We start from the raw sequence: 56,975 nt of genomic DNA, 5'->3' as shown, positions 1-56,975 counted from the left end.
TGCGGTCTACCAGGGTGAGCTTGCGATCGGCCCACTTCTCGGCGGGGAAGAAGGTTTCCAGCGGTCTGAAAAGGAAGCCGATGATGCAGATCTGCAGCACGGCGATCAGCAGCGACGCAGCGATGTCGCGCGGGTCGCCGGACAGCTTGCCCAGGTGCAGCAGGGCGAGCGCGGGCGCCACGGCGTGGCTGCTCAGCCAATCGACCAGGTGTGACCACAATTCGGGTAGCGAGAACATCGGAAAATTCGCGGGGAACGGCAGCGCACATGATACCGCCGTGATTTCGGCATCGCGCTGAATGCAGCCGCGCGAACTTGCGGGGGCGTGCCTTGCGTAGGAGCGCACCCTGTGCGCTCCTACGGGCGCCGCCGCCGCACGCCGCTCACCGCACACAGTCCCAGCAGCACGAAGCCGATCCCGACCCATTCCATCGGTCTGGGCTCCTCGTGCAGGATCGCCCACGCCAGCAGCACGCCAACGATGGGTACGCCCAGGCTGCTCACGCTGGCCAATGTGGTGGGAAGCCGGCGCAGCACGATCGACCACAGCCACCACGCGAGGCTTGAGGCCATCAGCACGCTGTACGCCAATCCGGCCATGAAGGCACCGCTCCATGCGATGTTCCGCTGCGGCACCGCCAGCGCCACGATGCCCAGCGCCACGCCGCCGGCCAGCATCTGCCAGGCCGTGAGATTGAGTGCGGACACCGCGTGCAACCGGAACAGCCGTTTGCTCAGTACCGTGCCGGCCGCCCATGCCGCGCCGCCGGCGATGGCCAGCACCGTACTCGCCGCATTGCCCAGCCCGCGCCACGGCTCGATGATGCAGACGAGGCCCAGCGCGGCCAGCAGCAGGCCCAGCCAATGTCGACCCGTGGGCCGTTCGCGCAGGATCAGCCAAGCCAGGAGCACGGCCCAGAACGGCATGGTGTAAGCCAGCAACGCCACATGGCCGGCGCCACCACTCACCAGTGCCCATTGCTCCAATCCCTGGAACGCCGCGGTCTGGCACAGGCCGATCAGGATCGTGGGCAGCAGCGGTGGCGGCTTCAGCGGCTGGCGGCTCAGCGTCAGCGCCACGAACAGCACCGCCGCACCCAGCAGGTAGCGCATTGCCGCGAAATCGAACGGCCCCGCAAACGCCAGCACCTGCTTCATCACCACCCAGCTGTAGGCCCACAGCAGAATGGTGGCGAGCAGCGCCAGCGAGGCGCTGCGTTGCGAGGCGGCTTGACCGGGCATGGAAGGCATCGCGCTGGAAAGGCGCGAGTGTATTGCCTCCGGCAGCCTTCCAGCGTTCACTGTGCGCTCCGCGCCAAGCGCCCCCTGCCGGAACCGCCGCATGCAACGTTGCCACTGGGCACCCGCCGACGATACGCTGATGTGTGCCTACCACGACACCGAATGGGGCGTGCCGCTGCACGACGACCAGCGCCTGTTCGAGTTCCTGTGTCTCGAGGGTGCACAGGCCGGGCTGTCGTGGCGCACCGTGCTGGTCAAGCGCGACAACTACCGCAAGGCCTTCCACGATTTCGACATCGCCCGCGTGGCGGCAATGAAGGATCGCGAGCTGGAAAAGCTGCTGCTCGATCCCGGCATCATCCGCAACAGGCTCAAGGTGACCGCGGCGCGCGACAACGCCATCGCAGCGCAGAAGGTGATCGCCGAGTTCGGCAGCCTCGACGCCTACCTGTGGTCGTTCGTGGACGGCAAACCGCTGCACAATCGCTGGAAGGAGAAGGGCGAAGTGCCTGCCAGCACGGCGCTCTCCGACCGCATGAGCAAGGAACTGAAGAAGCGCGGTTTCCGCTTCGTCGGCACCACCATCTGCTATTCGCTGATGCAGGCGACGGGGATGATCAACGATCACCTCGTGGGGTGCTTCCGCCATAAGGCCTGTGCTGCCGGCGAGCGATAGGTCTGCATCGCTTCGCCGCGCCGCGGGCACGGTTCGTCGCAATACGCTGGCATGGTCGCTGCCCAGCCCTGTGCAATGGACTTCCCATCCACTGCACGCGGAGTCCCCGTGAAGAAGACCGGATTGCTTGCCTTGCCCCTGCTGGCAGCGTTCGCTTTCACCGCAACTGCGGCCACGCCGGCGTCGCCGGATGCACATGCGCAGATCGAGCAGGTGGTCGCGAAATTCCAGGCGGCACTGATCGCCAAGGACAAGGCCGGGCTGGAAAACCTGTTCATGGCCGAAGGCGGCGCATGGTTCGAGGTGCTGGGCGATGACGCCTACCAGCAGCTCAGCGCCAGACATCCGCAGGTGCCGCGTTTCCACAGCGACAACCATCAGCGCTTCGTCGACTTCGTCGTCGGCAGCCAGGGGCGCGTTGAGGAGAAGTTTTCCAACGTGCGTATCGAGACCGACGGTGCCATTGCGTCGGTGTACTTCGATTTCGTGTTCCTTGCCGATGGCAAATTGAACAATCGAGGCCATGAGGCCTGGCAATTGGTGAACACCGGTGCGGGCTGGAAGATCAGCGCGATGGCGTATTCCAGCGAGCCGCCGAACCTGCGCTAGAGTGGCCTGGTGGCAGGCGGCTTGCCTGCTGTTGCCGCCGGAAACCCTTGCGCATGACCCAAGCCGTGCCGTCCGCCGTTCGCCGCGGAGCCGATGTTCCCTTCTGGCTACCGTTGCTGGCGGGCGCGCCGCTGGTGCTGTGCATGGCAGTGATGGCGCTTCCCGAGCTGGGCCATGGCCGCGCCGTGGATTTTCGCGTGCTTTACGCGATCACCTACCTGCTCTGGATCGTGCCGATGGCGGCCGCACAGCGCTGGTTGCGGCGGCGCGGCGTATCGTGGCTGATGGCGGTTCCGGTCCTGCTGGCGCTGAGCTACGCGATGTCGCTGGCCAACAACGCGCTCGGCGAGTTGCTGGCGATCCAGCTCGGTGCGCTGCCGCGTTTCCAATGGGCGTTCCTGTTCGCCCAATTGGACGGTTGCTGGCTGGCGCTCATAGCCTTCGGCGCCGTGCATGCGGTGGTGGAGCATTACATCGTGTTGCAGGCCGAGCGCGAGCGCGTGCGCGAGATTGCCGCGCAGGCGCGCGACGCCGAATTGCGCGCGTTGCGTTACCAGCTGCAGCCGCATTTCCTGTTCAATACGCTCAACGCGATTTCTGCTCTGGTGGCCGGGCAGCGCAATGCGGAGGCCAACCGCATGCTGGCCACGCTGGGCGAACTGTTGCGCGCCACGTTGGACAGCGGCGAGTCGCACGAGGTGGCGCTGGCGGAGGAGCTGGCGCTGGCCGGGCTTTACCTCGATATCGAAAAGGTGCGGCTGGGGAATCGGCTGTTGCTCGACGTGCGCATCGGTCCCGAGGTGCTGCAGTCGGCAGTGCCGCCCCTGTTGCTGCAACCGCTGCTGGAGAATGCGATACGCCATGGCATCGCCCTGCGCACCGCTCCCGGTCGCGTGGCGCTGGCGGCAGAGCGCGACGGCGAAACGTTGCGGTTGTCGCTGCGCAACGATGGCGCGCCGGCGGCATCCGACGCGACCGGCGATGAGACGCGTCCTGCCGCCATCGGCCTGCGCAACGTGCGCGAGAGGCTGGTGCAGCTGCATGGGGAGCAGCAGCGGTTCGAGTTCGCATTGGGCGACGACGGCAGCTGCACCGTCGACATCGCCTTTCCCTTCCGCGCCATCGCGGAGCCGGCATGACGTTGCGCGTACTGGTGGTGGATGACGAACCGCTGGCGCGCGGCGGCGTGCGGGCGCGGCTCGCAGCGCATGCGGACATGCAGGTGATCGGCGAGTGTGCCGACGGCGAGGCCGCATTGGAGTCGATGCGCGAATTGCGCCCCGACCTGGTGTTCATCGATGTGCAGATGCCTGGCATCAACGGGCTGGATGCGCTGGAGCGCCTGCCGCCGCAGGAGCGGCCGCTGGCGATCCTGCTCACCGCGCATGCGCAGTTCGCACTGCGCGCGTTCGCCGTGCGTGCGCTCGACTATCTGCTGAAGCCGGTCGACGAGGACCGCTTCGCCGACGCGCTCGACCGCGCACGGCAGATGCTGGCGGCGCATCGACGCGATCCCTCCCTCGCCGAAGCGTTGCCGGCCCATGCCAGCCGTTTCGAAATACGGCTGGGGCAGCGGGTGCAATGGGTGGATGTGTCGAGGATCGACTGGATCGAGGCGCAGGGCGACTACGCTGGCCTGCACGTGGGCGAGCGCCTGCACCTGCTGCGCGAGCCGCTGCACAAGCTGGCGCTGCGGCTGGATCCGGTGCAATTCGTGCGCATCCATCGCTCCCTCATCGTGCGGCTGGATCGCGTGGCCGAGCTGCAGGCGCTCTCCAACCGCGACTGCCTGCTGCGTCTGCGCGATGGCACGCCGCTGCGCGCCAGCCGGACCTATGTGGACGCGTTGCGCGCGGCCTTGGCTTCGTAGGCGCCGCTAGGGCAGGGCGTCGACCCAGTCGAAGCGTTCGAGCAGGCCGGCGTATTCGCGATCCAGCGGCGCCTGCAGTGTCATCGCCGCGCCGCTCGCCGGATGCCGGAAGTCCAGCCGCCACGCGTGCAGCAGCATGCGGTGGCAGGCGAAGTGCTGCTTGTAGAGGCGGTTATGGTCGCCGCGGCCGTGCTGGCAATCGCCGATCACCGGGTGGTGGATATGAGCGAGGTGCTTGCGGATCTGGCGGAAGCGCCCGCTTTCCGGTTCCGCCAGCAGCAGGGCGTAGCGTTGTTGCGGATAACGACCCAGGGCGATAGGCACTTCCACCGCGGCGAGCTGACGGTAGCGCGTGCGCGCTTCGCGACGCAGACCGGTCTCGCGCGAACCGGGCAGCGGATAGTCGATCACGTCCTCGGCCGGCTCCGGCCAGCCGCGCACCACCACCAGGTATTGCTTGCGCACGTCGCGGCCCATGAACTGCTCGCCCAGCGCGGCGGCGATTTCGCTGCTGCGTGCCACCAGCAGCACACCGCTGGTGGCACGGTCGAGGCGGTGCGCAAGGTAGACGTTGCCGCCCACCTGTTCGCGCAGCACGTCCACGAGGTACTGCTCGGCGTCGTTCACCATCGCGGATCGGTGCACGGGAAGGCCCGCGGGTTTGTTCACCGCGATGAAGGCGTCGTCCTGGTGGAGTATCTCGATAGGCGTCATGAGGTTCCGTGGGAGTTCCCTCCCCTGCGTGCAGGGGAGGGAATCAGGAGCGGCGCGACCAGCCGAAGATGAACGACGCGAGGCCGGTTACGCCCATGCCCAGCGGCAGCCAGAGACCGTGTTGTGGCGCCAGCGCCCACAACAGGGTGGCGCAGAGGATCAGCGTGGCGCCGAACGCGCTGCACGCGATCATGCGCAGCAGCCGGCGCATGAGATGGCGCTGGAGGCCGAGCGTGTCCACGTCGGCAAGCAGGCGCTGCTCGCCTTGCGCGATCTGTTCCAGCGAAGCGCGCAGCAGTTCGGGGAGTTGCGGCGCGAGGTGGAACCACTCAGGCAGGCGCTTGCGCACCTCGCGCATCGTGCGCAGCGGGCTGTAGCGTTCGCGCAGGATGCGCTTCAGCACCGGATGCGCCACCGCCCAGATGTCGATCTCGGGATCGAGCATGCGACCCACGCCTTCGATGTTGAGCAGGGTCTTCTGCAACAGGATCAGCTGCGGCTGCAGGGTCAGCTCGAAGCGGCGCGCAGTCTGGAACAGCTTCACCACCAGCTCGGCCAGCGAAATCTGGGAAAGCGGACGGGTGAAGTAGGGTTCGCACACCGTGCGCACGGCGGCTTCCAGTTCGTCCAGTCGCACGGTGGAGGGCATCCATCCGGCGTCCACGTGCAGCTTGGCGATGCGCGCGTAGTCGCGTTCAAACAGCGCGATGAAGTTCTGGGCAAGCCAGTACTGGTCGGCTTCGGGCAACGAGCCCATGATGCCGAAGTCCAGCGCGATGAAGCGCGGCTCGACGGGACGCGTGACGTCCACCCAGATGTTGCCCGGGTGGGCATCGGCATGGAAAAAGTTGTCGCGGAACACCTGCTCGTAGAACACCCGCACGCCCTTGGCGGCGAGCGCCTTGCGGTCGATGCCGGCGGCGTCGATGGCGGCAATGTCGTCGCTGCTGATGCCGTGCACGCGTTCCAGCGTGAGCACGCGTTGTGCGGTCAGATCCCAGTGCACCTCGGGCACGTAGAGGTCGACGCCGCTGGCGAAGTTGCGCCGGAGCAGGCTGGCGCTGGCGCCTTCGCGCTGCAGGTCCAGCTCGTTTTCCAGCATCTTCTCGACTTCCGCCACCACGTCCAACGGGCGGATCTTGTCGGCATTGGGATGCCAGCGGTTCGCCAATGCACCCAGCGAGTGCAGCAGCTTCACGTCACGGGCGATCTGCGCGTCGATGCCGGGGCGCAACACCTTCACCACCACGGAGCGCCCGTCTGGAAGTTCGGCCGCGTGCACCTGCGCGATGGAGGCGGAAGCCAGCGGCGTTTCGTCGAAATGGACGTACAGGCGGCTGATCGGGGACTTCAGCTCGCGCTCCACGATGGCGCGCGCCGCGCTGCCGGGAAAGGGCGGCACCTGGTCCTGCAACAGCGCCAGTTCATCGGCGATGTCCCCGGGCACGAGGTCGCGCCGTGTGGACAGCACCTGTCCGGCCTTGACGAAGATCGGCCCCAGTTCGGTGAGCGCCAGGCGCAGCCGTGCGCCTCGCGGCAGGTTGCGCACGTCCACGCTGGGACGGCCCAATAGCGGGCGCACCAGCTTGAGCGGGCGGAACAGGTGGGCGGCGTCCACCAGCTCGTCGAGCCGGTAGCGCAGCAGTACGGCGGCGACGCGCAGCAGACGCGGAACGACGGCAAGCGAGGTCACGCGGCGGCTCCGTTGGGGGGCGTCCCTTTCACGCGTGCCGCCAGGCGGGCGAGGCGCGCCTCCAGCCGTTCGCTGCGCTCGCGCAGGTTGTCCACGCCGTCGAGGAAGGCTTCCGCTTCGCCAGGAGCCACGGCAAGGCGCGATTCGTCGCGCAGCCACGCGGCGCCGTCTTCGGTGAGATGGCTGGCGGTTTCCTTTGCGTGCACGAACGCGGTACGCACGGCACGCGCCAGTGGCACGCCGAGCACGTCGCCGAAGCTGCGCGCGAAGGCTTCTTCGAAATCGGGCGCGAACTGCGAGGCCAGCTTTTCCAGCCGGCGCGCCAGGTCGGCATCGCCGGCGATTTCCACTTTGCCGGGTGCCACGCCGTCGTCGCCGCGGCGCAAAGCCATCGCCAGCAGGCTGCCGGGCGTGGCGGCCACGCGCAGCGTGCTGGCGGCGGCCTCGTTCTGGTCCGGCGGCCCGACCGCGAGGCGATCGTTTTCCACGGTCACGGCCAGCGCGAGCTCCGGCCCGCGCAGGTGCAGCAGCACGCGGCGGCCATTGAGGGTGGCGAGCTTTTGCTGCGTGTCGGGGTCGAGCGACAGCGTGTGGTTGAGCGCTGCTTCCAGCGCGCGTCCGGCCAGCTTGCGCAACGGCGTGGGCAGCCAGGCGTTGGGTGTGGGCGAGGTCATCCGGGGATTGTAGCGGCGCCGTCGAATCCAAGCTGCCGCCACGCCTCGTACACCGCCACGGCCACGGTATTGGAAAGATTGAGGCTGCGGCTGTCCGGCCGCATCGGCAGGCGCAGGCGTTGCGCCTCGGGAATGGTGTCCAGCACCTCGCCCGGCAGCCCGGCGGTTTCGCAACCGAACAGCAATGCGTCGCCGTCGGCGTAGCGCGCATCGACGTGGCACACACGGCCACGGGTGGTGAAGGCGAACACGCGCGGTTGGCCGATGGTGGCGAGGCAATCGGCCAGGCTGTCGTGCACGGTGACGCGGGCGTATTCGTGGTAGTCCAGCCCGGCGCGGCGCAGGCGCGCGTCGTCGAGCTCGAAGCCCAGCGGGCGGATCAGGTGCAGCGCGGCGCCGGTGTTGGCACACAGGCGAATGGCGTTGCCGGTGTTCGGCGGGATCTCGGGGCGGAACAGGATGACATGGAGCATCCGGCGATTATCGCGTGCGCATGGCCGCGCAGGCGAGCCGGCGACGCGATCAGCTGCGCGGCAGCGGGCAAGCGGTGGCCGTCGTCGCGCAGGCGTTGCTCGTGGTCGCCAGCGTCTGGGCGGTGGGCGGGCGGTCAGTCAGCATCGAACCCAGCACCAGGGTGCAGACCAGCAGGCAGGCCGCGAACAAACCATTGAGCATCAGGGTTTCATGTTTCATTGAAATACTCCTCGTCAGGATGGGAAGGGTGGGCTTCAACCCGGCTGGCGCGGGCAGATCACGCCGTCGGCAGGCAGCGCGCATTGCGCGGGGCTTGCCAGCAAGGCGTTGGCGACGGTGCCGCTGCTGGCCATTCCGGCCGGAGCGGGGAAGCTCTTCAGCATTGCGCCCAACACCAGCGTGCAAACCAGCAGGCAGGCGACGAACAGGCTGCGCAGCATCAGGTTCTCGTATTTCATGGCGTGTCTCCGATTGGGTGGGTTGTCCTTGCACGATGTATAGAGAGCAATCCGCATGCCAAGTCGAAAAATCATTTTAGATAATTGAATTTAAAGAGAATTTCTGATCACCTGAAGCCCGGGTCCGCTTGTCCGCGGACAGTCGGACAGGAAAACCGGACAGCCGGCCGTGCGCGTGCCCTTGGTCATCTGGCAGGAACTTGCGCCCTCCCGTAGGCTCGCCTGACACCCAACCCGAAAGGAGCGTCACGATGGGAAGCAAGCCCTTGGCCGTCCTGATCGCCAGCCTGTTGAGCGCCATGGCTGGCCTTGCGCCGGATGCGGCGATGGCTGCCACGCAAACCGCGCGGGCCACGCAGCAGGTTCCGGACATCGCCTACACGCGCTTCACCCTGCCGAACGGTCTCACCGTGATCGTGCACGAGGACCACAAGGCGCCAGTGGTTGCGGTGAGCATCTGGTACCACATCGGTTCGGCCGACGAACCGAAGGGCAAGACCGGCTTCGCCCATCTGTTCGAACACCTGATGTTCTCGGGTTCGGAGCACCACAAGGGCACCTACTTCCAGCCGTTCGAACTGGCCGGTGCCACCGACATGAACGGCACCACCTGGTTCGACCGCACCAACTATTTCGAGACGGTGCCCACCACCGCGCTGGACATGGCGCTATGGATGGAATCCGACCGCGTGGGCCACCTGCTCGACGCGATCGGCCAGAAGGAGCTCGACACCCAGCGCGGCGTGGTGCAGAACGAAAAGCGCCAGGATGAAAACCGTCCCTACGGTCGCGTGGACGAGAACATCCTCGCCAATACCTATCCCGCGAATCATCCGTACCAGCACGACACCATCGGCTCGATGGCCGACCTCGACGCAGCATCGCTGGCGGACGTGAAGAACTGGTTCCACGCCAACTACGGCGCCGCCAACACCACGCTGGTGCTGGCCGGTGACATCACGGTGGCCGAGGCACGCGCGAAGGCGCTGAAGTATTTCGGCGACATCCCCGCCGGCAAGCCGGTGGCGCACCAGCAGCCGTGGATCACCCCGCTGGCCAGGTCCACCCAGGGCGTGCAGCACGACCACGTGGCGCAGCCGCGCATCTACCGCACCTGGGTGGTACCGCAGCTCGGCAGCGACGCGGCCATCCAGCTCGACCTGGCCAGCACCGTACTGGGGGCCGGCAAGACCTCGCGGCTGTACCAGCGCCTCGTCTACCAGGACAAGCTGGTGGACGACGTCTCCGCCAGCATCGCGCCGTTCGCGCTGGCCAGCCAGTTCCAGATCCAGGCCGACGTGAAGCAGGGCGTCGACCCGGCCAAGGTGGAGGCGGCGATCGACGCGGTACTCAAGGACTTCCTCGCCAACGGCCCCTCCGCCGACGAACTCGATCGCGCCAAGATCGGCAACCGCGCGCAGTTCATCCGCGGGCTGGAGAAGGTGGGTGGTTTCGGCGGCAAGGCGGTGATCCTCGCCGAAGGTCAGGTCTACCGCGGCGACCCGGCTGCCTACAAGAAGGATCTCGACCGCGCCAACGCGGCCACACCGGCCAGCGTCAAGGCCGCGGCGGACGAATGGCTGGCCAAGGGCGACTACCGGCTCACCGTGTTGCCTGCCGGCAAGGACTTCGATCCGGCGGCCGAGGACAAGGCCGTGAAGCCGCTGGGCGATGCCGCCGGCAAGCCGCAGCCCAGGCTGCCCGCCGTGCGCGAATACAGCGTGACCAAGAGCGACGTGGATCGCAGCAAGGGCGTGCCGCAGGTCACCAGCTTTCCCTCGCTGAGCTTCCCTGCGCTCGAACGCGGCAAGCTCGACAACGGCATCGAGGTGATCCTCGCCCAGCGCCACACCATCCCGGTGACGCAGGTGCAACTGATGTTCGATTCCGGTTATGCCGCCGACCAGGGCGGCAAGCTCGGCACGGCGAGCTTCACCGCGCGCCTGATGAACGAGAGCACCACCAAGATGGATTCGGTGGCGGTGTCCGAAGCACGCCAGCGCCTCGGCGCGGCCACCAGCATCGACTGCGGTTTGGACAGCTGCAGCGCCGGGCTCAATGCCCTCAACGACCAGCTCAAGCCCTCGCTGGCGTTGTTCGCCGACATCGTGCGCGACCCCGCATTCAAGGCAGCCGACATCGACCGCGTGCGCGGCCAGTGGCTGGCCGACATTGCGCAGGAAAAGACCCAGCCCATCGGCCTCGCGCTGCGTTCGCTGCCGCCGCTGCTGTACGGGGCCGGCCACGCCTACGGGATTCCGTTCACCGGCAGCGGTACGGAGGCCAGCATCCGGTCGCTCACGGCGGATGACCTGCGCGCGTTCCAGCAGAATTGGTTGCGTCCGGACAACGTGAAGATCCTGGTAGCCGGCGACACCACGCTGGACAAGATCATCCCGGAGTTGAACGCCGCCTTCGGCGACTGGAAAGCTCCGGCCACCCCGGTGCCGCACAAGAACATCGCCCAGGTGGCCGCGCAGCCCAGGCCGCGCGTGTTCCTGATCGACCGCCCCGATGCGCCGCAGTCGTTGATCCTCGCCGGCCTGCTGGCGCCGTCTACGCGTACGCCGGACAACCTCGCCATCCAGGTGGCCAACGGTGCCTTCGGCGGCACCTTCACTTCGCGCCTCAACATGAACCTGCGCGAGGACAAGCGCTGGGCCTACGGCGCGCAGAGCTTCCTGATGGATGCGCAGGGTCAGCGCCCGATGCTGTTCTACGCGCCGGTACAGACCGACAAGACCGCGCCTTCCGCCAGCGAAGTGCTGAAGGAGGCGCGCGCGGTGATCGGCGACAAGCCGTTGACCGATGCCGAGATCACCAAGATCAAGGATCAGCGCATCCGCGCCCTGCCGGGCGGCTACGAGACCACCGTGGCGGTGCTCGGCGCGATGGAGGGCATCGTCGCGTACGGCCGTCCCGACGATTACGTGCAGACGCTGAAGCCGCGACTGGAAGCCGTCACGCAAGCCCAGGCCGAAGCCGCGATCAAGGAGATCGTGCAGCCGCAGGCGATGACCTGGGTGATCGTGGGCGACCTCAAGCAGATCGAGGCGCCGGTGCGTGCACTGGACCTTGGCGACGTGCAGGTGCTCGACGCCGACGGCAAGCCGGTATCGAAGTAGCTGTTGCCCCTCATTCCGGCGCAGGCAATCCAGTGACCGCAGGACTCGGATGCGCGCGGTCGCTGCTGGATCCCGGCCTGCGCCGGAATGGACGAGCTGGAGACGGTGCGCGTTCGGCCATCGGCAGCGGACTCGGTAGGCGGAACAAGCACCCATACAGGCGCGAGCCAGCATCGCGCGCTAGCATGGAGGGCGGGCGGCTCAGCGCCCGGCCTTTCTTCATCCAGACATCGGAGTCGCCCCATGCGCAAGACCGTGTTGCTGATCGTTCCCACGCTGCTGCTTGGAGCCTGCACCTGGGGTATCAATCCCACCCCGGCCTCGCAGAACGTGCGCACGGCATGGAACGGTGACGTTTCCGGTTGCCGTGACCTCGGCAAGATCACCGTCTCGGTGATGGACCACGTCGGCCCGGTGGACCGCAACGACATCAAGGTGCGCGACGAGCTGCAGGTGATGGCGCGCAACGAGGCCGCCACCATGCAGGCGGACACCATCAAGCCGTTGGGTGAACCCAGCGACGGTTCGCAGCCGTGGGGCGCCTATCAATGCGGTTCGCGCGTCATCCAGCCCAACACTGCACCGGGACAGCCCCAGCCACCGGCCAACGGTGGCGGCGCGCAGACCTTCCCGGTCAAGGGCAACTGAGCTCGGCTCCGATCGACCAGGAAAGAACGAAGGGCGCCTAGGGCGCCCTTCGCGTTTGTTGAAGAGTGCGGCAATGGATGGCCGCCCGTTTGATCTTCGCGATCACGGATGATCGCAAAGATATTTCCGTACCGGTGCGTGGCACACGCCCGCACACCGGCACGATTCACAGGTGCCCGCTGGCCAATTCGTCCGCCAGTCGCGGCAGCCGGTAGACCTTGCGCACCGCTTCCATCAATGCGGCGGTGTCCACGGCCACCGCGCGGTTGTTGCTGCCGTCGTACACGAAGTCGCCGCCGATGGAGTGGATGTTGCCGTCGAAGATCAGGCCCACCGCATGGCCGTCGCGGTCGACCACCGGGCTGCCGGAGTTGCCGCCGATGATGTCGTTGTCGGTGACGAAGTCGAACGGCGTGGAGAGGTCCAGTGAATCCTTCGCCTTGATCCAGCTGTCCGGCAGCTTGAACGGGTCCGCGCCAGTGGCGCGGTTGTAGGCGCCGGCGAAGTCGGTGAACGGCGGCACCTCGTGGTCGCCTTCCTTCCAGCCGGCCACCTTGCCGTAGGACAGCCGCAAGGTGAAGGTGGCGTCGGGATAGTTGCTGGTGCCTTCGCGCGCGAAGCGGGCCTGGGCGATCGCCTCATCGGCCTTGGTGGTGGGCGCCTGCACTTCGTCCTCGTACTGCTTGCGCAGCTTGGTCGCAGTGGGTTCGATCCCCCGCACGAACGCGATCATGGGATCGGTGGAGGCCTCGATCGCCTTCTCGCCGCCGTCCCACAGCTGCTTGCGTACCGCCGGGTCAGCGAGCTTGGTGCCGTTCACCAGCGTGGTCGCCAGCTCGTCGGGCGATTGCTTGCCCAGCGTCTGGTGCACGAAGGCATCGTCGGCACCGAGGATCTGGCGCATCTTCTCCATCGACCACGCCATCATGGTGCGCTCGAACTCCGGATATACCGGTACCTTCGCCTCCAGCGACTGTTCCACCGCGGGCAGGTTGGCGTCGCGGTACTGCGGCAGGCGTTCGGCGTCGGGCTTGGCGCGCTGGGCCGCGCCGCGCACCAGGGTCATCGCGTCGGCGAACAGCTGGGTGCCAACGCCGAAGCCGCGGCCGCCGGCGATCATGTTGTAGCGGTCCTGCAGTTCCTTGCCGCGCTGCTGGGCCTTGGCCAGGTCCGCCCACGGGTCGCCGTATTTCGCGCGGCGCGACGGGTCGGCGGCGATCCAGTCGCGCAGCGTGGCATCGTCCTTCTGCTTCTGCGTGATGAAGCTTTCGTTGGTGAGCGTTTCCAGCCAGCCGTTGAACACCTTCAGCGTGTTCTCGATGCCGAACTGCATGTCCTGTGCTTCTTTGGCCTGCTGCGCGCCGGCGCGGCCGTATTGCCACAGCACGCCGCGCAGGTCGGACAGGTAGCCGTAGAACGGGATCAGCATGTCATCGCGCATGGCGGACAGCTGGAGCCACGGCGTCTCGCGCTGGGTCGAGCCGGGGTTGCCGACCACGAAGGTCATTTCACCCGCCTTCGGCCCATGCGGGTCGAACTGCAGGAACTGCGGCGTCTTCGCCGGCTTGCCGTCCACGTAGGCGCGGAAGAAGGTGACGTCGAGGTCGTAGCGCGGGAAGTTGAAGTTGTCCGGGTCGCCGCCGAAGAAGGCGATGCTCTGCTCAGGCGCGAACACCAGGCGCACGTCCTGGTAGCGGCGATACTTGTACAGCGCGTAGCGGCCGCCGTGGTACAGCGTTACCACGTCGCAGCGCCAGGTCTTGGCATCGCCGGCGACGCACTGCGTCTCCAGCTTGCTGCTGATCGCGCGCTCTGCCTTGATGCGTTCGGCGCCCTGCTTGCCGCTGGTCGCCGCGTTCACCTGGTCGGTGACGTCGGTGATCTTCTCCAGCTGGTTGAGTTCGACGTCGGGACATTTCGGCTCGTCTTCCTGCTTCATCGCCACGTAGCCGTCGGACATGTAATTGTGGCCGGTGCCGGAGAGCTGGGAGAGGCAGGCATTGGCGCAGTGGTGGTTGGTCATCACTAGGCCGCTGGCCGAGACGAAGGAACCGGAGCAACCTTCCGCCAGGCGCACCGCCGCATGCTGGATCAGATCGATCCATTGCTGGGTGGGCGTGAAACCATAGCGCTGCTGCATCTGCTTCACCGGCAGATGGTCCAGCGTCCACATGCCTTCATCGGCCATGGCGCCGCCGGCGGTGCCAAGCAGCAGGCCGGAAAACCCAACGAGCAACCAGCGTTTCATCGCGTCTCCTCCGTATGGGGGCGGATCGGCGCGCGGATGGCGCGGGTCCGCTGTTGGCGTGTCGAACCAGCGGCCATCATGACGTCGTCGGCGGGGGCGAGGAAGTGGCGGTCGACAGGGGTACTTGCAGGCCACCCATTCCAGGCATAAAATTCATTTCCATATATTTCATATATGAAATACAAACAAGACAGCAACGACTGCATTCAGCCATGAGCAGCTTCGCCCCCACCGAACAACGCCTTGCCGTCACCTGCCGGCGCCAACCCGCGTTCCCGCGCGAACCGGCGGTGCTGGTGCGGCTGGTGAAGCATCTGCACAAGCGCGTGCACGACGCCGCCAACGCCACGCTCAAGCCGTGGGGCATCAGCCACCCGGAGTACAACATCCTGATGATGCTGTACGGCACCGAGGGCTATACGCTGAACCCGTCGCAGCTGGCCGAGGCGGCGGGCGAGAAGTCGGCGAACATCACGCGGCTTGCAGACAGTCTGTGCGACAAGGGGCTGGTCGAGCGCACCGCGAGCGACACGGACCGGCGCAAGGTCAGCCTGAGCCTGAGCCGCGAGGGGTTGGCGATGATCGACGAATTCATGCCGTCGATCTGCGCGCTGCTGGAGCGTCAGACCGCCGGCATGAAGCCCGCCGAGACGGCGCAGCTGGAGCGCCTGCTCAAGAAGTTCCTCAACCAGTTGGAGCAGGATTGAGCGATGGCAGGGGCATCGACCATTCCGGAACCTGCGGCACGGCGCTGGCCTGCGCTGGCGGAAGTTTTCGCGGGCGAGGGGCGTGCGTGGCTGTTCGTGGCCAAGACCTTGCTCGCGGTATACCTGGCCGCATGGCTGGCGATGTGGCTGCGGCTGGAGGCGCCGTCCACGGCGATGATCACGGTGGGTATCGTGATGCACCCGCAGAGCGGCATGGTGCTGGCCAAGAGCTTTTATCGCGCGATCGGCACCCTGTGCGGCAGCACCTTCGGGTTGGCCCTGTTGTGCGCATTCCCGCAGCAGCGCGAACTGTTCCTGCCCTGCCTGTCGCTGTGGGTGGCGCTGTGCGCCGGCGGCGCCACGCTGTACCGCAACTTCATGTCCTACGGCTTCGTGCTGGCCGGCTATACCGCGGCCATCGTGGCGTTGCCGGCAGCGGCGAATCCGCTCGACGTGTTCGATTCGGCGCTGATGCGCGTGAGCGAGGTGATGCTGGGCATCGTGGTGTCCGCCGTGGTCAGCGACCTGGTGTTCCCGGACCGGCTGCGCCTGGTGTTGCGCCAGAGTGCACGCGCGCATTTCGCCAACTTCATCGACTTCGTGCGCGGCTCGACCGGCGGCAGCATCCCGCGCGCGGCGATGGAACAGGCGCACCTGCGCTTCGTGCGTGCGGCGGTCCAGTTGGAGGACATGCGCGCCTCGGTGATCTTCGAGGATCCGGAGATCCGCGCGCGCAGCACGCGCATGCGCCTGCTCAACCAGCACAACATGGCGGCGGCGACCAGCTTCCAGTCGCTGCATCACCTCATCAACCGGCTGCAACGCGAAGGTCGTGTTGCCGAAGTGGATGCGCTGATCGCGCTGTACCGGCCGATTGGCGCGGCGCTGGAGGCGGCGCCGGCCGACCTGCACGACCCCGCGATACTGGCACCGCGCCTGCGCGAGTGCGCGCGGCAGTTGCCGGCGCTGGAGGCAACGCTGCGCGAGGGCCTGGCGCCCGGCCACGCACAGCTGGCGTTCGACACCGGCGCCACCTTGCTGAAGCGTTTCCTCGACGAATTGTGCGGCTACGTCGAAGTGGAGTTGGCGCTGCGCGCGCAGGTGCAGCGCGGCGGGGTGGAGCGCGTGCATTTCCGTCGCGGCCACGACGCCAGCGGCGCGCTGGTAGCGGTGCTGCGCACCTTCCTCACCATGAGCGCGCTGAGCATGTTCTGGATCGCCAGCGGCTGGCCGTTCGGCGCCAGCGCGATGCTGCTCGCCACGATCTTCAGCGGGCTGCTGGCGGCGGCGCCGAACCCGCTGGCTTCGGCGTTCAACATGCTGCTCGGCTACGCCTTCGGGATGCTGGCCGGCATCTACGCGGCCTATTGGCTGCTGCCGGGCAGCGACGGCTTCGTGATGCTGGTCGCGGCAACCCTGCCGTTGCTGCTCGTCGGACCCTGGCTCAATGCCCATGCCGAGTTCAGCGGCGTCGGCGGTGGTTATGCGATCGGCATCGTCTACATCCTCGCCTTGAAGAATCCGATGGTGTACGACCTGACCCATACCTTGAACGACGCCGTCGCGCAGCTCGCCGGCGTGGCGCTGGCTGCGGTCTCCTTCGTGTTCGTGCCGCGCGTCACCGGCAGCGGCTGGCAGCGGCGTCGCCAGTTCCGCCGGCTGCGTGAGCAGGTGGTAGAGGCCGCTACCGCACCGTTGGATGGCCTGCGCTGGCGCTTCGAAAGCGCCAGCCGCGACCTGTTCCATCAGGTGATCACGCACACCCGTCCGGGCAGCCGCCAGTCGCGCGCCCTGCTGGGCTGGGCGCTGGCGGTGCAGGAAAGCGGGCGCGCGCTGATCGAGTTGCGCGAGCAATTGCGCAGCAGCGACGCGTCGGCCGCGGCACGTGACGCAGCGAATCGCGCGGTGCAGGCCGTGGCGCAGCTCTATCACCAGCCGGAAGAAGCGCGCCGGCAGCGGGCCGAGGACGAAGTGCGCGCCGCGATCGAAGCCTGCGCCACCGCCCCTGAGCTGCGCACGCACCTGTACCAGTTGCTGGGCGCGCTGCGCGACGACGAATCGCCGCTGGCCGCCGCCACCGCCGTCGAGGAACCCGTCCATGCCCAATGAGATTTCCGTCGGCGGCGTACTGGTACCCGGGTTGTTGCCGATCTTCCTGGCCTGCCTGCTGCTGATGCTGCTGGTTGATGCGGTGATCGGTCGCTACGGCCTGCATCGCTACGTGTGGCACCCACCGTTGTTCCGCCTTGCCCTGTTCGCCTGCCTGTTCGCCGCGGGCGGCCTGTTGTTTTTGTATTGAGTCGACCATGAACAAGACTTCGCTGTTGCGCTTCCTGATCACCGCTTGCGTGGTGCTGGTCGCTGCCCTGCTCGGCCATGTGCTGTGGAAGCACTATCTGTACTCGCCATGGACCCGCGACGGCCGCGTGCGCGCCGATGTGGTGAAGGTGGCGCCGGACGTGGCTGGCCTCGTCACCGAGGTGCGCGTGGCCGACAACCAGTTCGTGCACCGCGGCGACGTATTGCTGGCGATCGATCCTTCGCGATACAGGCTCGCGCTGGCACAGGCCCATGCCAACCTTGGGGCGGCGGGCGCCAGCGTGCATGCCGCCGAGGCCAACATCGCCGCAGCTACCGCCGCAATGGCCGCACGCAAGACCGACTACGCGATGTACCGCGCGCAGGCGAGACGGCGCATGCAAGTGCCAGCAGGCAGCGTGGTGTCCAGCGAGACGCGTGACAACGCGGTCGCCGCCGCCGAGGCGGCGGAAGCGGCCTGGCACCAGTCCGAGGCCGCGTTGAAGCAGGCACAGGCCGCGCACGACCAGGCGCTTTCGGCACAGGCGCAGGCGCAGGTGGCGGTGCAGAACGCCGAGCTCAATCTCGAGCGCACCCAGGTGCGCGCGCCGGTGGACGGCTACGCCACCAATGTGCAGGTGCGCGTGGGTGATTTCGCCAATGCCGGCGCACAGCAACTCGCGCTGGTGGACAGCCACAGCTATTACATCTACGGCTATTTCGAGGAAACCAAGCTGCCGCAGCTGCGCATGGGCGATCCGGTGGACGTACGCCTGATGGCCGGCGGCATCGAGCTCAAGGGGCATATCGACAGCATCGCGCGCGGCATCACCGACCGCGACAACCCCGGCAGCCCCGATCAGCTGCCCAACGTGAATCCCACCTTCAACTGGGTGCGCCTCGCGCAACGCATCCCGGTGCGCATCGACATCGATCCCGACCGGATGCCTGCGGGCAGTGTGCTGGTGGCCGGCATGACCGCGACCATCACCGTGCATCCGCGCGACGACGACCGCTCGCCGCGGCGGGCGCAGCCATGACACGTGTGACACGCACGCTCGCATCCGCTGTGCTGGCGCTGCTGCTAGCCGCCTGCGCGTCCACCCGTGGCCTGCATCCCAACGGCCATGAAATCGTTCCGGGCAGCCTGCAGGCGCAGCAAAGCCTTGCCGGTGCGCAGCTGAGTCCTGCCGCATGGCCGCAACAGGACTGGTGGCACGCGCTGGGCGATACGCAACTCGATGCGCTGGTCGCCGAAGCGTTGCGCGACAACCCCGGCCTCGCCGCAGCCGATGCGCGCGCGCAGCTGGCGCAATCCGAAGCGCAGGCCCTCGATGCGGCGCGCGATCCCAGCGTGGAAGCCAGCTATGCCGCCACCGGTGCGCGGCTTTCCGAAAAGGAAGTCGGCCTGGTGCTGCCGGAGGCCGTGGGAACGTTCGCATGGATGCAGAGTGCCGGCGTCGATTTCTCCTGGAACCTCGACCTGTGGGGCGGCCAGCGCGCCGCATGGGAGGCCGCACTGGGGCGCAGCCGTGCCGCGGAAGTGGATCGCCGCGCGGCACGCATTCAGCTGTCGGCGAACGTCACGCTGGCCTATATCCAGCTGCGCCAGGCCTTCGCGTTGCGCGACATCGCGCAGCACGATGTCGAACGCTCCGACCGCATCGCCGTGCTCACCCATACCCTCGTCGCCAGCGGCATGGGCCTGCCGGACAGCCTGCTGCAGGCGCGCGCCGAGGCCGGCATCGCGCACCAGCACCTGGCGGCCGCCGATGCGGCCATCGACAGTGCGCGCATCAGCCTCGCCGTGCTGCTGGGCAAGGGTCCGGATCGGGGCCTGCAGATCGCCGCACCCACCGGACTCAAGCCGGTGTCGCTGGCGATTCCACCCGACCTCACGGCCAACCTGCTGGGGCGCCGCCCCGATCTGGTTGCCGCACGCTGGCGCGTGGAGGCTGCGTCGCAGGACATCAAGGCGGCCAAGTCGCAGTTCATGCCCAACCTCAACATCAGCGCGATGGCGGGTTTCCTCGCGCTGGGCGACAACGTGCCGCTGTTCCAGCTGCCCGCGCGCACCTACAGCGTCGGCCCCGCGCTGTCGCTGCCGCTGTTCGACGGCAAGCGCTTGCGTGCAGGCCTCAACGCTCGCGATGCGCTGTACGACGGAGCAGTAGCCAACTACAACCAGACGCTGGTGCGCGCGGTGAACCAGGTGGCCGACCTGCTCAGCCTGTCGCGCTCCGTGCAGAGCCAGCTGCAGACGCAACAGGACGTGCTGCACAACGCACAGCGCGCGTACGACGACGCGCAGATTGGTTACAAGGCAGGACTGGGTACCGAGTTGAACACGCTGGTCGCCCGCCACCTGCTGCTCACGGCCGAGCAGAACGAAGCCGTGCTGCAGAGCCGGCAGGCGGAGCTGGCCGTGCGCATGGTCGAAGCGCTGGGTGGCGGGTTTAGGGACGAGGCCGCGCCGCCGAAGTAATCGTGTCCCTTGATGTGTGCGTTTCCACGCTTCGCAGGAGGGTGGATGTGAAATTTCCAGACATGAAAGGCGTCTTGCCGCTATTTCTGATTTCTACGGTGGTCGGTTGTACTTTTTGCGAGGCCGCCTTTGCGACAGATTTTTCTATTGATGCGGTTCATTTCAAAGAAAAATTGCCATCGCCGAACGGCGATCTGGGCGCTTCATTGGTTGGCAATGGGGAATCCGTGGGGGTGTTGAAAAATGACATCAAGGCCATTGACTCTTTGAAAGAGTCTTATCGCATTGAAATCATTGGTCACACGGATAATCAAGAATGTGTCCCTCATGAATGCGAACGGCTGTCGCTTAGGCGAGCCCAACGGGTCTACGACTGGATGCTCGCTAATGGAGTTTCCCGGAGCAGGCTCTTGCCCCCGGAAGGCCATGGCAGTGGCGGCCCGGTTGCGAACAATGAAATACTTGGTGGCCGGGCAATGAACCGCTATGTGGAATTCCAAGTGGTTCCGAAAGAAGCCGGGCCGTGAAGGCAAGATCGCCCGCTTTCGCTATCCTCTGACGCATGAACATGCTGATCAACGCGCCGCGGCGCATCGCGCGCCGCCTCGTCTCGCCGCTGCGCCCGAAATCGCGGACCTGGCTGGAGGCGCTGCCTGCCTTCGCGGTGCCGGCCACCGCCATCGGAACCCTGCACGGGCCGCAGGCCTTCCATCAGGCGTTGCTGGCACAGATTGCACAGGCCACGCGGCGCATCCTGATCGTGACGCTTTATCTGCAGGACGATGACGCAGGCCGCGAGGTGATGGAAGCCTTGCACGCTGCGCATGCGCAGCGGCCCGAGCTGGAGATCGACGTGTTCGTGGACTGGCATCGTGCCCAGCGCGGCCTGATCGGCAAGCAGCAAAGCCCGGGTAACGCGGCGATGTACCGCGACTGCGTGCAGCGCCATGGCGGCGGCGTGCGCGTGTGGGGCGTGCCGGTGCAGAACCGCGAACTGTTCGGCGTGCTGCACCTCAAGGGTTTCGTATTCGACGACACCGTGCTGTACAGCGGTGCCAGCCTCAACGACGTCTACCTGGCCAAGCACGGGCGCTACCGGCTCGACCGTTGCCATCGCATCCGCGATGCCGCGCTGGCCGAGAGCATGGCGACGTTCGTGCAGCGGCAGTTTCGCGGAAGCGAAGCGGTGCGCCGGCTCGACCTGCCCGATCCGCCGCCGACACGCACACTGTTGCCGGCGATCCGCACGTTCCGTCAGCAACTGCAGCAAGCGGCCTACGTGGTGCCGATGGCGACCTTGCCGGATGGCGCCGTGGCCGTCACGCCGCTTAAGGGTTTCGGGCGCACCGACAATGCGCTGAACGACGCGATGCTGGCCCTGCTGCGTGGCGCGCAGCGGCGCATCGTATTGCTCACGCCGTATTTCAACCTGCCGGGGCCGGTGCGCGCCGCCTTGGGCCACGCGCTGCGGCGGGGGTGCAGCGTCGAGATCATGCTGGGCGACAAGACCGCCAATGATTTCTACATTCCACCGGCGCAACCGTTCCGCACCATCGGCCTGCTGCCCTATCTCTACGAAAACAACCTGCGCCGCTTCGCGCGCACGCATGCACGCCAGCTCGCCAGCGGCCAGCTGAACCTGTGGCTGTGGCGCGATGGCGGCAACAGCTATCACCTGAAGGGCCTGTTCGTGGACGACGACTGCGCCCTGCTCACCGGCCACAATCTCAACCCGCGCGCCTGGGCGCTGGATCTGGAGAACGGGCTGCTGCTGCGGGATCCCTCGCGTCGCCTGCACGCGATGCACGAAGCGGAATGGGCATCCTTGCGCCAGCACGCCACGCGACTGGCGGACCATTACGCTCTGGAAAGCACACGGGATTATCCGCCGGAGGTGCGGCGCTTGCTGCGACGCCTGAGCCGGGTGCGGCTGGATCGTTTGGTGAATCGCCTGTTGTGAGCGACGCGGCTCAACGCCGCCGGGAACCGCGCAGGCTGTCCACCGAGAAGCTGGCCATTTCGCCGCCGCCGGCCATGCGCCGCGACTGTCCCGGTGGCGGGCCCCAGGCATGCGCGGTCACCACCTCCCAGGTGGCGGGAATGCGACCGTCCACGCGCATCGCCTCGTACGCGGCGAGCATGGCGCGGTAGTGGGTCTTGCCGGTGAGGTGGCGTTCGCGCGCGGCGTCCGCGTGGGTGGCGCCGAGGCCGCGCAGTTCTTCCAGCAGCTTGCGCGGCTCGCTGTAGGTGAGCATGTAGCGCTCCACGTCCAGCACCGGATCGCGCAGGCCTGCGTTGAGCATCGCGTCGCCGATGTCGTGCATGTCGAGGAAGCGGCTGACGTGGGAATGACCGTCCGCCGCGGCCCAGGCCGCGCGCAGTTCCTTCAGAGTGTCCGGGCCGAAGGTGGTGAAGGCAAGCAAACCGCCGGGCTTCAGCACGCGCGCGCATTCGCCGAACAGCGCCGCGAGATCGTCGATCCACTGAAAGCACAGGCTGGAGTGCAGCACGTCCACGCTGTGGTCGGGGAAGGGCAGCGCTGTGGCTTCGGCGCAGACGCGGCGGAACGGCTTGAGCCAGCCGCTGTGCGCCTTGGCTTCGCGCAGCATCGGCAGTGCCAGGTCGACCGCGATCACTTCGGCCTTGGCATAGCGCTGCTTCAGCAGCGCGGTGCCGCGGCCCGTGCCTGCGCCGACGTCGAGCACGTGCGTGGGCGTTTCCAGATAGACGTCCAGACGCTCCAGCAGCGACTGCTGCACTTCGCGCTGCAGGGCGTCGTGCTTTTCGTAGCTGCGCGCGGCGCGGCCGAAGTTGCGGCGAACGCGCTCGCGGTCGAGGTGGAAATCACTCATGGGAGCCGCACTCGTCAAAGCTGTCCAGCAACGGCTGCAGCGCCTGCGCCACCTGGTCGGGGTAAGTGAAGAACGGCGCGTGGCCGGCGTGTTCGATCTGCATGTAGTGGCCTTGCGCCTGCTGCGACGACCATTCCATCGCCTGTGGCGGAACCAGGCGGTCGCGGCGGCCGGCGATCCACACGTTGGGCTGGTGCAGTGCAGGCAGGCGTACGCGCAGGTCGCTGGTTTCCAGGATGCGGATGCCTTCCTGCAGCACGCGCAGGTCCGGTTCGCCGCGTGCGAAAGCCAGCGCGCGCAGGTGACGCAGCTCGGCGCGCGGATCGGGGCTGCCCATCGCCTCCAGCGCGAGGAAGCGCTCGATGGTGGCGTGGTAGTCGGTTTCCAGGTCCAGCGCGAGCTGGTGCACCAGCGCGGCGTCGCTGCCCCATGGCCAGCCTTCGTCGCGCGCGAATTTCGGCGTGGCGCAGAGCATGGCGAGGCTGCGTACGTGCTGCGGATGTTCCAGCGCGCCGGTGAGCGCGATCAGGCCGCCCAGCGACCAGCCCAGCCAGAGCGCCGGCGGCGTGGCTTCCGCGATGGCGGCGGCGCAGGCGACGGGTTCCAGCGGCAAGCCGCAGTCGCGCGAATAGCCGTGGCCGGGCAGGTCCACCACGTACATCGTGCAACGATCCACCAGCGCAGCCACCAGCGGCGCCAGCATGCCGCCGTGCATCGCCCAGCCGTGCAGCAACACCAGCGGAACGGGACCGCGGCCCAGCTTTTCGATGTAGAGGCTCATGCCTCGCCCAGATGGCGCCGCGCGCTGCTTATGTTCGCTTCCCTATTTTTATGGAGTGAAGCGCCAACTGCGTTCGCCTCCTCTCCCCGCTGGGGAGAGGATTGAGGTGAGGGGCGGGTGCTTGCGAAGGCGTCGCTCGGAGTCTGTTTTGATGCAAACGCATCGCAAGATTGCCCCCTTATTCCAGCCTTCTCACCGTCGAGGAGAGGGATCTCGCCCGAGGGCAGCAGGTCGGCACCCACCGCGCCCCGCCCGTCGAACACGAAGCAGTCTCCCTGCCAGTGCGCGCCGTCGGTGAGCTCCAGGTACTTCAGGATGCCGCCTTCGAGCTGGTGCACATGCTCGATGCCGAGTTCCTGCATGTGCAGCGCAGCCTTCTCGCAACGGATACCGCCGGTGCAGTACGAAACCACGGTCTTGCCCGCGTAGCGCGCGCGGTCGACGGCCACCGCCTCGGGAAAGGCTGTGAAGCTGGCAAGGCGGTAGTCCACGGCGTCGGTGAATTTGCCCACGTCGGTCTCGTAGTCGTTGCGCGTGTCCAGCATCACCACTTCGCGGCCGGCGTCGTCGTGGCCGCGATCCAGCCAGCGCTTCAGCGTCGACGCATCCACCGCAGGCGCGCGGCCGCCCTCGGGGCGGATCGCCGGCATGCGCATGGTGATGATCTCCTTCTTCAGTCGCACGCGCAGGCGGCCGAACGGCGTGTCGTCGGACAGCGACTCCTTCGCCTCCAGGCCCGCGAAGCGCGTGTCGGTACGCAGCCACGCCATGAACGCATCCACCGCCTCGCGCGGACCGGCGAGGAACAGGTTGATGCCCTCGGACGCGAGCAGCACGGTGCCTTTCAGCGCCAGCGCAGTGGCGCGTTCCAGCACACGCTCGCGCAGCGCGGGCAGATCGTCCAGCGCGACGAAGCGGTAGGCGGAAAGGTTGATGACGGACATGGCAGGGAGGGGTCGAGGCTGGCGCATGATTAATTATAAGTGGTGTGTTTGCGGTTCTGGCCGATGCACGTACATCGCCGCTGGCCGCAGACGACAGACCATAACGGGGTGTGCGCACGATGCCCCGCGGCGTGTAACGACAGGCGGCGAACCGCATCGCAAGGCACGCTTGCCTGGCCCGATCCAGGGTGCGCTCCGGAGGACGTGACATGAAGACAGGCATGAGCTTGGCTGTCGGATTGCTGTGGTTCGCGGCATCGGCAATCTTGGCGCAACAGGCGAAGCCATCCGCAGCCGGACGCTACACCGACCTCGTGGCTGCGCTGCAGAATGACGACGACATCAACACTTGGTACGGCATCGCCAACGCCTTGCGGCGGGATTTCGACATGATCTGTGGCGACACCTTCTGCGAGGGTGACTACAGCAACATCGCGGCGTTGCGCTTTGCCTGCGCTGCCGATGCGGCAACGGGCGAGATCGGCCAATGCGCATGGAGCTTCGCGGCCAGCGACGAGCGGATCGATGCGCGACGTGGTCGCGTTCATGCAGCCATCCCGGTGTGGCGCTGCGTGAGTCCGTTGGCGCCGCACACCACGGTGCGCGAGTTGCTGTCCGCCCTGGCAGCGGCGCATCCGCTGCATGCACCGTTGCCGCGAACGGGCGCCACGCTGTACGACGGGCTCAGTGATTGCCTGTAGCACCATGGCTGGATGCATTGGCCTGTCCGTGAAAGTGGCTGCCCAGCGCATCCAGCAGTTGGTCGACATGCTCGTCCTCATGGGACGCCGACAACGTGATGCGCAGCCGCGCCTGGCCCTGCGGCACCGTGGGCGGCCGGATCGCAGTGACCAGCAAGCCGCGCTGTTCCAGTGCCTGCGCGGCTGCCAGGGCGGTTTGCGCGTCCCCCAGCAGCAACGGTTGGATCGCACTGTGCGAGGTCATCAGCGGCAGGCCGAGTTGCATGGCGCCAGCGCGGAAACGTGCGATCAGCGATTGCAGCTTTTCACGGCGCCAGGTCTCGCCGCGGGCGACTTCCACGGCTGCACGGGCAGCTGCAGCCAGCGCGGGCGGCATGGCCGTCGTATAGACGTAGGGGCGCGCGAACTGCATCAACCCGTCGATCACCGCAGCGGAACCGGCCACGAACGCGCCACTGCAGCCCAGTGCCTTGCCCAGCGTGGCCATCAGCACGGGCACCTCGCGCTGGCCGAGGCCGACGGCCTGCACGCTGCCGGCGCCATCCGCGCCCAGCACGCCAAGACCGTGCGCATCGTCCACCATCAGCATGGCGTGTTCGCGCGCGCACAGCGCGGCGAGTCCGGCGAGCGGCGCCACGTCGCCGTCCATGCTGAACACGCCGTCGGTGGCGAGCAGGGCGGCAGCCTGCGGGCGGCTCTGCAACTGGCGCGCGGCCGCCGCGACATCCGCATGCGGATAGCGCTTCAGTTCGGCGCCCGCGAGCTGTGCGCCATCAAGCAGGCACGCGTGATTGAGCTTGTCCTGCACGCACAGATCGCCGCGGGCCAGCAACGCCTGCATCGTGCCGAGGTTGGCCATGTAGCCGGTGGAAAACAGCAGTGCGCGTTCGCGCCCCGTCCACTCGGCCAGCGCTTCCTCCAACTGTGCGTGCTCGCGGCGATGGCCGCAGATGAGGTGCGCCGAGGCGCCGCCCACACCCTCGTCGTCGACGACACGCTTGAGTGCGGCGATCAATTGCGGATGCTGAGCAAGGCCGAGGTAATCATTGCTGCAGAAACCGAGCAGCCGGCGACCACCGCTTTCCAGCCACGGACCTTCCACATGCTCAATGGTGCGCAGCCGACGACGCAGATTGGCGCGCTCCCGTTCGGACGTCTGCGCCGCCAGACGCTGGAGGAGGTCGGGGCGCAGCGGAGTACCCATGCTCAACATGTAGCGTTGCCCAAGCCCTGGTCCGCAAACGGAAGCCGGCAGTTGCCGTCAAGCGTCAATCGCGCGATGCCCTCAATTCCCGGATGCGGCGCGGTGTGGCCGCGTCGTCTGTCGCGCAAGTGGGAGTATTTCCAGTCCCCTGGATACAACCTGCTCGCAATCCAGGTGTATCCCACCCGGCCATTGCTCTTGGTTCCTTCTCTTGATTCCGGGCATTCCCGGATCAAATCCGGGACAGGCGCTGCCCGCCGCCCTTCGGGCAGGCTTCGGCGCACGCCACCGCTCCTGCGGTGGCGTGCGGCCAGCAAAGAGAAGGAACTCGGGCGCCGGCAGGCGATCGAAACCGCCTGGTTTCTTGCGATGGGGGAGGAAAAGCTCCTCTCCCCAAGCCGATCCCCCATAAATCGGACGGAGTGCTGGATATCGCGGCAGATGGCCGGAAGGCCGCCGCGGGCGAGCCATCGAACGATCACGTTCACCCGGGCAAGCAAACCCAGATCAGGCCGCCACACTGCATCCGCACCCATGACCACACCCCGCCGGCGCAGCCTCCATGATGTCCGCATGCACCGTACCCGCCTCCTCGACCACCTCCATTGCATGCAGGTCGAGTCGACGGAACAGCGCGCGGTCATGCTCGGTGTCCGGGTTGCCCGTGGTGAGCAGCTTCTCGCCGTAGAAGATCGAGCCCGCGCCAGCGTGGAAGCACAGCGCCTGCACGGCATCGTCCATCTGCTGGCGACCCGCCGAGAGGCGCACGATGGACAGTGGCATCAGGATGCGCGCCACCGCGATGGCGCGCACGAACTCGAACGGATCGAGCTTCTCCGCGTTGCCCAGCGGCGTACCCGGCACCGGCACCAGCTGGTTGATCGGCACCGAGTGCGGATGTTCGGGCAGGTTGGCCAGCGCCTGCAGCAGCCCCGCGCGCTGTGCGCGCGTCTCGCCCATGCCGACGATGCCGCCGCAGCAGGTCTTGAGGCCGGCGTCGCGTACCTGCTCCAGCGTGGCGAGGCGATCCTGGTATTCGCGGGTGTGGATGATCTCGCCGTAGAACTCGGGCGCGGTGTCGATGTTGTGGTTGTAGTAGTCGAGACCGGCGGCCTTGAGCTGCTGCGCATGGCCGTCGCCGAGCAGGCCCAGCGTGGCGCAGGTTTCCAGGCCGAGATCCTTCACCGCGCGCACGATCTCCGCGACCTTGGGGATGTCGCGGTCCTTCGGGCCGCGCCACGCCGCGCCCATGCAGAAACGGCTGGCGCCGGCGGCCTTGGCGGCCTTCGCGCGCGCCAGCACGTCGTCGACTTCCATCAGCTTCTGCGCCGCCACGCCGGTGTCGTAGCGCGCCGCCTGCGGGCAATAGGCGCAATCCTCCGGGCAGCCGCCGGTCTTGATCGACAGCAGAGTGGACACCTGCACCGCGTTCGCATCGTGGTAGGTGCGGTGCACGGTGTGCGCCTGGTGCAGCAGTTCGTTGAACGGCAGTGCGAACAGCGCGGCGACTTCTTCGCGGGTCCAATCGTGGCGAACGACGGCTTCGGACATGGGACGACTCGGTGGTGGAGTGCGCGAAGTTTGGGTGGCGTGCCAGTGCGCGTCAACCGGTCGCCCGGGTATCCGGGTTGACGGAGGCTGCCCTTGCTATCGCCGGGCTCGACATGGAAGGCGGGATGACAACACTCAGGGAAACATGGCTACGACCGTGGCGCTGGCTGTTGCCATGGCGCTGCCTCTTGTGTGGCGCGGCGGGTGCCGATGGCGTGGACCTGTGCGCCGATTGCGCCGCCGAAGTACCGCGCAACCGCAGTTGCTGCGTGCGATGCGCCCTGCCGCTGGCCACGACTGCCGCGGTCTGCGGCGAGTGCGTGCGCCGCGCGCCGCCATGGGACGCAGCATGGGCACCGTTCCGCTACGGTTGGCCGCTGGACCGGTTGGAGTCCCGCTTCAAGTTCGGCCGCGACCTTGCCGCCGGTCGCACGCTGGCTACGCTGTGGCGGCGCGAAGTCATGTCGCTGCCGAAGCCCGAACTGCTGTTGCCAGTGCCCCTGCATCGCGTGCGCCTGCGTCAACGCGGATACAACCAGGCGCACGAGCTGGCGAAGCCGTTGGGGCGACACCTCGGCGTACCGCTGCGTCACGACGTGCTGTCGCGCTGCCGCGGCACCACGGCACAGACCGATTTGGATGCCGCCGGCCGCCGTCGCAACGTGCGCGGCGCCTTCGTTTTGCGTGCAGGCATCGCCTTGCCCGCGCACGTGGCGATCCTCGATGACGTAATGACCACCGGTGCCACCCTCGCCGAATGCAGCCGGGTGCTGAAGCGCGCCGGCGTGCAGCGGGTGGATGTGTGGGCGCTGGCGCGTGCGCCGTCACCGCGCGGTTGACGGCGGTTTTCCGCAAGGAGCCGCCGCTGCCGATTTCGAACGATCGACGTGGCCCGGAAGGAAGTCACCGTTGACGATGGCGGCAAGGCGTCGCTGTGGCAGCCATGTCTCCGTGGGCGTCTTGACCGCATGCGGAAAGTCAAGCGCCTGTCTCAAGCAGCTAGTATGCGGAGGGTGGGGTCAATGATGGAGGAGGTTCATCATGTCGGCGTGGGCTTGGATCCGTAAAACGGTATGGGTGACGTCGCTGGGGCTTTTCCTGTCCATGCCGGCGCTGGCAGCGTCGCCGACGCCGGCCGAGATCGCGAAGGCAAAGTCCGTCTTCGCAGATGCGCAGAACGTCTCCACCAGAGACGCCGGTCGCCTGTGGGGCGTGCCGCTCTACGGCCGGATGCTCCTGGTGATCCCAGCCACGCGCGCCGTCATCGCCAACCAGCCGGATCCGCAACAGCGGCTGCAACCCCAGGACGGGGTCTATGTCGGCATGCTGCCCGAGGACGTGGTCCTTTCCGACGCCCCCACGGAATGGGAAGGTGTGCGCTGGACGCAGCTGAGATTGCCGATGCTGCCCGAGGATGCGGGCGCTCGCTCGATAACACTGGCCCACGAGATGTTCCATCGCATCCAGCCGGAGCTTCATCTGGCGGCAAATGCCACGGCCAACCCGCAGCTTGATACGGAGCAAGGACGGCTGTGGCTGCAGCTGGAGTGGCGCGCGCTGGCCGCAGCCCTGATCGAATCAGGCCCGGCGCAGACGCAGGCCATCCGCGATGCGTTGGTCTTCCGCAACCAACGTCATGCGCTGTTTCCAGGCTCGGCCGCGACGGAGGCAGCCATGGAGATCGTGGAGGGCACAGCGCAGTACACCGGCATCGCGGCCGCGGAGCCGGATGCCGCGGCGGCGCGCTGGTACGCGGCTGCCGACCTGGTCCATCCCGATGCGGAGGTTTCCTTCTCGCGCATTTCTGCCTTCATGTCCGGACCGGCCTATGGCCTGCTGCTGGACGAACGCCTGCCCGGATGGCGCAAGGCGTTGAACGAGCATTCCGACCTTGGCGCGATGCTGGCATCGACGCTGCACGACAACGCAAAGGAGTCGGCCGACTCGCGTGCAGCGGTGTACGGCGCAAGCGGGCTACGCATCGAGTTGGCGGATCGCGCCGCTCGCGAAGAAGCCATGCAGGCGCAATACCGTGCCGCGCTAGTCGATGGGCCGACACTCTCGCTGACGGCGCTGGGGCGCTTCAGTTTCAATCCCAGTACTGCAGTGTCACTGGGTGCGGACGGCATCGTCTACCTTACGTTCCACGCCATCGCGCGCTGGGGCACCCTGGACGTGAAAGCGGGCGGCGTGCTGGTGTCGTCGGACTTCAGTCGCGCTGCGTTGCCCGTGCCGACGACAATCAAGGGCTCGCATCTCGAAGGCAACGGCTGGACCATCGACCTGGCGCCGGGCTGGTCCGCCGCGCCGGCAGCCAAGTCTGGAAACTACGTGTTGATGCAGAGCCCCCGTTGATCGCCCCTGCCAATCGGGTGCCTGCTCACCGTATCGCCAGTGCCATGGCAATGCCGATCCATACCGTCAGGCCCCACCAGTTGTTGTGACGGAAGGCGGCAAGGCAGGCGCCGCGCTCGCGCTTGCGGATCAGCCACAACTGGTAGGCGAACAGGCCGGTCGCCACCAGCAGGCTCAGCCAGTACGGCCAGCCCAGTTGTGCACGCTGGCCCGCGAATACCATCGCCAGGAGCAGCGTGGCCATCAGCACGCCGAGGATGGGCAGGTCGGCGTCGCCGAACAGGATGGCGGTGGATTTCGCGCCGGCCTTGAGGTCGTCCTCGCGGTCCACCATCGCGTACTCGGTGTCGTACACCACCGACCACAGGATGTTGGCGATGAACAGCAGCCAGCCCAGCGGAGGCACCGTACCCGCCACCGCGGCGAACGCCATCGGAATCGACCAGCCGAAGGCGGCGCCCAGCACCACTTGCGGCAGGGACGTCCAGCGTTTGGTGAACGGATAGATCGCCGCCAGCGCCGCGCCAGCGAACGAGAGTTCGATGGTGAGCCGGTTGGTGAACAGCACCAGCACGAAGGCGAACGCCAGCAGCGAACCGAACACGAGCAAGGCTTCGCGCGGCTTCACGCGCCCGCTGGCGATGGGTCGCCCGGCGGTGCGCTCCACCTGCGGGTCGAGCTTGCGGTCGGCGAAGTCGTTGATCGCACAGCCCGCTGCGCGCATCGCGAACACGCCCAGCGTGAAGATCGCCAGCGGCTTCAGCGGCGGCCAGTCGCCCGCCGCCAGCCACAACGCCCACCACGTCGGCCACAGCAGCAGCAGCGCGCCGATGGGACGGTCCATGCGGGTGAGCACCAGGTAGTCGCGCAGCTTTTCCCGATGCCGCGCCGGCAGCTTGCGCAGCAGCCAATCCAGCACCCCATTCGCCCGCGTGGAGCTGTCGGCAGGACGCACGGCGGCAACCGGCGCCTTCGCCACGCGCGGCGAGGACGAGGGGACAGGTTTGCGCCGCTGGCGCTTGCGTGAAGTGGAGGCCATCCGGATGATTTTAGCTCGCGGGGGCGAGGGGCATGGCGTGATGCAGTCCTGGGAATGACAATGGAATCCATGGCTGTGCTGACCGGCGGGCGGTGGCGGTTATTCGCCGCAACCCCGAAGCATGGCCTGGCGCGTGCGCCGGCGATGCGTGGCGGCGGTCGCTTCATGGGGCGGGGAGCCTGCCGGCGGGTGCCGGCATGCGGTGACTGCATGTGTTGTCTGGAGACGGATCATGTTGGCGACAATTTCAGGCGTCGTGGTGGTTCTGGTGGCCCTGCTCCACGCCTATTTCCTCGTGCTGGAAATGTTCCTCTGGGACAAGCCGGCTGGCCGGAAGGCCTTCGGCCAGTCGAAAGAACAGGCGGCAGCCACAAAAACGCTGGCGGCGAACCAGGGTCTGTACAACGGCTTCATCGCCGCGGGACTGCTGTGGGGTGTGATCCGGGGTGCGGCGGGCTATGAGTTCAAGCTGTACTTTCTGCTGTGCGTCGTCGTCGCGGGCATCTATGGCGCCGCGACGGCGAGCCGCAAGATTCTCTATGTGCAGGCGCTTCCCGGTCTGCTGGCGCTGTTGCTGGTGCTTCTTTCGCATTGAGGACCGGCGGCATGCAACGCGATTCGATACAGGCTCGAGGTTCCCGCACGTATGGCCACTGACAGCGATTACATCGATTACGTGAGCGAGCAGGTCGCGCTTGGCGACCGGCTCACGCACAAGAAGATGTTCGGCGAGTACGCGCTGTACGTCGATGGCAAGGTGGTTGCCTTTGCCTGCGACAACAGCCTGTTCGTGAAGCCTTCCGCTGCGGCGGCGACGCTGGCGCCGGGGCTTCCGCAGCGGCCGCCGTATCCCGGTGCCAAGGACTATCCGGTGGCTGACGAGTTGCTGGACGATTCGGATGCGATCCGCCGCCTGTTCCTCGAGACGGCGGCACTGATGCCCGTACCGAAGCCGCGCAAGCCCTCGGCATCGGGCAAGCGCGGCAAGTAGCCCGCGTGCGATTGCGCCTGTGTTGGTTTCGGTGTGCGCCCTTATCCTGCCGATACGGGGGCGGAGGCATGTTGCCGTTCGACCTGCGAGTCGGGCCGGATCGCCTGCAGCAAACTTGAGCCGGCTTCCGCAAGGCAACCGTCGTTGTGGATGACGATGCTGTCCGGCGGAACCGGATAGGTATCCAGGCGTGCGATGCGCGCGGCGATCTCGGCTTCCGATTCGCGCCCGCGAGCGGCGAGGCGGAGCGCGATCGTTTCCGGGCTCGCGGTAATCAACACGGGGTGCAAGGCGGGAAACCGCTCGCAAGCCAGCGCATACGCACCGCGCGAGCCGTTTACCAGCACATCGGCACCGCGCGTCAACCAATGCCTCACTTCGCTGCCGATACCGTAATGCAGGCCGTGGGCTTTCCAGGTCAGTGCGAACAGGCCGCGCTGCTCGCGCGAGCGGAATTCCGCCACGCTCAGCGCAATATGGTTCTCGCCGCCGGCGTGCGCGGGCCGGGTGATGTAGCGGTGCGCGCACAACACGCCAAGCGGCACGCCGTGTTCTCGCACCCACGCCAGCACGCTGTCCTTGCCCGCGCCGGATGGACCCATCACGTAATACAGGCGGCCCGTGCTCATGCCGCCGCTCCCGTGCCGAGGGGAATCCGTTCGAGCGGCTCGAACGGTTGGTCGGGCGCTTTTTCCTGGCAGAGGGTGAGCGCGTCGATGCGCGCGACCGGGCGGTCGGCCAGCCTTGGCGCAAACCATGCGCGCATCGCCTGCGTTTCGGTTTCGCTGGCCGGCGCGGATACCGTCATGTGGAAGCGATAGCGATCGAGCACGTAGGGATAGCCGTACTGGCGGAACAGCGCGAGCTCCGCTGCGTCGAGGTGTGGCGCACGCCGCTGCCAGGTAGCCTCGCTGTTCGGCGCGCGCAGCGGGTTGAGGCGGCGCACGCATTGATCGGCCAGGGTGTGGACGTCTTGCTCGTCGTCATGCGGCCGCAGCGCGAGAAAGCCCGCGAGATGGTCCAGTTGCATGGCAAGTTCGATGACGCTGGCGTGCCGCGCGATATCGGCGACCTCGCGGCGCAGCTCGTCGTAGCCGGCCGCTTCGGCCAGGGCGAACGGCGCGCACAGCGTGGCGTGCCAACCGTAGCGGCGCACGTTGGCGGTCAAGGTGCGCCAACGCTCTGGCGCGATGCCCGCGATGTGTCTGGCGGACAGCCATTCGCGCCCGAGCGCGTCCAGTCCGCTGCCCGCGGGCGGGCAGAAATACACGGCATAACGCATCAGTGGCCTGCCATCAGCACGAGTTGCACCCAGTCGCCGGAGAAGCGCGTGATGCCGTATTGCACAGGCATGCCGCGCGTGTCGACGTTGATCGATTGCACGTGGAGCACGGGCCGGCTCGCCGGCTGCTTCATCAGGCGTGCAGTGTGGGCGTCGGGCAGGCGTGCGGAAACACGGGTGTGTTTGCGCTCGTAGTCGGCCACGCCGAATTCGGCCAGCGCGCGGGTGACCGAGCGCAGCCGGCGGTACACGGCGGGGAAGTCGGGAAAGCGTGCGACGGGGAAGTAGGCGGTGCTGTAGTCGACGACATGGCCGTCGGCATGGTCCAGCGTTTCGATGCGGTAGACGTATTCGTGGCGGCCCAGGCCCAGTGCCTGGGCGACCTTCGGCGGCGCGATCTCGCGCGCTTCCTCCAGGAACTCCATGTCGGCTTCGACATTGAGGTTGCGCATGTTCTGCGCGAAGCGCGTGCGGCGGCTGATGAGGTAATCCATCGTCTGCTCCTGCACGAAGCTGCCGCGTCCCTGCTCGGTGCGCACCAGGTTGCGTTCCTCCAGCGCGGCGATCGCGCGGCGCACGGTGTGGCGGTTGACGTCGAAGCGTGCGGCCAGCTCCTGCGCCGACGGCAGTTGCGCGCCCTGGCGCGGCTGCCCCTTGAGGATCTCCGACGCGAGGATGCCGCTGATCTGGCTCCACAGCGCGACGCCACGTCCGCGTTCGATTTCGCTCATACCACGTCCTCAACCTGTCTATTCACCGTCATGGCAACGGCACGCTGGCCTGCTGCAATGACTCACCAGTGGCGCCATGCAGGCGCCGCCGCCTGTCTAGATAACTAGACATTTGTGACAAGCCGAGGAACACCCGATGGACACCTCCCCCCACCTGGCGCGCCCGCACTGGATGTCGCTGCTGGCGCAGGCCGATCCGGCCGAGCTGGTGCAGGCGATGGGCGCCTTCGCGCCGCCGGCCGACACCGCATGGCTGCGCCCGGCGCAGACCGGCCTGTACATGTTGCGCGGCCGCGTTGGCGGCACCGGCCCGCAGTTCAATTTCGGCGAGGTCACCGTCACCCGCTGCAGCGTGCAGGCCGGCGGCCACATCGGCCATGCCTGGGTGCGCGGCAGCGATACGCGCCACGCCGAGCTGGCGGCGCTGGCCGATGCGATGCTGCAGGATGCCGACAGGCATGCGTCGTTGCGCATGCAGGTGGTCGAACCGCTGCGCCGTGCGCTGGACTGTCGTCGCGACGAGGCGAGCCGCAAGGCCGCCGCGAGCAAGGTGGAATTCTTCACCGTGGTACGGGGCGAATGATGCTGGCCGCCTTTGCCAATCCCGTGTTTGACAGCCAGAGCAACTTCCGCGAACTGCTGCAGGCGATGGCGCGCCCAGCCGTGCCGCGCACGCTGCCGGTATTGCCGCCCGCACCCGCGCCGGCCGCACCGGCCGCGATGGCGATCGTGCTGACGCTTTGCGATGCGACCACCTCCGTGTGGTTGCAGCAGCCGGAAGACGAGGTGGTCCGCCACCTGCGCTTCCATGCCGGCCTGAAGCTGGCGGACCGGCCGCAGGATGCCGACTTCGCGCTGATTACCAATCCCGCGTCGATGCCGCCGCTGGATGCGTTTGCGTGTGGCGACATGCGTTACCCGGATCGCTCCGCCAGCCTGATCATCCAGTTGGCAGCGATAAATCCCGTTGCCGCGGGTGGGGCAGGCAACACGTTCGCCGGCCCGGGTATCCGCGACACCGAAACCGTCGCCATCGACGGCTTGCCTGCCGACTTCTGGCAGCAACGTGCCGCACTGGCCGCGCTGCTTCCGCTCGGCATCGACCTGTTCTTCGTCGCCGGGCAGCAGGTACTTGCCCTGCCGCGCACGACACGCCTGCTGGAGGGCTGAATGTACGTTGCCGTGAAAGGCGGCGAGCAGGCGATCGCCCGCTCGCTGGAATTGTTGGCCGAGGCGCGTCGTGGCGACACCGCCGTGCCCGAACTGGAGCTTGCGCAGATCCGCGGGCAGCTGCGCCTGGGCGTGGCGCGGGTGATGCAGGAGGGCTCGTTGTACGACGAGGAGCTGGCCGCGCTGGCGATCCGCCAGGCCGCCGGCGACATGCTGGAAGCGATCTTCCTGCTGCGCGCCTATCGCACCACCTTGCCGCGCTTCGGCTACACGCTGCCGCTGGACACCACCGCGATGCGCGTACGCCGCCGCGTCTCGGGCACCTTCAAGGACATTCCGGGCGGGCAGGTGCTGGGCCCCACCTACGACTACACGCAGCGCCTGCTGGATTTCGATGCTGCGGTCGCGGCAGAAGTGGCGCCGGCCGATGTGCCGTTGCCGTCGGACATGCCGCGTGTGCTGGACCTGCTGGACGCGGAAGCGCTGATCGAGCGGATCGAACCCGGCAGCGATCCGGAACCGGTCGACCTCACGCGCGAACCGCTGATGTTCCCGGCCGACCGTGCGACCCGCCTGCAGAACCTGTCGCGCGGCGACGAAGGCTTCCTGCTCGGCATGGCGTATTCGACCCAGCGCGGCTATGCCGAAAGCCATCCGTTCGCGGGCGAGATCCGCATGGGCGAAGTGGACGTGCGGATCTGCCCGGAAGAGCTGGGCTTCGCCATCGAGATCGGCAGCATCGTGCTGACCGAATGCCAGATGATCAACCAGTTCCACGGCGGCAACGGCGTGCCGCCGCAGTTCACCCGCGGCTACGGCCTGACCATGGGCGAAGGCGAGCGCAAGGCGATGGCCATGGCGCTGGTGGATCGCGCGTTGCGCTGCGACGAGCTCGCCGAACCGAACCATGCGCCCGCGCAGAACCAGGAGTTCGTGCTGTCGCATTCGGACAGCGTGGAAGCCTCCGGTTTCGTGCAGCACCTGAAGCTGCCGCATTACGTGGATTTCCAGGCGGAGCTGTCGCTGCTGCGCACGCTCGCGGCACAGCACGCCACGGATGCCGAGGAGCAGCCCCTGAGCGCAGCGGGTGGGCAGCGGTCATGACCTACAACTTTGCTTTCCTCGACGAAGACACCAAGCGCATGTTGCGCCGCGCGCTGCTGAAGGCCGTGGCCATTCCCGGCTACCAGGTGCCGTTCGGCAGCCGCGAAATGCCCTTGCCGTACGGCTGGGGCACCGGCGGCATCCAGGTCACCGCGGCCCTGCTCGGGCCCGATGACGTGCTGAAAGTGATCGACCAGGGCGCGGACGACACCACCAATGCGGTGAACATCCGCCGCTTCTTCCACCGCGTCGCGGGCGTGGCCACCACCGAGCACACGGCAGAGGCCACCCTGATCCAGACCCGCCACCGCATTCCTGAAACATCGCTGCGCGAAGATCAGATCCTTGTGTTCCAGGTGCCCGAGCCCGAACCGCTGCGCACCCTGGAGCCGCGCGAAGCCGAGACGCGCACCCTGCATGCGCTGGCCGATTACGGATTGATGCACGTGAAGTTGTACGAGGACATTGCCCAGTATGGACACATTGCCACCAGCTACGACTATCCCGTGCTGGTCGACGGGCGCTTCCTCACCTCGCCGTCGCCGATCCCGAAGTTCGACAACCCCAAGCTCGACCGCTCGCCGGCCCTGATGCTGTTCGGCGCGGGACGCGAGAAGCGGCTCTACGCGATCCCGCCGTATACGAGCGTGGAAAGCCTGGCCTTCGACGACCATCCGTTCGAGATCCAGCGCTGGGAGCAGCAGTGCGAGCTGTGCGGCTCCGGCGAAAGCTATCTGGACGAGGTCGTCGTGGACGATCGCGGCACGCGCATGTTCGTCTGCTCGGATACCGATTTCTGCAGCGGCCACCGCATGGAGGCGCAAGCATGAGCGCGCTGCTGCAAGTACGCGGGCTGGGCCGCCGCTACGGCCAGCGCATCGGCTGCGAGGACGTGAGCTTCGACCTGCACCCGGGCGAGTTGCTGTGCATCGTGGGCGAATCGGGTTCGGGCAAGTCGACCCTGCTCAATACGGTGGCCGCGCAACAGGCACCATCTTCCGGTTCGGTGCGCTATCGCCAGCGCGGCGGTGGCTGGCTGGAACTGGGTGCGCTGGGCGAGGCCGACCGCCGCCGTCTGGCGCGCGAGGAGTGGGGTTTCGTCACGCAGAATCCGCGCGACGGCTTGCGCCTCAACGTGAGTGCCGGCGCCAATGTCGCCGAACGCCTGATGGCGCTGGGAATGCGCAATTACAGCCAGTTGCGCGGCATCGCGCGGGGCTGGTTGGAGCGGGTGGAGATCGATCCCGCGCGCATCGACGACGCGCCAACCAGTTTTTCCGGCGGCATGCAGCAACGCCTGCAGATCGCGCGCACCCTGGTGACGCAGCCGCGGCTGGTGTTCATGGACGAGCCGACCGCCGGTCTCGACGTATCGGTGCAGGCGCGCATCCTCGACCTGCTGCGCCGGCTGGTGAACGAGCTGGGCCTGGCCGCGGTGATGGTGACGCACGACCTGGCGGTCGCCCGCCTGCTCGCCGCCCGCACCCTCGTGATGCAGGGGGGGCGCGTGGTCGAAACCGGGCTCACCGACCAGATCCTCGACGACCCGCAACATCCCTACACGCAATTGCTCGTTTCCTCGGTACTGACGACATGACCGCTGCCCTGATGCTCGAACTGCGCGACGTTGGCAAGTCGTTTGAACTCCACCACCAGCACGGCGCGCGCCTGGACGTGCTGCGCGGGCTGGACCTGCGCCTGCACGCGGGCGAATGCGTGGTGCTGTCTGGCCCCTCCGGCGCGGGCAAGAGCACGCTGCTGCGCGTGATCTACGCCAACTACCGCGCAAGCTTCGGCGCGGTGCATGTGCGCCATGCCGGGCGCTGGCTCGACCTGGCCAGGGCCATGCCGCACGAGGTACTGGACGTGCGCCGCCATACGTTGGGTTACGTCAGCCAGTTCCTGCGCGTGATTCCGCGCGTGCCTGCGCTGGACATCGTCGCCGAGCCGCTGCTGCAGGCCGGCATGGACGAACGGGAGGCGCGCCAGCGCGCCGGCAACTTGCTGCACCGGCTGAACGTGCCAGAGCGCCTGTGGCTGCTGCCGCCGGGCACTTTTTCCGGCGGCGAACAGCAACGCGTGAACATCGCGCGCGGCTTGATCGTGCGCCGACCGATCCTGTTGCTGGACGAACCTACCGCGTCGCTGGATGCCGCGAACCGCGACGTGGTGGCGCAGCTGCTTGCCGAAGCGCGCGCCGACGGTTCGGCAGTGCTCGGCATATTCCACGACGAAGACATGCGCGACCGCGTCGCCACGCGCCTGTTCCTCATGCAGGCGCTCGAAGCTGCCTGATCCCTTTTGAACCTGCGGACCTTTGCGTCGAGACCACCATGAACGATTTAGCTTTGACCAATGCGCGCATCGTGCTCGACGATGGCGTGATCCACGGCACCCTGATCGCCCGCAACGGCATGATCCGGCTGGTAGAAGAAGGATCGACGCAGGCGCCGAACGCCATCGACTGCGAAGGCGACTACGTCGTCCCGGGCCTGATCGAACTGCACACCGACAATCTCGAAAAACACCTGATGCCGCGCGCCGGCGTGCTGTGGCCATCGATCCCGGCGGTGCTGACGCATGACGCCCAGGTGGTGGCGGCCGGCATCACAACGGTATTCGACGCGCTGTCGGTGGGCGACGTGGAAGAGGAAAGCGTGCGCATCGACACCTTGCGCAGCACCTACGACGCCATCCTCGAAGGCCAGGCCACCGGCGCGCTGCGCGCCGACCACTGGATCCACCTGCGCTGCGAACTGGCCTATCCGCGCCTGCTGGAAACTCTGGAACCGCTGATGGACCATGGCAGCGTGCGGCTGGTCTCGCTGATGGACCACACGCCGGGCCAGCGCCAGTACCGCGACCTCGCGCAATACCGCAAGTACTACAGCAAGAACCACATGACCTGGACGGAAGACGAGTTCGCCGACGTGGTGAAGCGCCGCACCGAACAGCAGGCGCACTACAGCGCCCGGCATGAAAGCGCCGTGCTGGCCATGGCCCACGGCCGCGACGTGGTGCTGGCCAGCCACGACGATACCGACGCGCGGCAAGTGGAACACGCACAACGCATCGGCGTGACGATCTCCGAATTCCCGACCACGCAGGAAGCCGCCGATGCGGCGCATGCCCATGGACTCACCACGATCATGGGCGCGCCGAATGTCGTGCGCGGCGGCTCGCACTCCGGCAATGTCGCGGCGCTGGAGCTGGCGCGTACCGATCGCCTGGACATGCTGTCGTCCGACTACGTCCCGGCCAGCCTGCTGCACGGCGCCTTCCTGTTGCATGCGCAGGCCGGCTGGTCGATGCCCAGGGCGATGGCGACGGTGAGCCGCAATCCGGCGAAGGCACTGGGCTTCAGCGATCGCGGCTCGCTGAAGGCCGGCATGCGCGCCGACGTGGTGCGCATGCGCGAGGTGGGTGGTTTGCCAATCGTGCGCAATGTCTGGGTGGGTGGGCAGCGCGCTTTCTGACCCGGTTACCTCGCCGGTCTTGCAGGCGGCATGAATGCCGCGGGCCGTTTTCGAATGCTTCGTCCGATGTATCGAAAGCGGTGGATGACGGCAAGCCGGAATGGGCATCGTGAAAAAAGCAGGGATCAAACCCTGCTTTTTCATTTTCGATCGTCCCGTCCGCACGCATCGCTTTTCAGGACAACAGCGGATCACCGGCCCGTGCGAGCAGTCACGCGACACCAATCACGTCGCGCAATTTCATGCGCGCTTCCACCCGAAGCGCGTGCCCTCGTTCGCGTGCGCGAAAGATCTCCCGCAGCCGTGCGCATTCGCGAAGCCATGCACGCCGGCAAAGGCATAGACAGCCGACGAACTTGGCTAGGCCAAGTCACAGGCGTTTCATCGCCGTTCCCTAGCCTTCCCCGGGTTGCAGCATCAGGCCTTTGCGCCGGCACTTTTCCGTTAATACACCCTTGAGGGGATGCCATCTTGAAGATCAATCCAATCACCTGCGCGGTATTGGCCGCGCTCGCGGTCAGTCGCGTGTCCTACGCCGACACCACCACGCCTCCCGCCCCGGCGACTCAGCCGGCTACCGCGTCCGCCAACGCCAACGCGGCCAACACGCCCAGCGCGGCCAACGCAGCCACGCTCGGCACGGTCAACGTGACGGCGCAGCACACGGTGCAGGACATCCAGCAGGTGCCGATCACGATCCAGGCATTCACCGGCGCCACGCTGCAGCAGATGAACGTCCAGGACTTCCAGGACGTCATCAAGTACCTGCCCAACGTGACTTTCGCGACCAACGGTCCGGGCCAGGGCAACATCTACATGCGCGGCCTCAGCACCGGTTTCCTCGGCAACCAGTCCAGCGCATCGATTGCACCGTTCCCGAACGTCGCGGTGTACCTCGACGACCAGTCGATGCAGTTCCCGGCGCGCAACCTCGACATCTACATGGTCGACATGGAGCGCCTCGAGGTGCTCGAAGGCCCGCAGGGCACGCTGTTCGGCGGCGGCGCCGAGGCGGGTGCCGTGCGCTATATCACCAACAAGCCCAATCTCGACAAGGTCAGCGGCAGCGCCGAGGCCAGCGCCGGCGCCACGGCCGGCGGCGGCCCGAACAATTCGGCCAACGCCGTGCTGAACTTCCCGATCATCCCCGGCACGCTCGCCGTGCGCGGCGTGATCTACAACGATCATCAGGGCGGCTACATCGACAACGTGCCGAGCACCTACACGCGCCAGTCCACCGATGGCGGCGGCGCGATGGCGCCTTACGTGGCCGCCGGCAGCGCAGCGGGCACCAACAACTATTCCGTGGCGCAGAACAACTGGAATCCGGTCGACTACCAGGGCGCACGCCTGTCCGCGCTGTGGAAGATCAACGACGACTGGAACTTCCTGATCGCCGAGAGCTACCAGAACCTGGACGCGAACGGCCAGTCTTCGACCTACCCGACCGGCACGGACGGCCAGAAGCTCGGCACCGACCAGATCACCTCGTTCGTGCCGGCCTGGAACAACGACCATTTCACCAATACCGCCTGGACCTTGAACGGCCAGATCGGCGACCTCTCGCTGGTGTACACGGGCGGATACACCAATCGCCGCATCAGCGAGCAGCAGGATTACACCAGCTACTCGCGCAGCGCGGGCGGCATGTACTACCAGTGCACCGGCACTTCGGCCGGCCTGTCCAGCGCCGGCAAGCCGATCTGCTATTCGCCGGTCGGCTACTGGAACGACCACGTCAACAGCACGCACCAGAGCCACGAGCTGCGTCTGATGACGCCGGAAGACGGCCGCCTGCGCGCCATCGGCGGCCTGTACTACGAAGATTTCAACATCAACGACCGCATGGATTTCAACTACAAGACGATCCCGTCCTGCACGCCGGCGAACCTCACCGCCGCGCTGGCCGGCGGCTATCCCTGCGTGGCCGATGCGGAGTCGTCGCCGGGCATCGTCATGCCCGACAACACCGCGTTCGGCGAAGTCGAGAAGCGCGGCTACAAGCAGGAAGCGGTGTTCGGCTCGGTGTCGTACGACATCGTCCCGGACGTGCTGACCGTGACGGCCGGCACGCGCTACTACCACTACTCCGAGTGGCAGACCGGCACGGAGTTCTACACCACCGCCGCGCAGGTCAACGTGCCCAACGGCACCTACGTGGGCAACGACTCGGTGATGAACTACCACCAGGATTACCACGGCTTCAAGAGCCGCGCGAACCTGCTGTGGAACATCACGCCGGACATGATGCTGTACTACACCTTCTCGCAGGGCTTCCGTCCGGGCGGCTTCAACCGCACCACCTCCGAGGTGGCCAAGCTCGACGGCGTGCCGCAGTACAAGAAGCCGACCAGCTACGCGCCCGACACGCTGACCAACAACGAGATCGGCTTCAAGTCCACCTTCTTCGACGACCGCCTGCTGCTCAACGCCTCGATCTACGACATGCGTTGGAACAACGTGCAGATGCAGTTCTTCAACCCGCTGGTGCTGGGCAACACCACCTTCGCGGTCAACGGGCCGAACTACAAGGTGGACGGCGGCGAACTGCAGTTCCAGGCGCGCATCACCGACGGCCTGTCGCTGATGGGCTCGGCCTCGCTCAACCATGCCAAGCAAACCAACTCGCCCTGCCTGGTCGACAACATTCCAGGCTCGGCCGCCTACAACTCCTGCATCGTCGCCACCGGCGCGGCAGGCGCGGTGTCGTCCTTCGCCAACCCGTTCGGCGAAGTGGGCAGCGTGCCGGCCTTCTCGCCGCGCTCGCAGTACAACCTGCGCCTGCGCTACGACTGGACGCTGGCGGGCGACTACAAGGCGTTCTGGCAGGTCGGCGCCAGCCACATGGGTTCGATGTACAACCAGCCGGCCACCTACCCGAGCGGCGATGGCGTGACCGACATCACCACGGTGGAGCTGCGTTACCTGCAGGCCGCCTATACCACCTACGACGCGTCGATCGGCGTGGCCAAGGACAACTGGAACATGTCGATCTTCGGCACCAACCTCGGCAACAGCCACGCCAGCACGTTCACCTCGTCGGCCGAGTTCATCGAGTCGCAGGTGCCGATCCATCCGCGCGTGATCGGCGTGAAGGTGGGCTTCAAGTTCTGACCTGCTTGTCTCCCCGGGCAGGAAAGTAGAATTGGGGTGGGCGCAAGCCCACCCCGTTTTTTTAAGGTCGTATTCTTTGAGGTTGTATTCCGTCATGAATGCCAAGGCAGCCGATCCGCTTCCGACCTCGGCGGAACACGCCATCCGGTGTGCGCAGCAACTGCAATCGGAAGGACGCTACGCGGAAGCCTTGCAGGCAGCCGAAGCGCTTGCCGCGGAGATGCCGGAGCATCGCGACGTGCTGTACCTCATCGCCAGGAGCCAGCGCTACCTCGGCATGACCGATGCGGCGCTGCAGACGCTGGCGCGGATGGAACAGTGGCATCCCCACTTCAGCCGTCTGCACGAGGAGCGGGGCCACTGCTACGTCGTCAAGCGCGATGCGCCTGGTGCGATCGACGCCTTGCTGCGCGCGGTCAACACCAATCCCGCGTTGCCCTCGAGTTGGAACCTGCTTGAAGGCCTGTACCGAATGACCGGCGACGCCGCCAACGCAACGACCGCCGGTGCGCATGTCGCGACACTCAAGAAACTGGCGCCCGAAGTAGTCCGCGCCACCAGCCTGTTCTCGGACGGCGACCTCGAGCACGCCGAGCACACCATCCGTCCCTACCTGCTGCGGGTCGGCAACGACGTGGAAGGCATGCGCCTGCTCGCGCGCATCGGCCTGGCCCGCGAGGTGCTCGACGATGCCGAGATTCTGCTCGAAGCCGTGCTCAAGCTGGCACCCGACTACCACATGGCACGCTTCGACTACGCACAGGTACTCTTCGCGCGGCATCTGTACCAGCGGGCCTGCGAGGAAACGGAAAAGCTGCTCGCCATCGATTCCGAACATCTCGACTATCGCGCGCTCTACGCCAGTGCGAGCGTAGGCCTTGGCGAACACGAGCGCGCCATCGCCCTGTACCGCGAGCTTCTGCGCGACATGCCGGGCGCGGCCGACCTGCACCTGTCGCTCGCGCATGCGCTGAAAACGCAGGGGCAGCAGGCCGAGGCCATCGAGGCCTACCGTGCCGCCACGGCGGCGCGCCCCGACTTCGGCGATGCGTATTGGAGTCTCGCCAACCTCAAGACCTATCGCTTCTCGGACGACGAGATCGCGCGCATGCGCAGCGGGGAAGCTTCGCCGGCCACGGCGCTCGCCGACCGCCACCACCTGTGCTTCGCCTTGGGCAAGGCGCTTGAGGATCGTGGCGACCATGTCGGATCGTGGCAGCACTACGAACGCGGCAATGCGCTCAAGCGCTCCGAGAGCGGTTATCGCCCAGAGATTTTCGAGACGAATACGCGCAAGCAGATCGAAGTCTGCACGCGCGAATTTTTTGCCGGCCGCGCGGGCGCCGGCGATCCGAGCGCGGACCCCATCTTCATCGTTGGCCTGCCGCGCGCAGGCTCCACGTTGATCGAACAGATCCTCGCCTCGCACTCACAGGTCGAGGGCACGCAGGAACTGGGCGATATCCCGCGCATCGCGCTCGACCTGCAGGGGCGCGATCCCGACCTCGACGATCCCCGCTATCCCGGCGTGCTGGCCGACCTATCGTTCGACGAATTCCGCAGGCTGGGCGCGAAGTATCTCCACGACACGCGTGTCTACCGCAGCGGCAAGCCGTATTTCATCGACAAGATGCCGAACAACTTCCGGCACCTTGGCCTGATCCACCTGATGCTGCCCAACGCAAAGATCATCGATGCGCGGCGCGAGCCGATGGCCTGCTGCTTCAGCAATTTCAAGCAGCTTTTCGCCAGCGGCCAGGAGTTCACCTACAGCATCGAGGACATCGCGCGTTACTACCGTACCTACCTCGAGCTGATGCGGCATTGGGACGCGGTGCTGCCGGGGCGTGTGTTGCGCGTGCATCACGAGGACGTGGTGGACGATCTGGAAGGCAGCGTGCACCGCATCCTGGATTTCTGCGGGTTGCCGTTCGAACCCGGTTGTCTGGAATTCCACAAGACCGCGCGCAGTGTGCGCACGGCGAGTTCCGAGCAGGTGCGGCGGCCTATTTTTCGCGATGGCATTGGCCAGTGGACGAACTATGCCGCTGAGCTGGCTCCGCTCAGGGAGATGCTTGGCGATGCGCTGGTGCGTTATCGCGAGTGATGGTTGTCATTCGCTGGCGCTTTGGTTGTCACTAATTACAGAGCGGCTTCGGCCGCCTGCCGGCGCCCGAGTCACTTCTCTTTGCTGGCCCACGCCACCGCAGGAGCAGTGGCGAACGGCGAAGCCGACCCGAAGGGCGGAGGGCAGGATGCCCGGAGTCAGGAGAAGTAACCCGGAGAAACGGTCTGGTTCGATCCGCCCGAACTACCAGCGGGCTATGTCGAGGGTATGGGAACTGCTCCCGCCTACACGATAGACGGCACGTCCACGCCGCGCCGTATCTGGGAACTGAGGGCCAAATGAAACCGGCTTCTCATATGCTCGTCATTCCGGCGTAGGCCGGACAAGCGCAGCGCGTAGAACGCCCGAAGGGCGGCCTCGGAGGGGTGAGGGTAGCGAATCATCCGGTGGCGAAATGGCTCGGACTCGCGCGGCCGCTATTGGATATCGGCTTGCTGTTGTGCAACGTCTTCAACCAGAGCTGCGAGGAGTAAGGCATTCATTTCAGCTCTTCCTCGTGCCTTCCTGGCTTGCATGCAAACGACTCAGCGCGAGGTGCTCGGAGTTCGAAAAGCTCCAGAACCGTTATGCCTCAAGCCGCCGCCGGCAGCGCCACAGGTACCTTCGCGCGTCGCGCCTTCTCGTAGAAGTAGAGCGCCGACACCAGGGTAATCAACATGCCGATGCCCGACAGTGTCATCACCGTGTCGGCGTAGAACGATGCCCACGAAAGGTGCATGCCGCCGAATTCCTTCACCAGGATCACCAGCACGCTGCCCATGTATCCGCCGCTGTCGGCGATGTACATCATGAAGCCCACGTTGCCGGTGACGCGGAACGTCGCCAGCATGCGCTCGAAGAACGTTGCGTTGTATGGCACGTAGGCCAGATAGAGACCGAAGCCGCTGAAACCGACCCAGCCCACCGGATCGATCATGCCGTGGCGGTGCAGCCAGGTCGAAAAGACGGCGATGGCGAAGCCGCCGAAGATCAGCGCGTGGTTGAGCATCAGCGCGCGGAGGTTGTCGCGCACGGCCATGGTGAAGGCGGTGATGATCAGCACGGCGATGGCGATCGGCACCTCCGTTTCGGTGAACACCGAGGCGTCGCCGCCGCGCCCGAGGTCGGCCCAGATCTCCGCCGCGAAGTTGTCGCGGAAATCGCGTGTCACCGTCAGCGCCACGTAGGCCATCACGATCATCGCGATGCCGGGCAGGAAGCGCGCCAGGAACGCGCGCCGCGCCGCCGAGTCCATGGGAATGCGCACGCTGCGCGCCGCGATATCGGCGGCATCGGGTACAGGCAGGTGTTCGAGTACCCACGTGGCCACGCAAAGCGGCGCGACGAACGCGGCCCCGGTGGCGAACGGCATCCAGAATTCGCTGACGTGGCAGCTCACCATCAGCCAGGTGCCCACCGACTTCACCACGCCCGATCCGACGATGAAGCTGGCGCACATGCATGCGCCCATCAGCTCCGTGCCGCGGCGACCTTCGAGGTAGCCGAAGATCACGCCCCATACCATACCCAGCGGCAGCCCGTTGAGAAAGAGGAAGGGGATGTTCCATGGCGCGGGAACCAACGCGAAGCCGAGCAGGGCGAGCCACGAAAAGCCGATCAACCCTGCCAGCGTGCGTGCGCGGCGCTGGCGCTGGATTTCCGCGATCCAGGTGATTCCGCGCACCTTGCTGAGCATGTAGCCCATCACCTGCGCGATCACCAGCCACACTTTGTAGTCCACGCCGGCGAGGTGCATGCCTTCGAACGTGGCGGCCGTGAACGGCTTGCGGAAGGCGTACATCGACGCATACGCCAGGAATGCGGCGCTGCCCGCCACCAGGTTGATCGTCATGGGATGACGGCGAATACGCGACAAGAACGACACGAGAGCCACCCGAAGCCAGCCGATCAGGCAATGTCGGAAGCGTGACGGGCGCGGGTTACAGTCGCGTGGCGGCGGCTAGCTGCCCGGGCGGCTCGGTCTAGGCCGCGATTTCTTGCAGCCATGGCGTGGTGGATGGATGGCCGCAGGCGGATCGCGCACACTCTTCCAATGTGCATGGCAGATGACAGCTTGCCGCCAAGTAGCGGATGGGTGCGCACCGTGCCATGCCGCGGTCACGTGGACGCAAGCGGAGTTTCACAAAGCCTGACCAGCATGACGACCCTCCGCCGCCATGCTTGCGATAGGGTGGTCCGTGATGGACCGCGTGGGGAGCTTCGGGTTGCGCCCGGACGCGAGCATGCATGACCGTTTCCACCGTGCATCCGCCGCCGGCCCCGTGCCCCGCGGCGGATGTCCATTCGCCTGCCGAGATCGCCGATGAAGCGTTGCCTGTTGTCACTCGCCCTCCTGCTGTCGCTGACCGCCTGTCACCCGCAAGCCGTTCGAAGCCATGTCGCCGTCGACGGCGCCGTCGGTGGCGCGGTGCCGATGGTTGGCGTGCCGGTTACGGCAACGGATCATGCGGGTCGCCGCGTGGTGTCCGTGGTGACGGATACACAGGGCCGCTTTTCGTTCGTCCTCGATGGCGTCGGCCCCTTCGTGCTGACCGCGCCATCTGGCGATGACGATGGTGCGCCGGCCACCTTGTCCGCGGTCTTCTCGCCCGCGGCGGGGCAGGCATCGGCCGTGGTGAACCTCGATCCGGTCACCACGCTGCAAACCCAGCGTGCCTTGGGCGCGGTGCTGGACGGCGCACCGGATACGGTGCAGATGGCCGGCCTCGATGCCGCGCGCATCGCCAATGCGGACAAGGATGTCGCCGGTGTGCTCGCGCCGCTGTACGCGGCGTTCCATGTGCCGGCCGATGCGGCGAATGATAGTGCCGGCGGCACGTCGTCCCATGCCGATGCCGGCAATCCATGGACTGCGTTGTTCTCGGTCGTCCACTTCGACATGCGCCATGGCACCGTCGGCGTGGGCAGCGATGCCGACCGCGCCGTCGTCTCCGTTCCCGCGCAAGGCGTGCCGTCCGCGGCGGTGCCGGCGCGTGCGGCCGCTTCGGCGCTGGCCCTTGCACAGGGAGCGACCACCACGCCGATCCAGCACGTCATCGTGGTGATCGGCGAGAACCAGACCTTCGATGGCCTGTTCGGCGGCTACGTGCCGGCGGCCGGGCAATCGGTGAAGAACCTGCTGTCCGAAGGCATCATCAAGGCCGACGGCACGCCCGGACCGAATTTCGCGCTGGCCGCGCAGAGCAAGGGCACGCCGTCGCAGGCCTACACCCTGCAGCCGGAACGCGCGGGCAGTTACGCCACACTGCCGCAGCCGCTGCAGATCGGCGAAATGGATCCGGTCACTTTCGAGAACGCTGTCGGCACGCCGGACGCGCGCTTCCCCGGCAACCTCCCCAACGGCCCGTTCCAGATCACCCGCTACGTGCCGTACCGCGACGCCGGCAAGGACGGCCTTGCGGCCACGGTGGTGACCGGCGATCCGGTGCACCGCTTCTTCCAGATGTGGCAGCAGACCGGTGGCGACAACGCGCGGCTCGACATGTTCACCTGGGTGGCGGCGAACACCGGCATGGGCGGCGACACCAAGGGCGTGAGTCCGGCCAACCCGGCGCAGGGCGGCGAGCTGATGGGCTTCATGAACATGTCCGCCGGCGACGCGCCGTTGTTCCGATCGCTGGCTCAGCACTATGCGCTGAGCGACAACTACCACCAGTCCATCATGGGCGGCACCGGCGCCAACTTCTTCGCCATCGCCACGGCGGACGCGCCGTTCTTCAACAAAGATGGCCAGCTCGCCGTGCCGCCGGCCAACCAGATCGAGAATCCGGACCCGATGCCGGGTACGCCGAACTTCTATACCCGCGACGGCTATTCGGGCGGTTCCTACGTGGACTGTTCCGATCCGAAGCAGCCCGGCGTGGCCGCCATCCGCGCCTTCCTCGACGCGCGGCACATCCCCAGCAAGTGCGCGCCCGGCGCCTACTACCTGGTGAACAACTACAACCCCGGCTACGACATGGACGGCCGGCCGGAACCGATCGGCCCGGACAACTACACCTACCCGCCGCAGACCGTGCCGACCATCGCCGAGGCGCTGGCGAAGCGCGGTGTGAGCTGGAAGTGGTACACCGGCGGCCGCGACACAGCCGACGTCGCCGCGGAAGCATCCGCATGGCACGTATCGGTGGCGAAGGCGCAGATGCTCCAGTACAACAATATCGGCGATCCGCTGGTGGCGTCGTCGAAGGTGATGGGCGATCCAACGCTGAAGTCCGGCCTTGCCGGCCTCGCCACGCTCGACAGCGACCTCGCCCACCACACGTTGCCGGCGGTGTCCTTCGTGGTGCCGAAGGGTTTCGACAGCGGCCATCCGGGCTATTCGGCGCCAGCCAGCTACGAAGCCTTCCTCAAGGACCTGCTGGCCAAAGTGCAGGCCGATCCGGCGCTGTGGGCGCACACCGCGATCCTCATCACCACCGACGAAGGCGGCGGACACTTCGACACCGGCTACATCCAGACGGTGGACTTCTTCGGCGACGGCCCGCGCATCGCGATGCTGGCGGCCTCTCCTTACGCCCGCAAAGGCGTGGTCGATCACGCATACGGCGATCATGCCTCCATCCTGAAATTCATCGAACGCAACTGGCGCCTGCAGCCGCTGTCGCCGCGCAGCCGCGACAATCTGCCGGATCCGGTGACCAAGGTGGGTCATCCGTACCGACCGATCAACGGTCCGGCGGTGGACGACCTGATGTCGCTGTTCCAGTTCTGAGCAGGTATCGCGCCGCGGGCGGCGGGCGCGCATTGGGCTAAGCCATGCAGGGTGGGCGGATAAAGAAACCTCGCAACGGACCCGGTTGGATTAGGGTCGTCGCTGTCGTGGTGCTGGCGATTGCCGCCATGGGCATCGCCGGCGTGGGCCTTCCGGCATCAGCTCGCGAACACGCGACTGCATCGACGGATGCGGCACGCGATGCCGCCATTCGCCAATGGGTGCGTTACCCGCCCGTGCCGTCGCAGTTGAGTCCGCAGGCGGAAGTAGGGCGACGGCTGTTCTTCGACACGGCCCTGTCCGCCTCGGGGCGCACGTCCTGCGCCAGCTGCCACGACCCCGCGCATGCCTATGGGCCGCCGGATGGACGCGCCGTGCAGCCCGGCGGCCGGGACCAGCACCACGCGGGCACGCGCGCGGTACCCTCGCTACGCTACCTGGACAATACGCCGCTGTTCAGCCTGAACTATTTCACCCCCGGCTCCGAAGACGCCGAATACGAAGGGCCTACGGGCGGCTTCGGTCGCGACGGCGCAGCGGCCTCGCGCCGGCAACAGGCGGCCAACCCCTTGCTCGATCCGGACGAGATGGCCAATGCGACGCCTGCGGCCGTGGTCGTCGCGGTGCGCGACGGCGTGTTCGCGCATCAGTTCGAACAGGCCTTCGGCGCAGATGTATTCGAACATCCGCGTCAGGCGTTCGACGACATCGGTGCAGCGCTGGAAGCTTTCCAGATCGAAGACCCGAGCTTCCATCCCTACACCAGCAAGTTCGACGCGGTGATGTCGGGCCATGCCCACTTCACCGCCCAGGAGTTGCACGGCTACGCCCTGTTCAACGACCCGAAGAAAGGCAACTGCGCCTCCTGCCACATCGATGTGCCGGGACCCGGCGGGAGACCGGCGGCGTTCACTGATTACTCCTACGAAGCACTGGGCGTGCCGCGCAACCGGGCGATTCCGTCCAATCGCGATCCGCGCTACTACGACCTGGGCCTGTGCGGCCCCAAGCGGAAGGATCTCGCCACGCAGACGCAGTACTGCGGCATGTTCAAGACACCAACGTTGCGCAACGTCGCTACGCGCCAGGTGTTCTTCCACAACGGCTATTTCCACACGCTGGACGCGATGATGCATTTCTACGTCGAGCGCGACACCGATCCGCGTAAGTGGTACCCGGTGGTGGGCGGCAAGGTGCGGAAGTTCGACGACCTGCCGCTGCGCTATCGTGGCAACGTCGATCACAGCGATGCACCGATGGATCGTGAGCCGGGCGACAAGCCTGCGCTCGACGCGCGTGAGATCGCCGACGTAATCACCTTCCTTGGCGCGCTGGATGATGGCTATACGGCCAAGGCTGGTGGGGCGCCGTGATCGGTGACATCTTGCTTGGGAGGTGAGGGGTGTCGCATTCGTGAGAGGAATCGATTGTCCCTGGCGCCATTTTTTAGTACTTCGGAAACAGCTGTCAGCCATTCTGTTAATGCCTGACCATTGCGCTATGAATCCTCTGCCTATCGTGATGGTGCGGACCACCATCTTTAGTAGATGGCGTGAGGCAAGCAGGGGCGTCGCAAGAATTTCCTTGTTGACGTGAGACACCATGTGCCATTAGTTCTAAAAGGGCGCTGCGTGCAATGCGTGGCCTCAAAGGGACAATTCGATGTGAGCACGTTGGCAAGGGAGCTGCCTGTGGGTATCGAAGTGTGGGTTGATCGGAGAGCAGGAAGTGCGCGGACCGCTGGAAGCGATCCGGATCGACCCGGCAGGCGGTCGCAGCGGGTATGTGGCCGGCGGTGTGTAACGCATAGAACCAGCCGTACCCGCGGAGTGTCGCGGTGTCGTCCTCGTCATCACCGGATCTCGTTTGCTGGCCATGCCATGGATGCCGCGGACCACAAAGTACTTCGGGTTACTCAAATTAGGTCATTGACGATGACACGGCTCATGTGCCGTGCATGCCTGCCGTTTCAGAACCTTTCTAGGGATGAAGGTGTATGACGCGAACCAAGGTACGTCTGGGGTTCCTTGTCGGGCTGTTTCTGTGCATTGCTATGCATGCCGCTTCCGCGATGGCTCAAAGTGGGTGTATTCCGACTGATTGGCCAACCTACAGCGACGCCGAATCAACCTGTCAGACTAGTTTGGCTGAATTTGCCAGCACACCACACAACGCAAACATACCCACTTCGGGTTGCTACGTATGTTGTCTTTCATGGAACAATCCCTCGCACACTGTGCTCATTGGCGCTTGGGTATTTAACTTTTATAACCAAAACATTCCCGATAACAGTGTCCATGGTTATGGTAATCAGTGGGCCTGCCAGATGCCCTTTACGTTGCCCTCAGCGCCCGGAAAAGCTAATGGCGCTCCAACCTGTGGCGCTTGTGTTGGTGATCCCATCAATGTGGGTTCCGGGAATGTTTATCGGCGTGAAGAAGATTTCCATAATGGCCGTTGGTTGAGGTTCGACCGCTACTACAACAGCGACCCTAGTGCGGCAGCGGATACATTCGGCCCTCATTGGCGCCACTCCTATTCCAGCCGTATCGACGGTGGTACAACGGGAACCAGTGTGGTCACCGTCACGCGCGAGGATGGTCGAGCCAGTACCTATTCCTTGGTCAATGGCGTGTGGGTGGGCGACGCCGATGTCCCTGACACATTGTCCGAAGCGACTGACGCCAGCGGCAATCTCGCTGGCTGGACGCTATGGCGTGCCGATACGCGAAGCACCGAGCAGTTCAATGCCACCGGTCAATTGACTAGCGTCCAGGATCAGGACGGGTTCATTACGACGCTGACCTACAGCACCGCGAGTACACCTAGCGCAGTTGCGCCGAGCGCCGGTCTCCTTATCGCGATCACCGACCCCTCGCAGCGGTCGATCCAGCTGACCTATAACGGCAGCGGCTGGATCAACCAGGTCGAAGCGCCGGATGGATCCATTTACGCTTACGCATACGACGCTTCGGGTGATCTCGTCACGGTGACCTACCCGGACAGCAAGGTGCTGACCTATCTCTACAACGAGTCGGCCTACAGCGGTGGGGCCACCACGCCTGCTCTTCTCACCGGCGTCGTCGACGAAAACAATGTCCGATATACCACCTACAGCTACAACGCTTCCGGACAGGCCACCGCCGATCAATTGAGCGGCGGCGTGGCCTCCTACGCAATTACCTACAACAGCGATGGCTCGGCTGACGTGGTCGATCCATTGAACACCTCACGCCACCGCACGTTCACCACGATCATCGGTGTGCCCCACGTCACCGGACTCAATGGCACGTGCGAATCCTGTTCACCCATCAGTGCATGGATCTATGACGCCAACGGCAACCCCCAACAAGCTACAGACTTCAACGGAAACGTCACCGCGACAACCTATGACGCCAATGGTCTGTTGGATCAACAGATCGACGCCTCAGGCACGAGCAGCCAGCGAACCACCACTACCACCTGGAACACGACGCTACGCGTGCCGCTGACGCGTGTGGTGCAGGATGCTTCCGGCAACACGGTCAGCACCACCCAATGGGTCTACAACGCCTCGGGTCAAACGCTGGCCCGCTGCGCCATCGACCCCACCAACAGCGCGGCCTCGGGTTACACCTGCAGCGCCACGGGTACGGTACCGGCCGGCGTCCGCCGCTGGACCTACACCTACTGCACGGCTGTCGACACCGTGCAATGCCCTCTCGTGGGCCTGCTACTGACGGCCACCGGACCCCGCACCGATCTCACGCAAACCACCACCTACAGCTACTACCTGACGGCCAGTGCAGTGAACTGCGACACGCCTGGTGCCGCCTGCTACCAGCCCGGCGACCTGCATACCATTACCGATGCATTGGGCCACGTCACCACCATCGCCTCCTACGATGCCGACGGTCGCGTCACACGAGAGACTGATGCCAACGGTGTCAACACTGATATGACCTACACGCCGCGCGACTGGTTGGCCACCCGCACGGTAGGCGGTGCGCAAACCGCCTTCACCTACACCCCCTACGGTGCGATACAAACCGTTACCGATCCCGATGGCGTCACCACCACCTACGGTTATGACGCAGCTCACCGCCTCACCAAGATCACCGACGCTCTCGGCAACTACATTCAGTACACCCTCGACGCCGCCGGCAATAAGACGGGTGAACAGGTGTTCGACAGCAGTGGCACTGTGCACAGGAGCCAGAGTCGCACTTTCAACACCTTGGGTCAGCTCACTATGGTGGTGGATGGCCTCAACCAGACCGTCTTCAGCGCCAGTGCCAGCGGGAGCTACGACGCCAACGGCAACCTGATCCAGAGCAGCGATGCCCTGGGTATTCAGCGCCAGCAGGGCTACGACGCCCTGAACCGGCTGGTGCAAACGATCGACAATTACAACGGCACTGATACCGCCACTCGAAACACCACCACGCAGTACACCTACGACAGCCTGGATCGCCTCACACAGGTCACCGATCCCAGCAACCTTGCCACGAGCTACAGCTACGACGGGTTGAGCGACGCCACGGGTCAGGTCAGCCCGGACACTGGCACCACTGCCCGGACTTATGACGCGGCCGGCAACTTGTCGAGCCAGACCGATGCCCGCGGCGTGCTGACCAGCTATACCTACGATGCGCTCAATCGCCTGACCGGCATCACCTATCCGGCCGAGCCCGCGCTCAACGTCACCTACACCTACGACCAGGCCACGCCGATCAGTGGCTGCCCCAGCAGCTTCAACATTGGCCACCGCACTGGCATGACCGACGCCTCGGGTACCACCGCGTGGTGCTACACCAACCAAGGCGACATTCGCGAAGTGCGGCAGGTCATCAATGGCGTCACGTACCTGCACGGCTATGCCTATAGCCCCGGGCGACGCCTGACTTACCTTCAGTACCCCTCCGGCTTCGAGCTGAAGTATGGGTTCGACAGCGGTGGCCGCGTAGCCACCGTCGGTTACCTGCAGCAACCCGGCCCGTACGGCAGCTATACCAGCAACACGCTGACGCCGCTGATCACGGGTGTCACGTACCTGCCCTTTGGGCCGGCAAGCGGTTACACCTATGCTCAGGGCGGCCAATCGGTCACGCGCACATACGACGCGAACTATCGGTTGACGGACAGCGTGGGCAGCGGGCTGGCGCTGCACTTCCTGCGCGATGCCAAGGGGCGCATCCAGGCCGAAGGCAACGCCGCCGGCGCGACTCCGGCCAATGAAACCTACCAGTACGATCCGCTCGACCGCCTCACCACCGTGCTGGACGCCAACGGCAACCTGGAAGAAGGGGTGACCTACGACGCCACGGGCGACCGCCTCAGCAAGACCACGCCGCAAGGGATGCAAAGCTACGTCTATAGCCCCGGTACGCATCAGCTCATCGGCGTCGGCGGTGCAACGCGCACGGTGGATGCGGCCGGCAACACCACGGCGCTGACAGATCCCAACGGTACATTGGTGGGCCTCGGCTACGACAACAGCAACCGTCTCACAACCGTCACTAGCGGCGACGCCACTATCGCTAGCTATCAGTACAACGGTGAAGGCCAGCGCGTATGGCGCACCATCACAACGCCGAGCGTGGGGCAGGCGGCCACGGTGTACGACCCGGCGGGTAGTGGCAACCTGTATGGGGAGTACTTCGCGGCGAATTATCGCGAATACGTGTACCTCAACGGCGTAGTGGTGGCGAGTGCCACGAACGCAGGCGAGAGCGCCCCCGGCATCAACTACCTGTATGCCGATCATCTGGGCACGCTGCGGGCGGTACGCAGCACGGCCGGCACGACGATCTACACATGGCCGTGGCAGAACAATGTGTTCGGGGAGCAGTCGGCGAGTGTGAACAGCCCGTTCTATCTGCGGTATCCGGGGCAGTACTACGATGTCGAAACGGGCCTGAATTACAACGTCAACCGCGACTACGACTCAAGCACGGGACGCTACATCGAGTTTGATCCGCTGGGGTTGAGGGCCGGGCCGAATGGGTATGCCTATGTCGGCGGAAATCCGATAAGTAATATCGATCCGTTGGGCTTGGAGTCGCCCAAGGCGGCATGTGGTGGCGGCCCTGGGACATATGCGTACTCCATTTGTGGAGATCCGCCGCCGAGTAGTACAAATTGTGGATGCGCAAGATTACCTGACTACGATCAATTTCAACTTGATGTATACGTCTTTTCCATAAGTGCTACTTATACAAAATATGGTGATATATTTTTGGGTGGCGGCTGGAACCGCGGTTACCCGAAACCAACTGGAGTGGGTGTAAGTATTGCCTCGGGATGGTTATTGAAGTGCAACCCAACTCAAAGCCAGCTCAACGCTTTTCTTTCGGGTCCCTCAGGAGGTTTTTCCGCATATGCTGGGTTTGGGGGAGGGGTTAGCACGAATGCTTCAGGCACAGCAGTCACCGCTGGGGTTGGTGCAGGTGTCAGCGTTGGCGGTAGTAATAATTGGTATCAAGGAAATTACTTGCAGTGATTTATGAAAATATGGCCAAAATATAAAATATTCTCATACAAGCGGATTCCTATCTTCGGAGAAGATGAGGATGGCCCACGCGTTCGCCCATGGTTGCGTATTGTGGTTTGCCTAGTTGTTGTGCTGGTGTGGCTTTACATAATATTTGTGAAGTTGTAGCTGGCAACGACGAAACATTGGGGCCAGGCTTACTTCCTCAATAGGGATGCCTTGTCGGCGCGTCGAGCAAAAAGCTCGGCGTTTCGAGCTTTTATCTCGGCGGCCCGAGCTGTAGGACTCGGAGCGCCGAGTTATTTGTGAAGCGTCCTCGTTGATTCGAGCCAGTCGGAAGTAGAGTTTCCCCACCAAGGAGCTCTGCATGAAGAAGTCGAAGTTCAGCGAGGAACAGATCGTCCGGATCCTCAAGGAGGTCGAGGCCGGCGCGAAGGTGGCTGAG

General features: G+C 66.0%; 50 protein-coding genes (1 of these 50 running past the window's edge). 31 read left to right on the top strand and 19 right to left on the bottom strand.

The window, feature by feature from the left end:
* Both IHE49_RS16960 and IHE49_RS16955 read right to left on the bottom strand, forming a co-directional pair.
* On the bottom strand, positions 1–238 hold the beginning of the coding sequence (locus tag IHE49_RS16960; protein WP_192160130.1) for a sterol desaturase family protein. 890 nt of this gene lie to the left of the window's left edge; the window shows 238 of its 1,128 coding nt (coding positions 1–238); it begins with the start codon at positions 236–238; its stop codon lies beyond the left edge, outside the window.
* A gap of 119 nt (positions 239–357) precedes the next feature.
* Positions 358–1,242 carry a DMT family transporter gene (locus IHE49_RS16955; RefSeq protein ID WP_192160128.1) on the bottom strand — a complete coding sequence of 295 codons (885 nt, stop codon included), beginning with the start codon at positions 1,240–1,242 and terminating at the stop codon, positions 358–360.
* A gap of 100 nt (positions 1,243–1,342) precedes the next feature.
* Between IHE49_RS16955 and IHE49_RS16950 the strand changes: the two genes are divergently transcribed.
* The 4 genes from IHE49_RS16950 to IHE49_RS16935 all read left to right on the top strand — a co-directional run bounded on the left by IHE49_RS16950 (position 1,343) and on the right by IHE49_RS16935 (position 4,397).
* Positions 1,343–1,918 (top strand): DNA-3-methyladenine glycosylase I, encoded by a 576-nt coding sequence (locus IHE49_RS16950; RefSeq protein ID WP_192160126.1) that lies wholly within the window; start codon positions 1,343–1,345, stop codon positions 1,916–1,918.
* A 108-nt stretch (positions 1,919–2,026) separates the two neighbouring features.
* Positions 2,027–2,527, top strand: coding sequence for a nuclear transport factor 2 family protein (locus IHE49_RS16945; protein WP_192160124.1), 501 nt, complete (start codon positions 2,027–2,029; stop codon positions 2,525–2,527).
* Between the two features lie 53 nt (positions 2,528–2,580).
* The gene (locus tag IHE49_RS16940) at positions 2,581–3,666 is read left to right on the top strand and encodes a histidine kinase (RefSeq protein WP_192160122.1); all 1,086 of its coding nucleotides are present in this window, start codon (positions 2,581–2,583) and stop codon (positions 3,664–3,666) included.
* Positions 3,663–4,397, top strand: a complete 735-nt coding sequence (locus IHE49_RS16935) for a LytTR family DNA-binding domain-containing protein (RefSeq protein WP_192160120.1) — start codon at positions 3,663–3,665, stop codon at positions 4,395–4,397. Before IHE49_RS16940 ends, IHE49_RS16935 begins: the two co-directional genes overlap by 4 nt.
* 6 nt (positions 4,398–4,403) lie before the next feature.
* On the opposite strand, the gene IHE49_RS16930 is transcribed toward IHE49_RS16935, so the two are convergent.
* From IHE49_RS16930 to IHE49_RS16905, 6 genes are read right to left on the bottom strand one after another with little or no spacing between them, the layout of a single operon-like run.
* The gene (locus tag IHE49_RS16930; RefSeq protein ID WP_192160118.1) at positions 4,404–5,111 is read right to left on the bottom strand and encodes a pseudouridine synthase; all 708 of its coding nucleotides are present in this window, start codon (positions 5,109–5,111) and stop codon (positions 4,404–4,406) included.
* A 43-nt stretch (positions 5,112–5,154) separates the two neighbouring features.
* Positions 5,155–6,804, bottom strand: coding sequence for a ubiquinone biosynthesis regulatory protein kinase UbiB (gene ubiB, locus IHE49_RS16925; RefSeq protein WP_192160116.1), 1,650 nt, complete (start codon positions 6,802–6,804; stop codon positions 5,155–5,157).
* Positions 6,801–7,478: an SCP2 sterol-binding domain-containing protein gene (locus IHE49_RS16920; RefSeq protein ID WP_192160114.1), complete on the bottom strand. Its 678-nt coding sequence runs from the start codon at positions 7,476–7,478 to the stop codon at positions 6,801–6,803. The genes ubiB and IHE49_RS16920 overlap by 4 nt, the downstream gene beginning before the upstream one ends.
* Positions 7,475–7,951, bottom strand: coding sequence for a tRNA (uridine(34)/cytosine(34)/5-carboxymethylaminomethyluridine(34)-2'-O)-methyltransferase TrmL (trmL, locus tag IHE49_RS16915; RefSeq protein WP_192160112.1), 477 nt, complete (start codon positions 7,949–7,951; stop codon positions 7,475–7,477). The genes IHE49_RS16920 and trmL overlap by 4 nt, the downstream gene beginning before the upstream one ends.
* Positions 7,952–8,000: 49 nt before the next feature.
* Positions 8,001–8,171: a hypothetical protein gene (locus tag IHE49_RS16910; RefSeq protein ID WP_192160168.1), complete on the bottom strand. Its 171-nt coding sequence runs from the start codon at positions 8,169–8,171 to the stop codon at positions 8,001–8,003.
* A 35-nt stretch (positions 8,172–8,206) separates the two neighbouring features.
* On the bottom strand, positions 8,207–8,410 hold the full coding sequence (locus IHE49_RS16905) for a hypothetical protein (protein ID WP_192160110.1): 204 nt from the start codon (positions 8,408–8,410) through the stop codon (positions 8,207–8,209).
* Positions 8,411–8,661: 251 nt separating this feature from the next.
* Between IHE49_RS16905 and IHE49_RS16900 the strand changes: the two genes are divergently transcribed.
* The gene (locus IHE49_RS16900) at positions 8,662–11,535 is read left to right on the top strand and encodes a pitrilysin family protein (RefSeq protein ID WP_192160108.1); all 2,874 of its coding nucleotides are present in this window, start codon (positions 8,662–8,664) and stop codon (positions 11,533–11,535) included.
* 243 nt (positions 11,536–11,778) lie between these two features.
* The gene (locus IHE49_RS16895; protein ID WP_192160106.1) at positions 11,779–12,183 is read left to right on the top strand and encodes a DUF4156 domain-containing protein; all 405 of its coding nucleotides are present in this window, start codon (positions 11,779–11,781) and stop codon (positions 12,181–12,183) included.
* Positions 12,184–12,349: 166 nt separating this feature from the next.
* Here the strand turns inward: IHE49_RS16895 and IHE49_RS16890 are convergent, their stop codons facing one another.
* Complete coding sequence (locus IHE49_RS16890) at positions 12,350–14,431, bottom strand: S46 family peptidase (RefSeq protein ID WP_192160104.1); 2,082 nt, start codon at positions 14,429–14,431, stop codon at positions 12,350–12,352.
* A 212-nt stretch (positions 14,432–14,643) separates the two neighbouring features.
* On the opposite strand from IHE49_RS16890, the gene IHE49_RS16885 reads away from it, so the two are divergent.
* From IHE49_RS16885 to pssA, 7 genes are read left to right on the top strand one after another with little or no spacing between them, the layout of a single operon-like run.
* Positions 14,644–15,138, top strand: coding sequence for a MarR family transcriptional regulator (locus IHE49_RS16885; RefSeq protein WP_192160102.1), 495 nt, complete (start codon positions 14,644–14,646; stop codon positions 15,136–15,138).
* A 3-nt stretch (positions 15,139–15,141) separates the two neighbouring features.
* Entirely contained in the window at positions 15,142–17,247 is a 2,106-nt protein-coding gene (locus tag IHE49_RS16880; RefSeq protein ID WP_192160099.1) for an FUSC family protein, read from the top strand.
* Positions 17,237–17,437: a DUF1656 domain-containing protein gene (locus tag IHE49_RS16875; protein ID WP_192160097.1), complete on the top strand. Its 201-nt coding sequence runs from the start codon at positions 17,237–17,239 to the stop codon at positions 17,435–17,437. Before IHE49_RS16880 ends, IHE49_RS16875 begins: the two co-directional genes overlap by 11 nt.
* A 7-nt stretch (positions 17,438–17,444) precedes the next feature.
* A complete protein-coding gene (locus tag IHE49_RS16870) occupies positions 17,445–18,476 on the top strand; it encodes an HlyD family secretion protein (RefSeq protein ID WP_192160095.1) in 1,032 nt (343 codons plus the stop codon).
* Positions 18,473–19,921 (top strand): efflux transporter outer membrane subunit, encoded by a 1,449-nt coding sequence (locus IHE49_RS16865; RefSeq protein WP_192160093.1) that lies wholly within the window; start codon positions 18,473–18,475, stop codon positions 19,919–19,921. The genes IHE49_RS16870 and IHE49_RS16865 overlap by 4 nt, the downstream gene beginning before the upstream one ends.
* A gap of 47 nt (positions 19,922–19,968) precedes the next feature.
* A complete protein-coding gene (locus IHE49_RS16860; protein WP_192160091.1) occupies positions 19,969–20,448 on the top strand; it encodes an OmpA family protein in 480 nt (159 codons plus the stop codon).
* A 35-nt stretch (positions 20,449–20,483) separates the two neighbouring features.
* Positions 20,484–21,881, top strand: coding sequence for a CDP-diacylglycerol--serine O-phosphatidyltransferase (pssA, locus tag IHE49_RS16855; protein WP_192160089.1), 1,398 nt, complete (start codon positions 20,484–20,486; stop codon positions 21,879–21,881).
* Positions 21,882–21,891: 10 nt separating this feature from the next.
* Here pssA and bioC read toward each other — a convergent pair whose 3' ends face one another.
* Genes bioC through IHE49_RS16840 form a run of 3 tightly spaced genes read right to left on the bottom strand, consistent with a single transcriptional unit; the run spans position 21,892 to position 24,498 of the window.
* Positions 21,892–22,773 carry a malonyl-ACP O-methyltransferase BioC gene (gene bioC, locus IHE49_RS16850; protein ID WP_192160087.1) on the bottom strand — a complete coding sequence of 294 codons (882 nt, stop codon included), beginning with the start codon at positions 22,771–22,773 and terminating at the stop codon, positions 21,892–21,894.
* Positions 22,766–23,554, bottom strand: coding sequence for a pimeloyl-ACP methyl ester esterase BioH (gene bioH / locus IHE49_RS16845; protein WP_192160085.1), 789 nt, complete (start codon positions 23,552–23,554; stop codon positions 22,766–22,768). The genes bioC and bioH overlap by 8 nt, the downstream gene beginning before the upstream one ends.
* Positions 23,551–24,498: a sulfurtransferase gene (locus IHE49_RS16840; protein ID WP_192160083.1), complete on the bottom strand. Its 948-nt coding sequence runs from the start codon at positions 24,496–24,498 to the stop codon at positions 23,551–23,553. The genes bioH and IHE49_RS16840 overlap by 4 nt, the downstream gene beginning before the upstream one ends.
* A gap of 221 nt (positions 24,499–24,719) precedes the next feature.
* Here IHE49_RS16840 and IHE49_RS16835 point away from each other — a divergent pair, with 221 nt between their 5' ends.
* Positions 24,720–25,199 carry a hypothetical protein gene (locus IHE49_RS16835; protein ID WP_192160081.1) on the top strand — a complete coding sequence of 160 codons (480 nt, stop codon included), beginning with the start codon at positions 24,720–24,722 and terminating at the stop codon, positions 25,197–25,199.
* On the opposite strand, the gene bioF is transcribed toward IHE49_RS16835, so the two are convergent.
* Positions 25,183–26,403, bottom strand: coding sequence for an 8-amino-7-oxononanoate synthase (gene bioF, locus IHE49_RS16830; RefSeq protein ID WP_192160164.1), 1,221 nt, complete (start codon positions 26,401–26,403; stop codon positions 25,183–25,185). The genes IHE49_RS16835 and bioF overlap by 17 nt on opposite strands.
* A 507-nt stretch (positions 26,404–26,910) precedes the next feature.
* A complete protein-coding gene (bioB, locus tag IHE49_RS16825; protein WP_192160080.1) occupies positions 26,911–27,954 on the bottom strand; it encodes a biotin synthase BioB in 1,044 nt (347 codons plus the stop codon).
* Between the two features lie 125 nt (positions 27,955–28,079).
* On the opposite strand from bioB, the gene IHE49_RS16820 reads away from it, so the two are divergent.
* Together IHE49_RS16820 and IHE49_RS16815 are read left to right on the top strand one after the other, a co-directional pair.
* A complete protein-coding gene (locus IHE49_RS16820; protein WP_192160078.1) occupies positions 28,080–28,793 on the top strand; it encodes a ComF family protein in 714 nt (237 codons plus the stop codon).
* A gap of 202 nt (positions 28,794–28,995) precedes the next feature.
* Positions 28,996–30,309 (top strand): hypothetical protein, encoded by a 1,314-nt coding sequence (locus tag IHE49_RS16815; RefSeq protein ID WP_192160076.1) that lies wholly within the window; start codon positions 28,996–28,998, stop codon positions 30,307–30,309.
* Positions 30,310–30,334: 25 nt separating this feature from the next.
* On the opposite strand, the gene ubiA is transcribed toward IHE49_RS16815, so the two are convergent.
* The gene (gene ubiA / locus IHE49_RS16810; protein ID WP_343227598.1) at positions 30,335–31,264 is read right to left on the bottom strand and encodes a 4-hydroxybenzoate octaprenyltransferase; all 930 of its coding nucleotides are present in this window, start codon (positions 31,262–31,264) and stop codon (positions 30,335–30,337) included.
* A gap of 319 nt (positions 31,265–31,583) precedes the next feature.
* On the opposite strand from ubiA, the gene IHE49_RS16805 reads away from it, so the two are divergent.
* Together IHE49_RS16805 and IHE49_RS16800 are read left to right on the top strand one after the other, a co-directional pair.
* On the top strand, positions 31,584–31,943 hold the full coding sequence (locus IHE49_RS16805) for a DUF1304 domain-containing protein (protein WP_343227597.1): 360 nt from the start codon (positions 31,584–31,586) through the stop codon (positions 31,941–31,943).
* Between the two features lie 51 nt (positions 31,944–31,994).
* Positions 31,995–32,339, top strand: coding sequence for a TfoX/Sxy family protein (locus tag IHE49_RS16800; protein ID WP_192160070.1), 345 nt, complete (start codon positions 31,995–31,997; stop codon positions 32,337–32,339).
* A gap of 41 nt (positions 32,340–32,380) precedes the next feature.
* Here IHE49_RS16800 and phnN read toward each other — a convergent pair whose 3' ends face one another.
* The 3 genes from phnN to phnF are packed head-to-tail and all read right to left on the bottom strand — an operon-like array spanning position 32,381 to position 34,352.
* On the bottom strand, positions 32,381–32,968 hold the full coding sequence (gene phnN / locus IHE49_RS16795) for a phosphonate metabolism protein/1,5-bisphosphokinase (PRPP-forming) PhnN (protein WP_192160067.1): 588 nt from the start codon (positions 32,966–32,968) through the stop codon (positions 32,381–32,383).
* Positions 32,965–33,621 (bottom strand): DUF1045 domain-containing protein, encoded by a 657-nt coding sequence (locus tag IHE49_RS16790; RefSeq protein ID WP_192160065.1) that lies wholly within the window; start codon positions 33,619–33,621, stop codon positions 32,965–32,967. The genes phnN and IHE49_RS16790 overlap by 4 nt, the downstream gene beginning before the upstream one ends.
* The gene (gene phnF, locus IHE49_RS16785) at positions 33,621–34,352 is read right to left on the bottom strand and encodes a phosphonate metabolism transcriptional regulator PhnF (RefSeq protein ID WP_192160063.1); all 732 of its coding nucleotides are present in this window, start codon (positions 34,350–34,352) and stop codon (positions 33,621–33,623) included. The genes IHE49_RS16790 and phnF overlap by 1 nt, the downstream gene beginning before the upstream one ends.
* Before the next feature lie 136 nt (positions 34,353–34,488).
* Here phnF and phnG point away from each other — a divergent pair, with 136 nt between their 5' ends.
* From phnG to IHE49_RS16735, 10 genes are all read left to right on the top strand, one after another.
* Positions 34,489–34,935 (top strand): phosphonate C-P lyase system protein PhnG, encoded by a 447-nt coding sequence (phnG, locus tag IHE49_RS16780; RefSeq protein WP_192160061.1) that lies wholly within the window; start codon positions 34,489–34,491, stop codon positions 34,933–34,935.
* Positions 34,935–35,522: a phosphonate C-P lyase system protein PhnH gene (phnH, locus tag IHE49_RS16775; RefSeq protein WP_192160060.1), complete on the top strand. Its 588-nt coding sequence runs from the start codon at positions 34,935–34,937 to the stop codon at positions 35,520–35,522. The genes phnG and phnH overlap by 1 nt, the downstream gene beginning before the upstream one ends.
* On the top strand, positions 35,523–36,626 hold the full coding sequence (locus IHE49_RS16770) for a carbon-phosphorus lyase complex subunit PhnI (RefSeq protein ID WP_192160058.1): 1,104 nt from the start codon (positions 35,523–35,525) through the stop codon (positions 36,624–36,626).
* On the top strand, positions 36,623–37,456 hold the full coding sequence (locus IHE49_RS16765; protein ID WP_192160056.1) for an alpha-D-ribose 1-methylphosphonate 5-phosphate C-P-lyase PhnJ: 834 nt from the start codon (positions 36,623–36,625) through the stop codon (positions 37,454–37,456). The genes IHE49_RS16770 and IHE49_RS16765 overlap by 4 nt, the downstream gene beginning before the upstream one ends.
* A complete protein-coding gene (gene phnK, locus IHE49_RS16760) occupies positions 37,453–38,223 on the top strand; it encodes a phosphonate C-P lyase system protein PhnK (RefSeq protein WP_192160054.1) in 771 nt (256 codons plus the stop codon). Before IHE49_RS16765 ends, phnK begins: the two co-directional genes overlap by 4 nt.
* Complete coding sequence (phnL, locus tag IHE49_RS16755) at positions 38,220–38,921, top strand: phosphonate C-P lyase system protein PhnL (RefSeq protein WP_192160052.1); 702 nt, start codon at positions 38,220–38,222, stop codon at positions 38,919–38,921. Before phnK ends, phnL begins: the two co-directional genes overlap by 4 nt.
* A 38-nt stretch (positions 38,922–38,959) precedes the next feature.
* Positions 38,960–40,102, top strand: coding sequence for an alpha-D-ribose 1-methylphosphonate 5-triphosphate diphosphatase (locus IHE49_RS16750; protein WP_192160050.1), 1,143 nt, complete (start codon positions 38,960–38,962; stop codon positions 40,100–40,102).
* Between the two features lie 100 nt (positions 40,103–40,202).
* Positions 40,203–40,445: a hypothetical protein gene (locus IHE49_RS16745; RefSeq protein ID WP_192160048.1), complete on the top strand. Its 243-nt coding sequence runs from the start codon at positions 40,203–40,205 to the stop codon at positions 40,443–40,445.
* 128 nt (positions 40,446–40,573) lie between these two features.
* Positions 40,574–43,216, top strand: a complete 2,643-nt coding sequence (locus tag IHE49_RS16740; RefSeq protein ID WP_192160046.1) for a TonB-dependent receptor — start codon at positions 40,574–40,576, stop codon at positions 43,214–43,216.
* A 94-nt stretch (positions 43,217–43,310) separates the two neighbouring features.
* Entirely contained in the window at positions 43,311–45,323 is a 2,013-nt protein-coding gene (locus tag IHE49_RS16735) for a tetratricopeptide repeat-containing sulfotransferase family protein (RefSeq protein ID WP_192160044.1), read from the top strand.
* A gap of 592 nt (positions 45,324–45,915) precedes the next feature.
* On the opposite strand, the gene IHE49_RS16730 is transcribed toward IHE49_RS16735, so the two are convergent.
* Entirely contained in the window at positions 45,916–47,175 is a 1,260-nt protein-coding gene (locus IHE49_RS16730; protein WP_192160042.1) for a DUF5690 family protein, read from the bottom strand.
* Between the two features lie 486 nt (positions 47,176–47,661).
* Between IHE49_RS16730 and IHE49_RS16725 the strand changes: the two genes are divergently transcribed.
* The 3 genes from IHE49_RS16725 (at position 47,662) to IHE49_RS16715 (ending at position 56,539) form a co-directional block, all read left to right on the top strand.
* Complete coding sequence (locus IHE49_RS16725; protein WP_225578526.1) at positions 47,662–50,058, top strand: alkaline phosphatase family protein; 2,397 nt, start codon at positions 47,662–47,664, stop codon at positions 50,056–50,058.
* Between the two features lie 128 nt (positions 50,059–50,186).
* Entirely contained in the window at positions 50,187–51,431 is a 1,245-nt protein-coding gene (locus tag IHE49_RS16720) for a cytochrome c peroxidase (RefSeq protein ID WP_225578525.1), read from the top strand.
* A gap of 623 nt (positions 51,432–52,054) precedes the next feature.
* Positions 52,055–56,539, top strand: a complete 4,485-nt coding sequence (locus tag IHE49_RS16715; protein ID WP_192160038.1) for an RHS repeat-associated core domain-containing protein — start codon at positions 52,055–52,057, stop codon at positions 56,537–56,539.
* Positions 56,540–56,975 lie beyond the last annotated feature (436 nt).

This window comes from Rhodanobacter sp. 7MK24 (assembly GCF_014842995.1).
Classification (GTDB): Bacteria; Pseudomonadota; Gammaproteobacteria; order Xanthomonadales; family Rhodanobacteraceae; genus Rhodanobacter_A.
Note: the sequence above shows the minus strand (reverse complement) of the source record. Positions and strands in the feature narration are given on the sequence as shown.

What these genes read in the sequence shown, in the direction of transcription:
- IHE49_RS16955 (WP_192160128.1), bottom strand. Translation starts at nt 1,242, where the DNA reads ATGCCCGGTCAAGCCGCCTCGCAACGCAGCGCCTCGCTGGCGCTGCTC.
- IHE49_RS16950 (WP_192160126.1), top strand. Translation starts at nt 1,343, where the DNA reads ATGCAACGTTGCCACTGGGCACCCGCCGACGATACGCTGATGTGTGCC.
- IHE49_RS16940 (WP_192160122.1), top strand. Translation starts at nt 2,581, where the DNA reads ATGACCCAAGCCGTGCCGTCCGCCGTTCGCCGCGGAGCCGATGTTCCC.
- IHE49_RS16935 (WP_192160120.1), top strand. Translation starts at nt 3,663, where the DNA reads ATGACGTTGCGCGTACTGGTGGTGGATGACGAACCGCTGGCGCGCGGC.
- IHE49_RS16930 (WP_192160118.1), bottom strand. Translation starts at nt 5,111, where the DNA reads ATGACGCCTATCGAGATACTCCACCAGGACGACGCCTTCATCGCGGTG.
- IHE49_RS16920 (WP_192160114.1), bottom strand. Translation starts at nt 7,478, where the DNA reads ATGACCTCGCCCACACCCAACGCCTGGCTGCCCACGCCGTTGCGCAAG.
- trmL (WP_192160112.1), bottom strand. Translation starts at nt 7,951, where the DNA reads ATGCTCCATGTCATCCTGTTCCGCCCCGAGATCCCGCCGAACACCGGC.
- IHE49_RS16910 (WP_192160168.1), bottom strand. Translation starts at nt 8,171, where the DNA reads ATGAAACATGAAACCCTGATGCTCAATGGTTTGTTCGCGGCCTGCCTG.
- IHE49_RS16905 (WP_192160110.1), bottom strand. Translation starts at nt 8,410, where the DNA reads ATGAAATACGAGAACCTGATGCTGCGCAGCCTGTTCGTCGCCTGCCTG.
- IHE49_RS16900 (WP_192160108.1), top strand. Translation starts at nt 8,662, where the DNA reads ATGGGAAGCAAGCCCTTGGCCGTCCTGATCGCCAGCCTGTTGAGCGCC.
- IHE49_RS16895 (WP_192160106.1), top strand. Translation starts at nt 11,779, where the DNA reads ATGCGCAAGACCGTGTTGCTGATCGTTCCCACGCTGCTGCTTGGAGCC.
- IHE49_RS16890 (WP_192160104.1), bottom strand. Translation starts at nt 14,431, where the DNA reads ATGAAACGCTGGTTGCTCGTTGGGTTTTCCGGCCTGCTGCTTGGCACC.
- IHE49_RS16885 (WP_192160102.1), top strand. Translation starts at nt 14,644, where the DNA reads ATGAGCAGCTTCGCCCCCACCGAACAACGCCTTGCCGTCACCTGCCGG.
- IHE49_RS16880 (WP_192160099.1), top strand. Translation starts at nt 15,142, where the DNA reads ATGGCAGGGGCATCGACCATTCCGGAACCTGCGGCACGGCGCTGGCCT.
- IHE49_RS16875 (WP_192160097.1), top strand. Translation starts at nt 17,237, where the DNA reads ATGCCCAATGAGATTTCCGTCGGCGGCGTACTGGTACCCGGGTTGTTG.
- IHE49_RS16870 (WP_192160095.1), top strand. Translation starts at nt 17,445, where the DNA reads ATGAACAAGACTTCGCTGTTGCGCTTCCTGATCACCGCTTGCGTGGTG.
- IHE49_RS16865 (WP_192160093.1), top strand. Translation starts at nt 18,473, where the DNA reads ATGACACGTGTGACACGCACGCTCGCATCCGCTGTGCTGGCGCTGCTG.
- pssA (WP_192160089.1), top strand. Translation starts at nt 20,484, where the DNA reads ATGAACATGCTGATCAACGCGCCGCGGCGCATCGCGCGCCGCCTCGTC.
- bioC (WP_192160087.1), bottom strand. Translation starts at nt 22,773, where the DNA reads ATGAGTGATTTCCACCTCGACCGCGAGCGCGTTCGCCGCAACTTCGGC.
- bioH (WP_192160085.1), bottom strand. Translation starts at nt 23,554, where the DNA reads ATGAGCCTCTACATCGAAAAGCTGGGCCGCGGTCCCGTTCCGCTGGTG.
- IHE49_RS16840 (WP_192160083.1), bottom strand. Translation starts at nt 24,498, where the DNA reads ATGTCCGTCATCAACCTTTCCGCCTACCGCTTCGTCGCGCTGGACGAT.
- IHE49_RS16835 (WP_192160081.1), top strand. Translation starts at nt 24,720, where the DNA reads ATGAGCTTGGCTGTCGGATTGCTGTGGTTCGCGGCATCGGCAATCTTG.
- bioF (WP_192160164.1), bottom strand. Translation starts at nt 26,403, where the DNA reads ATGGGTACTCCGCTGCGCCCCGACCTCCTCCAGCGTCTGGCGGCGCAG.
- bioB (WP_192160080.1), bottom strand. Translation starts at nt 27,954, where the DNA reads ATGTCCGAAGCCGTCGTTCGCCACGATTGGACCCGCGAAGAAGTCGCC.
- IHE49_RS16820 (WP_192160078.1), top strand. Translation starts at nt 28,080, where the DNA reads ATGACAACACTCAGGGAAACATGGCTACGACCGTGGCGCTGGCTGTTG.
- IHE49_RS16815 (WP_192160076.1), top strand. Translation starts at nt 28,996, where the DNA reads ATGTCGGCGTGGGCTTGGATCCGTAAAACGGTATGGGTGACGTCGCTG.
- IHE49_RS16800 (WP_192160070.1), top strand. Translation starts at nt 31,995, where the DNA reads ATGGCCACTGACAGCGATTACATCGATTACGTGAGCGAGCAGGTCGCG.
- phnN (WP_192160067.1), bottom strand. Translation starts at nt 32,968, where the DNA reads ATGAGCACGGGCCGCCTGTATTACGTGATGGGTCCATCCGGCGCGGGC.
- IHE49_RS16790 (WP_192160065.1), bottom strand. Translation starts at nt 33,621, where the DNA reads ATGCGTTATGCCGTGTATTTCTGCCCGCCCGCGGGCAGCGGACTGGAC.
- phnF (WP_192160063.1), bottom strand. Translation starts at nt 34,352, where the DNA reads ATGAGCGAAATCGAACGCGGACGTGGCGTCGCGCTGTGGAGCCAGATC.
- phnG (WP_192160061.1), top strand. Translation starts at nt 34,489, where the DNA reads ATGGACACCTCCCCCCACCTGGCGCGCCCGCACTGGATGTCGCTGCTG.
- phnH (WP_192160060.1), top strand. Translation starts at nt 34,935, where the DNA reads ATGCTGGCCGCCTTTGCCAATCCCGTGTTTGACAGCCAGAGCAACTTC.
- IHE49_RS16770 (WP_192160058.1), top strand. Translation starts at nt 35,523, where the DNA reads ATGTACGTTGCCGTGAAAGGCGGCGAGCAGGCGATCGCCCGCTCGCTG.
- IHE49_RS16765 (WP_192160056.1), top strand. Translation starts at nt 36,623, where the DNA reads ATGACCTACAACTTTGCTTTCCTCGACGAAGACACCAAGCGCATGTTG.
- phnK (WP_192160054.1), top strand. Translation starts at nt 37,453, where the DNA reads ATGAGCGCGCTGCTGCAAGTACGCGGGCTGGGCCGCCGCTACGGCCAG.
- phnL (WP_192160052.1), top strand. Translation starts at nt 38,220, where the DNA reads ATGACCGCTGCCCTGATGCTCGAACTGCGCGACGTTGGCAAGTCGTTT.
- IHE49_RS16750 (WP_192160050.1), top strand. Translation starts at nt 38,960, where the DNA reads ATGAACGATTTAGCTTTGACCAATGCGCGCATCGTGCTCGACGATGGC.
- IHE49_RS16745 (WP_192160048.1), top strand. Translation starts at nt 40,203, where the DNA reads ATGGGCATCGTGAAAAAAGCAGGGATCAAACCCTGCTTTTTCATTTTC.
- IHE49_RS16735 (WP_192160044.1), top strand. Translation starts at nt 43,311, where the DNA reads ATGAATGCCAAGGCAGCCGATCCGCTTCCGACCTCGGCGGAACACGCC.
- IHE49_RS16730 (WP_192160042.1), bottom strand. Translation starts at nt 47,175, where the DNA reads ATGACGATCAACCTGGTGGCGGGCAGCGCCGCATTCCTGGCGTATGCG.
- IHE49_RS16720 (WP_225578525.1), top strand. Translation starts at nt 50,187, where the DNA reads ATGGGCATCGCCGGCGTGGGCCTTCCGGCATCAGCTCGCGAACACGCG.
- IHE49_RS16715 (WP_192160038.1), top strand. Translation starts at nt 52,055, where the DNA reads ATGACGCGAACCAAGGTACGTCTGGGGTTCCTTGTCGGGCTGTTTCTG.